The 57,671-nt window shown below is 38.5% G+C and carries 45 protein-coding genes and 1 pseudogene (2 of these 46 running past the window's edge); 22 read left to right on the forward strand and 24 right to left on the reverse strand.

Features of this window, described 5'->3' with window-relative positions; genetic code table 11:
• Nucleotides 1–623, forward strand: the 3' end of a protein-coding gene (locus PL11201_RS03925) for an AAA family ATPase (RefSeq protein ID WP_079677281.1). Its footprint begins 5,449 nt before the window's first position; 623 of the gene's 6,072 nt are visible here — the last part of the coding sequence; its start codon lies off the left edge, out of view; the stop codon is at nucleotides 621–623.
• A gap of 8 nt (nucleotides 624–631) precedes the next feature.
• The gene (locus PL11201_RS03930; RefSeq protein WP_079677282.1) at nucleotides 632–3,031 is read left to right on the forward strand and encodes a response regulator; all 2,400 of its coding nucleotides are present in this window, start codon (nucleotides 632–634) and stop codon (nucleotides 3,029–3,031) included.
• Nucleotides 3,032–3,103: 72 nt separating this feature from the next.
• Here PL11201_RS03930 and PL11201_RS03935 read toward each other — a convergent pair whose 3' ends face one another.
• Nucleotides 3,104–4,045, reverse strand: coding sequence for a metallophosphoesterase family protein (locus PL11201_RS03935; RefSeq protein WP_079677283.1), 942 nt, complete (start codon nucleotides 4,043–4,045; stop codon nucleotides 3,104–3,106).
• A 368-nt stretch (nucleotides 4,046–4,413) separates the two neighbouring features.
• Between PL11201_RS03935 and rnc the strand changes: the two genes are divergently transcribed.
• The gene (gene rnc / locus PL11201_RS03940; protein ID WP_079677284.1) at nucleotides 4,414–5,589 is read left to right on the forward strand and encodes a ribonuclease III; all 1,176 of its coding nucleotides are present in this window, start codon (nucleotides 4,414–4,416) and stop codon (nucleotides 5,587–5,589) included.
• Nucleotides 5,590–5,673: 84 nt separating this feature from the next.
• Here the strand turns inward: rnc and PL11201_RS03945 are convergent, their stop codons facing one another.
• Complete coding sequence (locus PL11201_RS03945) at nucleotides 5,674–5,859, reverse strand: hypothetical protein (protein WP_079677285.1); 186 nt, start codon at nucleotides 5,857–5,859, stop codon at nucleotides 5,674–5,676.
• A gap of 78 nt (nucleotides 5,860–5,937) precedes the next feature.
• On the opposite strand from PL11201_RS03945, the pseudogene PL11201_RS03950 reads away from it, so the two are divergent.
• A pseudogene (locus PL11201_RS03950) lies at nucleotides 5,938–6,760 on the forward strand (hypothetical protein).
• Nucleotides 6,761–7,172: 412 nt separating this feature from the next.
• Here the strand turns inward: PL11201_RS03950 and PL11201_RS03955 are convergent.
• Nucleotides 7,173–7,505: a thioredoxin family protein gene (locus PL11201_RS03955; protein WP_079677286.1), complete on the reverse strand. Its 333-nt coding sequence runs from the start codon at nucleotides 7,503–7,505 to the stop codon at nucleotides 7,173–7,175.
• Nucleotides 7,506–7,750: 245 nt separating this feature from the next.
• Between PL11201_RS03955 and topA the strand changes: the two genes are divergently transcribed.
• The gene (gene topA, locus PL11201_RS03960; protein WP_079677287.1) at nucleotides 7,751–10,441 is read left to right on the forward strand and encodes a type I DNA topoisomerase; all 2,691 of its coding nucleotides are present in this window, start codon (nucleotides 7,751–7,753) and stop codon (nucleotides 10,439–10,441) included.
• Nucleotides 10,442–10,594: 153 nt separating this feature from the next.
• On the opposite strand, the gene PL11201_RS03965 is transcribed toward topA, so the two are convergent.
• Both PL11201_RS03965 and PL11201_RS03970 read right to left on the reverse strand, forming a co-directional pair.
• Nucleotides 10,595–11,293, reverse strand: coding sequence for an OST-HTH/LOTUS domain-containing protein (locus tag PL11201_RS03965; protein WP_079677288.1), 699 nt, complete (start codon nucleotides 11,291–11,293; stop codon nucleotides 10,595–10,597).
• 109 nt (nucleotides 11,294–11,402) lie between these two features.
• Nucleotides 11,403–12,323 carry an NAD(+) kinase gene (locus tag PL11201_RS03970; RefSeq protein WP_079677289.1) on the reverse strand — a complete coding sequence of 307 codons (921 nt, stop codon included), beginning with the start codon at nucleotides 12,321–12,323 and terminating at the stop codon, nucleotides 11,403–11,405.
• A 104-nt stretch (nucleotides 12,324–12,427) separates the two neighbouring features.
• Here PL11201_RS03970 and PL11201_RS03975 point away from each other — a divergent pair, with 104 nt between their 5' ends.
• Complete coding sequence (locus PL11201_RS03975; RefSeq protein WP_079677290.1) at nucleotides 12,428–13,108, forward strand: Uma2 family endonuclease; 681 nt, start codon at nucleotides 12,428–12,430, stop codon at nucleotides 13,106–13,108.
• A 46-nt stretch (nucleotides 13,109–13,154) separates the two neighbouring features.
• Here the strand turns inward: PL11201_RS03975 and PL11201_RS03980 are convergent, their stop codons facing one another.
• The 6 genes from PL11201_RS03980 to PL11201_RS04005 form a co-directional block, all read right to left on the reverse strand.
• A complete protein-coding gene (locus tag PL11201_RS03980; RefSeq protein WP_234996602.1) occupies nucleotides 13,155–14,651 on the reverse strand; it encodes a DUF1574 family protein in 1,497 nt (498 codons plus the stop codon).
• Nucleotides 14,652–14,758: 107 nt separating this feature from the next.
• The gene (cobN, locus tag PL11201_RS03985) at nucleotides 14,759–18,583 is read right to left on the reverse strand and encodes a cobaltochelatase subunit CobN (RefSeq protein WP_079677292.1); all 3,825 of its coding nucleotides are present in this window, start codon (nucleotides 18,581–18,583) and stop codon (nucleotides 14,759–14,761) included.
• Nucleotides 18,584–18,630: 47 nt separating this feature from the next.
• Nucleotides 18,631–19,005: a cupin domain-containing protein gene (locus PL11201_RS03990; protein ID WP_079677293.1), complete on the reverse strand. Its 375-nt coding sequence runs from the start codon at nucleotides 19,003–19,005 to the stop codon at nucleotides 18,631–18,633.
• A 382-nt stretch (nucleotides 19,006–19,387) separates the two neighbouring features.
• Entirely contained in the window at nucleotides 19,388–20,863 is a 1,476-nt protein-coding gene (locus PL11201_RS03995; RefSeq protein ID WP_079677294.1) for an alpha-amylase, read from the reverse strand.
• A 336-nt stretch (nucleotides 20,864–21,199) separates the two neighbouring features.
• Complete coding sequence (gene aspS, locus PL11201_RS04000; protein WP_079677295.1) at nucleotides 21,200–22,990, reverse strand: aspartate--tRNA ligase; 1,791 nt, start codon at nucleotides 22,988–22,990, stop codon at nucleotides 21,200–21,202.
• Nucleotides 22,991–23,071: 81 nt separating this feature from the next.
• A complete protein-coding gene (locus PL11201_RS04005) occupies nucleotides 23,072–24,223 on the reverse strand; it encodes a sensor histidine kinase (RefSeq protein ID WP_079677296.1) in 1,152 nt (383 codons plus the stop codon).
• Between the two features lie 125 nt (nucleotides 24,224–24,348).
• Between PL11201_RS04005 and PL11201_RS04010 the strand changes: the two genes are divergently transcribed.
• Entirely contained in the window at nucleotides 24,349–25,068 is a 720-nt protein-coding gene (locus PL11201_RS04010) for a response regulator (protein ID WP_079677297.1), read from the forward strand.
• Between the two features lie 140 nt (nucleotides 25,069–25,208).
• Here PL11201_RS04010 and PL11201_RS04015 read toward each other — a convergent pair whose 3' ends face one another.
• On the reverse strand, nucleotides 25,209–25,580 hold the full coding sequence (locus PL11201_RS04015; protein WP_079677298.1) for an Hpt domain-containing protein: 372 nt from the start codon (nucleotides 25,578–25,580) through the stop codon (nucleotides 25,209–25,211).
• Between the two features lie 306 nt (nucleotides 25,581–25,886).
• The gene (locus PL11201_RS04020) at nucleotides 25,887–26,210 is read right to left on the reverse strand and encodes a TMEM14 family protein (protein ID WP_339394341.1); all 324 of its coding nucleotides are present in this window, start codon (nucleotides 26,208–26,210) and stop codon (nucleotides 25,887–25,889) included.
• A gap of 191 nt (nucleotides 26,211–26,401) precedes the next feature.
• Between PL11201_RS04020 and PL11201_RS04025 the strand changes: the two genes are divergently transcribed.
• The 3 genes from PL11201_RS04025 to PL11201_RS04035 all read left to right on the forward strand — a co-directional run bounded on the left by PL11201_RS04025 (nucleotide 26,402) and on the right by PL11201_RS04035 (nucleotide 28,765).
• A complete protein-coding gene (locus PL11201_RS04025) occupies nucleotides 26,402–27,721 on the forward strand; it encodes an ATP-binding protein (RefSeq protein ID WP_079677300.1) in 1,320 nt (439 codons plus the stop codon).
• Between the two features lie 83 nt (nucleotides 27,722–27,804).
• Nucleotides 27,805–28,218: a tellurite resistance TerB family protein gene (locus PL11201_RS04030; protein ID WP_026794349.1), complete on the forward strand. Its 414-nt coding sequence runs from the start codon at nucleotides 27,805–27,807 to the stop codon at nucleotides 28,216–28,218.
• Nucleotides 28,219–28,339: 121 nt separating this feature from the next.
• Nucleotides 28,340–28,765, forward strand: coding sequence for an acyl-CoA thioesterase (locus PL11201_RS04035; protein WP_339394342.1), 426 nt, complete (start codon nucleotides 28,340–28,342; stop codon nucleotides 28,763–28,765).
• A 100-nt stretch (nucleotides 28,766–28,865) separates the two neighbouring features.
• On the opposite strand, the gene PL11201_RS04040 is transcribed toward PL11201_RS04035, so the two are convergent.
• The 6 genes from PL11201_RS04040 to PL11201_RS04065 all read right to left on the reverse strand — a co-directional run bounded on the left by PL11201_RS04040 (nucleotide 28,866) and on the right by PL11201_RS04065 (nucleotide 38,109).
• Entirely contained in the window at nucleotides 28,866–29,264 is a 399-nt protein-coding gene (locus PL11201_RS04040; RefSeq protein ID WP_079677301.1) for a phage holin family protein, read from the reverse strand.
• A gap of 20 nt (nucleotides 29,265–29,284) precedes the next feature.
• Nucleotides 29,285–30,106 carry a histidine kinase gene (locus PL11201_RS04045; protein WP_079677302.1) on the reverse strand — a complete coding sequence of 274 codons (822 nt, stop codon included), beginning with the start codon at nucleotides 30,104–30,106 and terminating at the stop codon, nucleotides 29,285–29,287.
• A 154-nt stretch (nucleotides 30,107–30,260) separates the two neighbouring features.
• On the reverse strand, nucleotides 30,261–32,534 hold the full coding sequence (locus PL11201_RS04050; protein ID WP_144017660.1) for a GAF domain-containing protein: 2,274 nt from the start codon (nucleotides 32,532–32,534) through the stop codon (nucleotides 30,261–30,263).
• Between the two features lie 56 nt (nucleotides 32,535–32,590).
• Nucleotides 32,591–36,307, reverse strand: a complete 3,717-nt coding sequence (locus PL11201_RS26735) for an ATP-binding protein (RefSeq protein ID WP_079677304.1) — start codon at nucleotides 36,305–36,307, stop codon at nucleotides 32,591–32,593.
• Nucleotides 36,308–36,746: 439 nt separating this feature from the next.
• Nucleotides 36,747–37,052 (reverse strand): YkvA family protein, encoded by a 306-nt coding sequence (locus PL11201_RS04060; RefSeq protein WP_079677305.1) that lies wholly within the window; start codon nucleotides 37,050–37,052, stop codon nucleotides 36,747–36,749.
• A 139-nt stretch (nucleotides 37,053–37,191) separates the two neighbouring features.
• Nucleotides 37,192–38,109 (reverse strand): SAM hydrolase/SAM-dependent halogenase family protein, encoded by a 918-nt coding sequence (locus PL11201_RS04065; RefSeq protein WP_079677306.1) that lies wholly within the window; start codon nucleotides 38,107–38,109, stop codon nucleotides 37,192–37,194.
• Between the two features lie 30 nt (nucleotides 38,110–38,139).
• On the opposite strand from PL11201_RS04065, the gene PL11201_RS04070 reads away from it, so the two are divergent.
• Nucleotides 38,140–38,985 carry a DUF3598 family protein gene (locus PL11201_RS04070; RefSeq protein ID WP_079677307.1) on the forward strand — a complete coding sequence of 282 codons (846 nt, stop codon included), beginning with the start codon at nucleotides 38,140–38,142 and terminating at the stop codon, nucleotides 38,983–38,985.
• A gap of 83 nt (nucleotides 38,986–39,068) precedes the next feature.
• Here PL11201_RS04070 and PL11201_RS04075 read toward each other — a convergent pair whose 3' ends face one another.
• Nucleotides 39,069–40,250, reverse strand: coding sequence for an RtcB family protein (locus PL11201_RS04075; RefSeq protein ID WP_079677308.1), 1,182 nt, complete (start codon nucleotides 40,248–40,250; stop codon nucleotides 39,069–39,071).
• A gap of 261 nt (nucleotides 40,251–40,511) precedes the next feature.
• On the opposite strand from PL11201_RS04075, the gene PL11201_RS04080 reads away from it, so the two are divergent.
• A complete protein-coding gene (locus PL11201_RS04080) occupies nucleotides 40,512–41,156 on the forward strand; it encodes an N-acetyltransferase (protein ID WP_079677309.1) in 645 nt (214 codons plus the stop codon).
• Between the two features lie 73 nt (nucleotides 41,157–41,229).
• Here PL11201_RS04080 and PL11201_RS04085 read toward each other — a convergent pair whose 3' ends face one another.
• Nucleotides 41,230–42,531 (reverse strand): tetratricopeptide repeat protein, encoded by a 1,302-nt coding sequence (locus PL11201_RS04085; protein ID WP_079677310.1) that lies wholly within the window; start codon nucleotides 42,529–42,531, stop codon nucleotides 41,230–41,232.
• A 62-nt stretch (nucleotides 42,532–42,593) separates the two neighbouring features.
• Complete coding sequence (locus tag PL11201_RS04090) at nucleotides 42,594–43,028, reverse strand: hypothetical protein (protein ID WP_079677311.1); 435 nt, start codon at nucleotides 43,026–43,028, stop codon at nucleotides 42,594–42,596.
• A gap of 282 nt (nucleotides 43,029–43,310) precedes the next feature.
• Between PL11201_RS04090 and PL11201_RS26400 the strand changes: the two genes are divergently transcribed.
• A complete protein-coding gene (locus PL11201_RS26400; protein ID WP_159451510.1) occupies nucleotides 43,311–43,484 on the forward strand; it encodes a hypothetical protein in 174 nt (57 codons plus the stop codon).
• Nucleotides 43,485–43,545: 61 nt separating this feature from the next.
• Here PL11201_RS26400 and PL11201_RS04095 read toward each other — a convergent pair whose 3' ends face one another.
• Complete coding sequence (locus PL11201_RS04095) at nucleotides 43,546–45,102, reverse strand: serine/threonine-protein kinase (protein WP_079677312.1); 1,557 nt, start codon at nucleotides 45,100–45,102, stop codon at nucleotides 43,546–43,548.
• Complete coding sequence (locus PL11201_RS04100) at nucleotides 45,080–46,861, reverse strand: NB-ARC domain-containing protein (RefSeq protein ID WP_079677313.1); 1,782 nt, start codon at nucleotides 46,859–46,861, stop codon at nucleotides 45,080–45,082. Before PL11201_RS04100 ends, PL11201_RS04095 begins: the two co-directional genes overlap by 23 nt.
• Before the next feature lie 125 nt (nucleotides 46,862–46,986).
• Between PL11201_RS04100 and PL11201_RS04105 the strand changes: the two genes are divergently transcribed.
• The 9 genes from PL11201_RS04105 to PL11201_RS04145 all read left to right on the forward strand — a co-directional run.
• Entirely contained in the window at nucleotides 46,987–47,280 is a 294-nt protein-coding gene (locus PL11201_RS04105; RefSeq protein ID WP_079677314.1) for a hypothetical protein, read from the forward strand.
• A 143-nt stretch (nucleotides 47,281–47,423) separates the two neighbouring features.
• On the forward strand, nucleotides 47,424–49,202 hold the full coding sequence (locus PL11201_RS04110) for a coiled-coil domain-containing protein (protein WP_079677315.1): 1,779 nt from the start codon (nucleotides 47,424–47,426) through the stop codon (nucleotides 49,200–49,202).
• A 6-nt stretch (nucleotides 49,203–49,208) separates the two neighbouring features.
• Nucleotides 49,209–53,135 carry an FtsK/SpoIIIE domain-containing protein gene (locus tag PL11201_RS04115; RefSeq protein WP_079677316.1) on the forward strand — a complete coding sequence of 1,309 codons (3,927 nt, stop codon included), beginning with the start codon at nucleotides 49,209–49,211 and terminating at the stop codon, nucleotides 53,133–53,135.
• A gap of 42 nt (nucleotides 53,136–53,177) precedes the next feature.
• Nucleotides 53,178–53,447: a WXG100 family type VII secretion target gene (locus PL11201_RS04120; RefSeq protein WP_079677317.1), complete on the forward strand. Its 270-nt coding sequence runs from the start codon at nucleotides 53,178–53,180 to the stop codon at nucleotides 53,445–53,447.
• Nucleotides 53,448–53,487: 40 nt separating this feature from the next.
• Entirely contained in the window at nucleotides 53,488–53,775 is a 288-nt protein-coding gene (locus PL11201_RS04125; RefSeq protein WP_079677318.1) for a hypothetical protein, read from the forward strand.
• 68 nt (nucleotides 53,776–53,843) lie between these two features.
• Nucleotides 53,844–54,344 (forward strand): hypothetical protein, encoded by a 501-nt coding sequence (locus tag PL11201_RS04130; RefSeq protein ID WP_079677319.1) that lies wholly within the window; start codon nucleotides 53,844–53,846, stop codon nucleotides 54,342–54,344.
• A 108-nt stretch (nucleotides 54,345–54,452) separates the two neighbouring features.
• A complete protein-coding gene (locus PL11201_RS04135) occupies nucleotides 54,453–55,271 on the forward strand; it encodes a GIY-YIG nuclease family protein (protein WP_079677320.1) in 819 nt (272 codons plus the stop codon).
• 74 nt (nucleotides 55,272–55,345) lie between these two features.
• The gene (locus tag PL11201_RS04140; protein ID WP_079677321.1) at nucleotides 55,346–56,749 is read left to right on the forward strand and encodes an AAA family ATPase; all 1,404 of its coding nucleotides are present in this window, start codon (nucleotides 55,346–55,348) and stop codon (nucleotides 56,747–56,749) included.
• A 5-nt stretch (nucleotides 56,750–56,754) separates the two neighbouring features.
• A protein-coding gene (locus tag PL11201_RS04145) for a tetratricopeptide repeat protein (RefSeq protein ID WP_079677322.1) crosses the window boundary here: on the forward strand, nucleotides 56,755–57,671 show its 5' portion. Its footprint extends 418 nt past the window's final position; the window shows 917 of its 1,335 coding nt (coding positions 1–917); the start codon lies at nucleotides 56,755–56,757; its stop codon lies off the right edge, out of view.

A 57,671-nucleotide genomic window follows, 5' to 3' on the forward strand; every position in this document is an offset into this window, starting at 1 on the left:
AACTCCTCCAACCTTTGAATTTAGACGTTAAGGAGGCAAACAACGAGACAGAGGGCATTCAAATGTGGGAAACTTGGCAACCCGATTTGATTTTAATTGATGTACAAATTCCCAGAAAAAAGGGAGATAAAATAACGCAGACAATCCGAGAAAAAGAGCGAGAAAAAGCAGAATTAGAACCCTTTAACCCCGTTAAAATTATTGCGATTAGTGCCAGTCACTTTGATTCAGACTTCGACCAAAATCAAGCAATGGGGTACGATGATCTGATCAGTAAACCTTTTACAGAAGCAGATATTTTTGAAGCTATCTATGGGCAGATTCAGGTTGAAATGGGTTATAGTAGAGGTGACTTCCCATTAGAGGAAACCTCAAGTTCTTGGAATCCTAACCCCGAAATTTCGTCAGTGTCTATATTAACCCGTTTAGTGGCTTTGACTCCTGACTTAATTGATCGCTTAGAGCAGGCTGTGATTCGCCTCAACACTAGTTTAATCGAGTCCATTTCAAAAGAGATAAGCACCAACGATCCCGTTTTATCTGAAGCGATACAGAGGTTTGTTGATGATTTTGACCATTCCACGCTATGGGATTTAATTCAAGCAGCTAAAGCACAACAATAAATGCAACAATGAGTATTTTTAACGAGGAACAAACTGCCAATATCTTAGTAGTAGATGATACGGTCGATAATTTGCGTTTATTAGATACTTTTTTGAGTGGTTGTGGCTATAATGTTCGGCTGTCCAGGGATGGCAACTTTGCCATTCGATCTGCTTTAGAAGATCCTCCCGATCTGATTTTACTGGATATTATGATGCCTCCACCGGATGGCTATGAGATTTGTTCCCAGTTAAAAGCCCATGAACAAACCCGTAATATCCCGATTATTTTTATTAGTGCTAAAGACCAACTTTCTGATAAAGTTCAGGCTTTTTCTGTGGGAGGAAATGACTATATTACGAAACCTTTTGAATTAGAAGAAGTAGAAATACGAGTTAAAAATCAGCTAAAAATATCGAGACTGTCTCAAATTCTGAGTCAACAAAACTCCTTACTGAAGGCGGAGAATAAAATTCAAGAGCGTATCCGATCTTCCCTCAACCTAGAGGATATCTTGACAACGGCGGTGGAAGAAGTTCGCGAGTTTTTATCGGTGGATCGGGTGTTGATTTACCAGATTTTACCCAATGGAAATCGTAGCGCGATTACGGAATCAGTGGAACCGGGATGGCCGAGTATTAAAGGTCAAGTTTTTCCTGAAGAAATTTTTATAGGCGAGTTTCAATATTATGATTATCAAGAAAAATTCCTTTTAATTGAAGACATTAATCAAGTAACAATGACACCGGCTTTAGAAAATATTCTACGTCAGTTAAAAGTTCAAGCTAAACTGTTAGTTCCCATTGTCAAGGATTCAAGCCTTTGGGGATTTCTGATCGCCCATAATTGCCGAGGGCCCAGAAAATGGCTTCACTCAGAAATTGAATCAATTCGACACATTAGCATTCAGTTAGCGATCGCGGTGCAACAATCCACTCTATTTGAACAGGCTAAAGCTGAAATTATCGAGCGTAAAAAAGCAGAAGCAGCCCTAAAAAAAGCCGTGAATGCCGCCGATATTGCCAACCGAGCTAAAAGTGAATTTCTGGCAAATATGAGCCATGAATTAAGAACACCCCTGAATGCAATTTTAGGTTTTGCCCAATTAATGAATCATGATTTATCTCTCAAACCAGACTATCAACGTTATGTAGAAATTATTAACCGGGCGGGAAGTCATCTTTTAGAATTAATTAATGATATTTTAGAAATGTCTAAAATTGAAGCGGGTAGAGTCACCTTAAATAAAACCGACTTTAATCTGATTTCCTTCCTGAATAACTTACAAAATATTCTCCAAATTCAAGCCTTAAAAAAAGGATTAAACCTTGTTTTTGAAATCCCCCCTAATATTCCTCAGTTTGTCCAGACCGACGAAGGAAAACTACGTCAAGTTTTAATCAATATTTTAGGCAATGCCCTCAAATTTACTCAAATGGGTTCTGTGACCCTGCGGGCTAAATTAAAACCCGAAAATCAGGCTGATCAATCAGTAATTATTTTTGAGATAGAAGATACTGGTTTAGGGATTTCTTCAGAAGAAATTAGTCATTTATTTCAAGCTTTTGCCCAAACAGAAACCGGGCGCAAATATCATGAAGGAACCGGATTGGGTCTAGCCATTAGCCGTAAATTTATTCAATTAATGGGGGGAGATATTACGGTACAAAGTGTCGTTAATCAGGGAACAATTTTCACCTTTGAAATTTTAGTGCAACGGGTGGAATCTCCAATCCTTCATTCTTCAGTTTTTCACCCCCCTATCCTTCGTTTAGCACCCCAACAACCTAGCTGTAAAATTTTGGCTGTTGATGATGTTTTAGAAAGTCGCTTGCTCCTATCAGAAATTCTCAATGGCGTAGGTTTTCAGGTCAAGGAAGCAGAAAATGGTCTACAAGCGGTCGAACTTTTCCAGATTTGGAAACCCGATTTAATTTTTATGGATATGCGGATGCCCGTCATGAATGGATTAAAAGCCACCCAAATGATTAAAGCCGATTTACTCACTCACAAAACTCTGATTATTGCACTTACCGCTAGTGCTTTTGAAGAAGATAGGGCGATGCTTTTGGCAGCAGGCTGTGATGATTTTATTCGCAAACCGTTCCAGAGGGAAGACCTCTTAGAAAAAGTTAAGCAACATCTCCAGGTAGAATATATTTATCAAAAGGGGAAAAATAGAGAACTTGAGAACCTGGAAAAATCAGAAACTTTACCAACCGAAGATATCAAGTTACACCTAGCAAAAATGCCACCAAAATGGGTAGAACAACTCCATGAATATGCCTCTCAATGTAGTGATAATGGAATTATGGTTTTACTCCAACAAATCCCCCCTGAAAATGTAGCTTTAACCCAAGCTCTAACCTCTTTAGTTGATAACTTTCAGTTTGATAAAATTTTAGCCTTGCTGGTTATTGATAAATAGGTGATGGGTAATTACGAATTATGAATTACGAATGGGTAATAAACTGATGACTGATTATTTTTTACTATTGCTTTATAAACGAATGATTCCTTGATCAAATACTTGATCATTCGTATCAATTGCTTGAATTACCATCCGATCTGCATAAACCTCAATTGCGGTAAATCCAAGGGTTGAGGTGGCAGTTGCTGTCCACTCTGAACTTCCTACAGGACGTATACTTGCCCCTCCATTACCATTAACTAAATAAGTTGTACCATGAATAGGTTGGGTACGTTCATAATTATGTTCATGACCATTCATATAGAGTTGAACCCCATATTTTTTAAATAAAGGAGTTAAGCGATTGATCAATGCTGGGTTCACACCATATAACCCAGAAGAATACATCGGAAAGTGACTATAAACAATTTTCCAAGGAGTTTGACTCCGTTGAAGTTGGTCTTCTAACCAAGGTATTTGTTTGTCCCAATCGGCATTATCATTCGCATCTAAAACGAAAAATTGTACCGGATAATATTTAAATGTATAGTAACGACCCTGCATATTAAATAAAGGATAAGTCACCTGTCGATTACCATTTTCTGTTCTAATATCATGGTTTCCTAAACAGGCATAAAATTTAACATTTTGTTCTAGTAAAGATTGATAGGGTTTTTCAAATACATCCTTGATTTTTTCAATTTCACCATTAGTATAAATATTATCTCCGAGTAAAGTAACCACTTGAAAAGGATGATTTTGATGATAGCGAACCATTGCCTTTGCAACTTCATATTGTCCTGTTTCTCCCGTTCCCGCATCTCCAATAGTGACAAAACGAAATAGGAGTTTATCTTTCGGAATGGATGCGATAGTGTAGTCGCCACCTTGCGGCATCGCACCGTTCCCAGGAGAAATTTGTTGTTCAAGCATCTCAGGAAAGCTCAGGATTTTTCGAGTAGTTCCCAATCCGATAAAACCAGCAGCACTCAAGCTCGCTAAAAATAGAAATTGACGTCTTTTTAAGGACATAGGTAAGAGTAAATCAACTAATTATAAACATACTTTTAGTATAGAGCAATCCGCGCCGGGATGCTAATATAAAATCAGATTTAGTAATGACTTTTTTTAATAATTGGAGTTAATCGCCACCTGCTTCTGAAGTCAAATAACGTTGAATCTCCCTGGGTTGACTTTCCATTATGATCATTATAGCGATCGCTCATTCCCCATTGTATTAAATTTTGGGATAGCAAAAAAATATCAGTTTTTCAGAAATCGAATATTGTCGAGTTGTAGTTAAGGTCTAAGTTACTCAACCTATGGTATCAAGCTGTTTACCGGTATTGATAGGTGTGGCTTTTTGTTTTGAGCTATTTTAGTAAAAGGATGAACTTAAAATGCAACTCAGCAACCATGATAGAATAGGTCAATCTTTGACATTATTAAGTCAAGCATTATCTCCTTATGTCGAGCAAAAAATGAGGGAATTTGATGACAATAAATGGTTTGATAAGGAGAAAAAACGCATCTCGAATAAAAACAATTCTAATCACAGCAATGAAGAAATTATTCAAGATCTTTCCGTATTATTAAATGTTATTAATCAACGCTGGGATAAAGTTTTCAAACAATATTTATCCCCCGAAAGAGGTTTAGTGAATGAACTGATTAAAGTCCGAAACAAATGGGCACATAATAATCGCTTTTTAGCAGAAGACGCTTTTCGGGATTTAGATAGTATTCATCGGTTACTGGTGAAAATTGGTGCTGAACAGGAAAAGGTCGTTTATGATCATAAACAAATTGTTTTACAACGTGTTTTTCAAAAACAATCTAATTTTTCTCAAGCTCAAATGTCTCAAGCAGATGAGCAAATTCGAGAGCAATTGAAAGAACTTTTAGATATCATTCCGTTTCAAGATGCAAGATTATTATTACGAGCATTAACCCATCGCAGTTATATGTTTGAAAATCCAACTAAAACACAAGGAGATAACGAACAACTGGAATTTTTAGGGGATTCTGTATTACAATTTTTAGCAGGAGATTATGTCTATGAAAAATATTTTGGTGAACAGGAAGGACAATTGACCCAAAAACGAGAAAAAATTGTCAGTAATGAAGCGTTAGCAATATTAGCTCAGGATTTTAATTTAGGAAAATGGATAAAATTAGGGAGAGGAGAAGAATTAACCGGAGGTCGGACAAATCCAACTTTATTAAGTAATACCTTAGAAGCGGTCATTGGAGCTTATTATAAAGATTCTGGTATTGATGCAGTTTGGGAATGGTTAAAACCGATGTTAGAACAATTAGAAACCATCAAAATAGAGCCTAACTGTTCTCAGGTATTGAATGATGCTAAAAATACTTTTCAACATTGGGCGAAAACTAATCATCAACAAGATCCTGAATATATTGTGATTCAAGAATCTGGAAGTGATCATGATAAAGTTTTTGGTGTGGAAGTTCGAGTCAAGGGTCGTGTTTATGGCTATGGAAAAGCTACCAAGAAAAAAGAAGCAGAAAAACAAGCTGCTAACGTGGCTTTACAAAAATTAGGATTAATATAAAATGATTTGTAGGGGTGGGTTCACTCAGAGCCTTATAACTCACAATTGATGTTTCTAAACCCGCCCAGACTTTTTCAAAATCGATTATTCTGCATCTCCTTCTATTTCTGGTTCTTTTACCTGAATTGAGATTTTAAACCCTAAAATATTAAGTAATTCAACAAAAGTATAAATTGCTGTACAACCGCTTACTGTTAAGCAGTCATAAATTTTTTCTTGCTTTTTAATCAGGTCTTCGGATAAAAGATGCTGACTAGAAAAAGCTCTCATGATATCCCTCTTCTGTCACTCTCCGAGTGTTAAAATTAAAGTGTGAAAAGATAAAAACGCTACAAATGAGGCAGAGCAATGGATGTAGAGTTACAAGTTCTAAAACATTTGGCAAGAGACGCACAATCAACAACGAGAGTAATAGATGAATATTGTGCCGAGTATAAAGACTTATTCAAAGAAGTAAGAAGTTATGAATGTTTTAAATATTTACATTTAGGAATAATTGCACCAATCAAGAGGAAATCATGGAGTCTGGCTGCCTTCTAGCCAAAAGGTTAGAGCCAATAAATGGTGTCAATTTAAAAGAGTATTTAGCGACGGAAAATCAGAAAATAGATATATTAGAGAAATAATTTATGGTAAAAAAGGAGCGGTAACATATTGGGAGTTAACTACCGATCCAGAAACAATGCCGTCCAATTCTACTTCATTTGTTAAAACGAATCTCCAAGGTAAACTCAAGAAAATTGTGGGCAATCTTTATGGATTAAGAACATGGGTAGAATATGGCTTTCGGCAATGTAAACAAGAATTAGGTTGGACAGACTACCGTTTTACTAATTTTAAGGATATTGAAAAGTGGTGGTCAATTATTTTTTGTGTTTACACAATGATTAGTTTAAATTCTCCCGCTTTTTTCGGCTTGAATCAAGCTCGTCAAATTGAACCTCATGTACAAGAAAGTAATTCTGTTGATTTTTCTGAGCATCAACAATGGGATCATGAACACGGATGGAAGAATGTGCTAAATAATCTTCGCTTAATTGTCCAACCACTGTTGCTATTTTGGTTAATTTATCCCTGGCTAGATATTTTTCCCAATTCCGATTTATTGCTGGGATTCAATCGTCTCATTAGTGCCATGAATGGATTTAAACCCTTTTATTCTTCTGGATAATTTAGTTGATTTACTACTTGCTTAATTCGGAGAGTGATAGAAGAGGGATACAACCTATTTAGGATTGCTCTATGAATATTTTTACCGCTAAAATTGAAAAGATGAATTCAGAAGTCAAAGTGATGGCTTCCCAGATTTTGAAATGATAGGAGAAAAGCGATTCACTGATTAATGGTAAGCGGTAAAATAAAATAAATTGCATACTGATAATGGCGATATTCTTCATGGCGCGATCGCTCCATTCAGAATGACAGTGGCAATAATTTTTTATCAGGGCTTAGTCTACCTATTTTTGTTTTTCAACCCTAAAAATTAGATCTGGAGCCTCTACCACCCTAATAGCAGGGCTTCAGACCCAATTTAGGGGAGTGTATAGCGGTCTTGAAAGTTTCTATTTAAAAAGCAACTTTTCCTATGCAGATAAACCAGCTTCTAGCCAATCGATTAATTTAGATTTAGGAATGGCTCCTTCATGGGACTGGACAACTTCCCCGGCTTTAAATAATTTTAAAGCGGGAACTCCTTCTACTTTATAGGATTTCACGGTAATCGGATTGAGATCGATCTCCATTTTCACCACTTTTAAGCGATCGCTATAGGTTGTGGCGATCGCTTCCATAGAAGGAGACACAAGCCGACAAGGGCCACACCAACCCGCCCAAAAATAGACCAAAACCGGTGATTCTGCTTGGAGAACTTCAGAGTCAAATTCTGAATCTTCAATGACAAGAAGGTGATTACTCATAGTTATTTAGGTGATGGATTGACTAGAAATTTTTGCTATCGTTCAGATCCAGCTTCAACTGTCTTCAGTTGGGCATCTAAAATTTAATCATATCCTGAGTGTGTGGATATCCCCTCACCTAACCCTTTCAGGGTTTGTGAAAAGTTTTGTGGGTAAAGGTGGTGCTAATATTGTCAACAAAAGCAATTCCCAACGCTTTTCTTCATTCCCCAAGTCCGGTGTTTGCTGTAACCTGAGAAGGTGCTATGTCAACTTTAGTCATCGTTGAATCTCCAACCAAAGCCCGTACCATTCGCAACTTCTTACCATCGAGTTATCGGGTAGAAGCCTCAATGGGTCATGTCCGTGACCTTCCACCCTCTGCTGAGGAAATCCCCGAAGAATATAAGGGAGAAACCTGGGCTAAATTGGGGGTGAATGTGGAAGGGAACTTTGAACCCATTTACGTTATCCCCAAAGATAAGCAAAAAATTGTTAAAGAACTCAAAGCCGCCCTCAAAGAAGCGGACGAACTCGTGCTCGCTACTGACGAAGACCGCGAGGGAGAGAGTATTAGTTGGCATCTACTCCAAATTCTGAAACCGAAAGTCCCCATTAAACGGATGGTGTTTCACGAAATTACCCAAGAGGCAATTCGTGAAGCCCTAAAAAATTGTCGCACCGTTGATGAAGAACTGGTTCATGCTCAGGAAACCCGCCGCATCCTCGACCGCCTCTATGGTTATACCCTTTCCCCCCTGTTGTGGAAAAAAATTGCCAAGGGATTATCCGCCGGCCGGGTACAGTCCGTGGCCGTGCGTTTACTGGTCAGCCGAGAACGGGAGCGTCGGGCCTTCCGGTCTGGGGGATATTGGGATTTAAAAGCCCTGCTGGAACATACCCAGAGTCGATTTGATTCTAAACTGGTGAGTCTGGCCGGGGTAAAAGTCGCAACCGGGAGCGATTTCGATGAAAGTACGGGAAAAATTGCCGCTGGCCGGAAGGTCGTTTTACTAGATGAAGCCCAAGCGGACGCTTTAAAACAAAGGTTATCGGGTAAACCCTGGACGGTTGCCAACTTAGAGGAAAAGGCCGTTACTCGCAAACCCTCTCCTCCGTTTACCACCTCCACCTTGCAACAGGAATCCAACCGTAAACTCCGGTTAAGTGCCCGTCAAACCATGCAAACGGCCCAGAGTTTGTATGAGCGGGGTTATATAACTTATATGAGAACGGATTCTGTGCATTTATCAGAGCAAGCGATTACCGCCGCCCGGGAATGTGTGGAACAAAAATATGGGAAAAACTACCTCAGTCCCAAACCCCGACAATATACGACGAAATCCAAAGGAGCGCAGGAAGCCCACGAAGCCATCCGTCCGGCGGGCAGTTCTTTCCGTACTCCCCAAGAAACAGCCCTGAGTGGGGCGGAACTCAACCTCTATGATTTAATTTGGAAGCGTACCGTGGCTTCCCAGATGGCCGACTCCCGCCAAACCAATATTACCGTTGAGTTAAAGGTTGAGGATGCCGGATTCCGCAGTACCGGAAAACGGATTGATTTTCCCGGGTTCCTGCGGGCCTATGTGGAGGGTTCCGACGACCCAGAAGCGGCCTTGGAAGACCAAGAGGTATTATTACCCCCCCTGAAAGTGGGTGACCATCCCGACTGCAAAAAGTTAGATGTAGTTGGACATGAAACCCAACCCCCAGCCCGATTTACGGAAGCATCTTTAGTTAAAACCCTAGAAAGTGAAGGCATTGGTCGCCCTAGTACCTACGCCAGCGTGATTGGAACCATTATTGATCGGGGGTATGTTCAGTTAAAAAATAACGCCCTGATTCCAACTTTTACGGCCTTTGCGGTTACCAACCTCCTAGAAACATACTTCCCGGATTTGGTGGATTTGCGATTTACCGCCCGCATGGAAGACACCCTGGATGATATTGCTACCGGAGAAGCTCCTTGGCTACCCTATTTGGAAAAATTCTATTTAGGGGATGCGGGACTGGAACATCAGGTTAAGGATCAAGAAAGTAAAATTGATACCAAAGTCGCCCGAACGATTGAGTTAGAACAGTTGGGGGATGAGGATGATCCGATTCAATATCGCGTCTGTATCGGTAAGTTTGGCCCCTATATTGAGGCGGGAACGGGAGAGGAGATGATTACCGCTTCCATTCCCCAGGATTTGACTCCGGCGGATTTAACCCCGGAGGTAATTCGGGAATTGGTGGGACAAAAAACCGAAGGGCCAGAAAAATTGGGGGTTCACCCCGAAACGGGGGAAACTATCTATATCTTAATCGGCCCCTATGGCCCCTATGTGCAGTTGGGGTTAGAAGCAGAAGATAGTAAAAAACCGAAACGGGTCTCTATTCCTAAAGGTGTGGAGAAAGAGAACGTCACCCTGGACATGGCCCTGGGGTTATTGGCCTTACCCCGACTGTTGGGAACCCATCCTGAAACCGAAGCTAAGATTAAAGCCGCTGTGGGGCCGTTTGGGCCATACGTGGTTCATGACCAGGGGAAAGAGGGTAAGGATTATCGGTCGGTGAAAGCCCCGGATGATATTTTAACCATTAGTTTAGAACGGGCTTTAGAACTGTTAGCCCAACCGAAAACCAGTGGTCGAGGAGGACGGGGTAAAAAAGAAGTTCCGCCTTTACGCGAGTTAGGAACCCATCCCGCAGATGATGAACCTGTGAATGTTTATGATGGCCGTTATGGGCCCTATGTTAAACATGGGAAAATCAATGCTTCCTTACCCAAGGATGCGGCGGTAGAGGCGTTTACCTTAGCCCAAGCGTTGGAATTGTTGGCGGCAAAGGCGGATTCGGGTTCGAGTTCTAGGAGTAAGTCTAAAACGACAAAAACAGCTTCTAAAACCACAGCTAAAACCACCAAAACCACCACTAAAAAATCCTCAACTACTAGCAAAAAAACTAGCTCTTAGTTTATTGTTTAGGATTACTGGCTACCGTTGTCGGGGTGCGAGAAAATACCATAATCACGCATCCCTAACTACAACAAATCATAAAGGTTAAAGTTAAACTATTTAATTCAGGAGAAATTTATTCGTCTTGATCAGTGAATAACTTTTGTTTGACTACTTACCAAGAGTAATCCGCCAAGTATTCTGTATTTTTTCTAATTTGAGTTCTGGAATAGTTTGCAGTATATCTATCAATTTAATATCGGGAAAAATATTACACCTGACTTCTCTGAGATTCTGACCATAATTGCTGTAAAATATTGTGTTTATTTCATCAATTTTGACATAATTTTCTCGGTTATTTGATAGTAAATATTTAACTATTTCTACTAAGCAAAATTTTAAATCATCCTGAGATTGAATTTTTTTATTAGTGGGATTAAACTTTTTAGAGATTGGCTTTGAACTCTTATTTTTTGGGGAAACTTTAGCAGATTTTTTAGAATATCCTTGATTCGGCAAATCTTTGATCGTACTTTTCTCAACTTTCCAAGGACGTTTTACTGTATAAAACATGGATTGATTGCTGCTTGAAGATTGGCGATAACCAGGAACCGTTTTTCGGAGTAAAGAAATATAAAAATTTTGAGGAATTGGTGTTTCATAAATAGCAAAAATATGGCTTTTTCTCAGAAATGTTTTCAGGTCAAAATAACCATAATCTTGTAATATATTTTCTAGGGTAGATCCATATTTTTGATGAAATAACTGCTCTAAAACTGTTCGAGTTAACCAGGGATGGTCTGAACTTTCTGTTTCTCCTTCTACCAAGTCTTCTAATTCTTGGATTAGGTGTTGCAATCGGGTTTCCATTGGCTTCAATTCAACCTACATAGAAGTTTTATACCTCCATCTACAAAGGTGAGCTTGAGGATTTCGGATTCTGATCGAGTTAATCCTGTATGAGAGTCTCCTATTCACTTCAATTCCGATGATTATTAATATGTCTAATTCTTGCCCCAGCCCATTGTAATTTTTCTCGTAAGGTTTGATAAAACGAATAATTTTCCCGCAGAATAATAAATTTTGCCTCACAATTTGCCATGGAAACATCCACCCGTTGACCCGGCCAAATAGAGGTGGCTAATACCCCATCCATCCAAAGTTTGGTATCATGTTCCGTATCTGCTAACGGCCAAACACTAACAACAGAACCCGCAGGTAAAACAATCGGACGACTAGATAAACTTAAAGGGCAAATGGGAGTCACACTAATCGCTGCCATTCCTGGGTGTAAAATCGGCCCTCCGGCGGAGGTATTATAACAGGTGGAACCACTGGGAGTTCCGACAATTAAACCATCTCCTTGATATTGATCAACCACTTCTCCATCCACTTCCATCTCTAAAAATGAGGTGGGCATTCGATAGGCGGAAGCGGGTTTAATACACATTTCATTTAGGGCTAAAAAGCGATCGCTCACGGGTTCTAAATTCGTGCGATTTCCTTCATAAACCGTTGCTTGTAACATCATCCGACTTTGCACCGCATAGCGATCTTCAAATAGTCGATCAATCACTAATTCCGTATTTTCAACATCTTCAAAAGATTCAGTTAAAAATCCTAAATGTCCCCCGACATTTGCCGCTAAAATTGGAATTCCTTCGGGAGCTAAATGTCGGGCAGCGGCTAAAGCTGTGCCATCCCCACCCAAGACAATTGCTAAATCAATGGAAACATTACTAGAAGCGAGAAAAACCGGATAGGGGTTATCTTTAGCCCCACTGGGCCCCATTAAGACATGACATCCACGCTGTTCTAAATGTTTAGCATATTGTTCCGCCCAGCGTTTGCTTAACGGATCTCGGGCTTTATGGGCGATGATCACCTGTTTAATTTCCACGATACTATCCTATTATTTCTCATCGTCTTGTTATTATTATCCCTGATCTGTTACCAAAATTGGATAAATTGGTTACACTAGACTGATAGAGCTAAAATAAAGTTATGGTTCAACTACAATCTCTGCCATCTTCTGATATTATTTATCCAGAAAGTGACGGTAAACCAATGGCTGATAATACAAAACAATTCCGTTGGATTGTTATTATTAAACAGAATTTAGATCAACTTTATGCAAATGATCCGAATGTGTTTGTCGCCGGAGATTTGTTTTGGTATCCCGTGGAAGGACGCAATACAATTGTGCAAGCACCGGATGTGATGATTGCTTTGGGCAGACCTAAAGGCGATCGCCCATCCTATAAACAATGGCAAGAAGATGGAATTCCTCCCCAAGTTGTCTTTGAAATTCTTTCTCCTTGTAATTCCCAAACGGATATGGAGAAAAAACTGTTATTTTATGACCGTTATGGAGTAGAAGAATATTATATCTATGACCCGGACAGGAATCAATTGAAAGGGTGGTTTCGTCGGGAAATGGGTTTAGATGTAATTGAAGAAATTAACGGTTGGGTGAGTCCCCGTTTAGGCATTCGCTATGAGTTATCCGGGGAAGAATTAGAAATTTATCGTCCCGATGGTATCCCCTTTCTCTCCTATCAAGAAGTTAGCGAACAATTAGAACAGGAACGTCAACGGGCGGACAATGCTCAACAAAAACTAGCAGAAATGGAAACCTTATTGCAACAATACCGCGATCGCTTTGGTGATTTACCCTCTCAATAATTTTTTGGGAAAACAGGGTTTATTAATACAATAAACCCTGTTAATGTTATCTGACACGCGGCCAAGGAATTGTCGGGTTAGCCGCGATTTCTCGCGCCACTAAACTAGCTCCATAGCGGTTTAAATGGCTAGGATCAACAAAATATTGATATTGCCTTAAGGCTTTTTCTGATAAATTGATAAAAATAAAGCCATATTCCTGAGATAACTGTTTCATTTGTTGATTAAATTCGACTTCAGAAGACCATCGAACAGAATCTAAATAATCATCTGTGATCGGTAAATTGACAACAACTAATTGAATATTATTAGAACTAGCAAATGCCACAACTGAATCAAAGGCTCTGGCCTGTTCTCCTCCTAAATTAAATCCTCGATAATCGCCATCATAGGTTCCCGAAACATAGGGTTTTTGTTGATAATAAGTATTCGGGTTAAAGCGATCGGATAGGGGCAAAAAACCGTTGGCTTCAATGGAATTTAAGGAAACTAGAGTAGCAGAAAAATTAAATTCTGAAGGACGATATAATAAATTTTGATAGTTAGATGGGGCATTTTCAGAAGAATTATCAGCTAAATTATAATCATTTTTTTTAATAAAATTAGAAGTTTTAAACTGAAATTTAGAGTTATCTTTATGTTTACAAGAGTTCGGCAATTGATAACATTTGGTTTGAAAATTAGGTTCGGCTTTAGCTAATTGGGGGCGAAGGCCAGCAGCTATTTTTTGATGGGCTTGGGAAGCCATAATTGCCTCAAAGGTTCGATCAATTCGACCACTATTAAATGCCCGAACTCCATCGGCCCAAATTATTAATTTAGGCAATTGTTCTGGGGTTAAAACTTCTCTTAAAATATAATCGACAACTTGCGCCGTTGCACCATTCACCCCAAAGTTAAAAATCCTTAAATTTTGATATCCTTTTTTAGCTAAAGCTTGCTGCATTTGTGCCGGATCAACCCCTTGTAGTGCGCGAGAACTTCCCACAATTAAAATATCTGGTCTACCAACGGTACTTAAATAAGACAAATATAATTTTAATTGTTGATCTAAAGGTTCACTATCAAAACTAGGAAACTGGGAAACTGAACCCGAACGGGCGGCTTGCTGTTGAGAATAGGTTAAATTTCGCATATATTCAACTACTTTTTTCTCAGCAAAGATGCGTTTAGGGCTATTAGCAGGAACCGCTTGCATCCACGCCACCGCCTGTAACCAGAGGCGGGCGACTTCATCCCAATCGGATTGAGATTGGGCGGTTTGAGCTAAATTAGAGGCTTGTAGGGCAAATTTAACCGATTCATCAAAGGGATTTTCTTCGATACAAATTTGAGATTTAGTAGGATTTTGAGAGAGTAAATTTTCGTTTTTTCCCGATATTTTATTCTGATTCAACGGTTGAGAATTAGGGGTAATAGAAGCGGCGATCGCAGTTTGGGAAGCAACAGAAGGTTGAGAGGATTCCTTGAATGAACACCCAACCATTAATATCATCAGAGAAACTATCGCCATCACCCCACTATTTCTACGGGTTGATCTCATGAGTAAGCTTAATATGGACAATAGACTCATAGCAATTGTTAGCTGGAATTAGATAATTTCGGTTAATCGGGATTTCTCTTGTCCGATTATAAATCAAAACTATCCCGTTAAACCTTGCCTTCAATTATTCCCTCGGCTTCATGAACAATTGCCCTTAACTGTTCGATCATATTTTGACTCGCTGTTTGCCAGAATTGGCGTTGATGCGCTTCTAATAATCTTTCTGCCATATCGCGTAATGCCCAGGGATTTTTTTCTTGAATAAATTGTTGGACTTTCTGATCAAAAATATAAGCATTGGCTACCCCTTCATACATAAAATCTTCAACACAATTTGCCGTCACATCATAGGCGAATAAAAAATCGACGGTTGCTGATAGTTCAAAAGCTCCTTTATAGCCATGTCGCATAACTCCAGCTATCCATTTCGGGTTAATCACCCGGGAGCGATAGACCTTAGCAATTTCTTCTTTTAAAAGTTTAACTTTTGGGTTTTCAGGAATAGCATTATCTCCGAAATAAATCTCAGGATTTTTCCCCGTCAAAGTTCTCACCGCAACGGTCATTCCTCCTTGAAATTGATAATAGTCATCGGAATCTAATAAATCATGTTCTCGGTTATCTTGATTTTGGAGAACAATTTGCATCTTTTCTAACCGATTTTCAAAGGCTTCGGAGGCGGAAATTCCCTGTTGATAGCCAGAATTTGTACTGGTATAAGCGTAACTACTCCAGTTAATATAGGCGGTGGCTAAATCCTGATCATTTTGCCAGTTTTGGGATTCAATTAATCCTTGTAAACCCGCTCCATAGGCCCCAGGTTTAGAGCCAAAAATTCTTAACCGCGATCGCAAATTTGCCTGTTCTTTTGTTAACCCTTCTGCTATCCAAAATTGAGTTTCTTTTTGAACTTGAGCAGCTAAAGGATTTTGATCCTCAGTTTCATCTAAATTAGAAACAGCAATTACCGCTTGATCAAATAGATCAATTAAATTGGGAAACGCATCTCTAAAAAACCCTGAAATCCTTAGTGTCACATCCACCCGGGGACGACCTAAAATCGAAACAGGTAATATTTCAAAATCAACTACTCGCCGCGAAGGATAATCCCATACAGGTTTGACCCCTAATAATGCTAAGGCTTCAGCGATATCATCTCCCCCAGTTCGCATGGTGGAAGTTCCCCAAACTGATAACCCCAAAGTGCGGGGATATTCGCCATTTTCCTGAGTATAACGTTCAATTAATACGGATGCGGCTAATTCTCCCACTCTCCAGGCGGTTTCCGTGGGAATAGCCCGAATATCAACGGAATAAAAATTACGTCCGGTGGGTAAAACATTGGGTTTTCCTCTTGTTGGTGCTCCCGATGCACCACTTTTGATAAATCGACCTTCTAAACCTTTTAATAAATTAGTAATTTCTTCTGATGTTCTCAATAAATTGGGTAATAATTTATTCTGAATCCAGCTTAATTCTTTTTGGATTAATTCCATAGATTTGACCCTCTTAGTAATGGAGGGAACTGAAGGTTTTGGGTGGTTTTCTGGAATTGTTATTAAAAACTCCTGTCCCCACCCTTGACAAGGGGGGGCTAGGGGGGGTAATTCTTCAATTAAATTAATAGCATATTCTTCAATCACTGCCACCCCATCCCCAACGGTGCGACAGAATTGATTATTAATAGTTTGATTAATAATTTCCCCGTAATCTGAAGTTAAGGGATCAAATTCTAACTGCCAATCTTGGGCGATCGCCCGACTCAAACCTAATCGTTTAGTGTCAGGATGACGGGCAATGGAGATGATTAAATCCCTTAATTGTTCACCCTGGGGACATTGCCCAAAAATATGTAAACCATCCCGAATTTGGGCCTCTTTTAATTCACATAAATATCGATCTAGTTCAGTAAAAATAGAATTTTGATCCTGTAAAACTGCTTGTTTATTCAGTTTAGGTAAACCCAATTCTGCCTCTAAATTCTCCTGTTGAATTAACTGAATAATTCTTTCTGAAATCAACGATAACCGAGAAGGATCTAAACTTTGGGCTTGATAATATTCATCCATTAACCCTTCTAATTGTTGTAATGATCCATAGAGTTCTGAACGGGTTAAAGGGGGTGTTAAATGGTCTAAAATTACCGCTTGGGAACGGCGTTTGGCTTGGGTTCCTTCCCCTGGATCATTAACAATAAAGGGATAAAAATTTGGTAACGCCCCTAAAGCAATTTCAGGATAACAGTTTTCTGATAATCCTACATTTTTACCCGGCAACCATTCCAAATTTCCATGTTTTCCTAAATGAATAATAGCATCGGCTTGAAATTGCGATCGCAACCAATAATAAAACGCTAAATAATCCGGTGTGGGTTCTAAATCCGGGGCATGATAATTCAAATTTGGATCAAGATCATATCCTCTGGAGGGCTGTATTCCAATAAAAATATTCCCCCGTTGAATGCCTGAAATAGCAAAGCCTTTAGAGGTCTTTTGTTCTTCTTGAAAATGATGTTCCCATCGGTTATTAATAGCAGTTTGAATAGATAGCGGTAAGGTAGAAAAATAGTCTTGATAGTCTTTAAAAGATAAACTTTGATCCATAGATCGCAACTCCCAACCTTCCGGGTCGTTGGTAATTCCTGTTGTTAATTGATCAATTAATTCTTCTCCGGTTTCAGGCGAATTTTCCAGAAAATATCCTGCTTCTTCTAAGGCTTTTAGAACTTGAATACAACTGGCTGGCGTATCCAAACCCACCCCATTTCCTAAGCGCCCATCTCGACAGGGATAGTTCGCTAAAATAATAGCAATTCGTCGTTTTGATGCGGTTTTTTTCCCTAAATTAATCCAATTTTTTGCTAACTCAGCGACAAAATTAATCCGATTTTGTACCGCTACATATCGGACAACATTGGTTTCTAAGGTAGGATGCCAATTTTCCACCGCTTTAAAAGAAACCACTCGACTAATAATCCGTCCATCCACTTCGGGTAAGGCGACATTCATGGCAATATCCCTCGGTGAAAGTCCCATAAAATTATTCTCCCATTGTTCTAAACTTCCCCCACTTAAAATAACTTGTAAAACCGGAATATCTAAGGAAAATAATGGCGGTTGACTTTCATCTTCTGAAGTTGAAGAAATGGAAAAACTGGTGGTATTAATTAATAATTGAATACCGGAATTAAAATAGGTTAAAATTTCCGTTTGTAGATCGGGATCTCGTAAAGAAGAAACAAAAATAGGAATAGGTTTTAAGTTTAATTTAACTAATGCTTGACAGAGGGAATCTATCGGATCTAAATTGCCAGATAGGTAATGGGCGCGATAAAATACAATTCCAACAGTCGCAATATAATCATCGGATTTTACGGTTTGATTCCAGGGATAATAACCAACTTTTGGAATAGTTACTGCAGGAATAATCGGATAATTTTTATTAAAAATATGATTGCCAATTAATAGCATAGCATTGGCAAAATTATCAACTCCGGCTTCAGTTAAATAGCGCCAAACTTGATCAACAATTGATAACGATACGGTGGAATGACTGATTAAGTCAGGGTCGGGACGATCTTCCCCGGGAAGGATAATTAATTGAGTTTTGGTTTTAGCAAAAATGTCTTGTAAAACTTCCAACCCATACGACCAATAGGAACGTCCTCCTAACAGTCTTAAAATAATGACTTGAGCTTTTTCTAAAACAGTTTCTGCGTAGGTATCAATGGTTAATTGTTGTTGTAATTGCAATAAATTAGTGACTCGCAACGGGGGAAAATCCGCCGGAAGTTTAGAAACTACCGTGGCTAAGGTTTGAATATCCGTATCCGCCGCCGTTAAAAAAATAATCGGCGCCGGGGTTTGTTCAATAAAAATAACTACGTCTGTATCGGGGTTCCATCCCCCTGGTGTGGCTGCAATTCTGTGCATTTTAATTTAAAAATAGAGTCAATTGTATTCTTTGAAAATTCAATATTCTAAGACTCAATTTCCTGATCTCGATGCACAATATTTGGAGAAAAAGCCGGAAGACAAACCGCCACATATTCCGCACCTTCTTCAGTTGGCGTACTATAACGCACCCATTCCCCTTTGTGAGTAACCACCGCTTGTCCGGCTTGAACATCAATTTGACCCCCTTCATATTCGACTCGCAATAATCCCTTGAAAACCACCGTAAATTCATCAAATTCAGGTTGTTGTCCCGGTTCAAGCCAACCCCCCGGGGAACGCATATAAGCAACACTTACCGCGTCTGTTTGACTGTTAACTCGTCCAATATATTCATCAATTAATTTGGGTTTATTTCCCGCCGCCGTAATCCGACTCGGTTGTTCAATAAAATCTGGCATAGTGATTGTATGATAAAAGTTTAAGGTTTCATAATTTATGCAAATTTTAACTCATTATATCATGATTTGGGGTGACGGATTAATAAAAATTTGCCACAATCAAGACTAGAAAAACGAGTTCTTAAGTTTCGTCGTGATTTGCAGCGAATGAGAACATTATGCCAAGAGTTGAATAGATTTGTAATTAAATCCACAAGGGATGGATTATCAATGTACTTTTCTAGTGCAATTCAAGCGGTTAACTGTGCAATTTAAATTCAAGAAGATTTAGCAAATTCTTGGTGGCAAAAGCCAAAAATAGGAATAGTTGACTACCCTTTAACTTATAGTAGCCAACAGACTCCTCGACTGAAACCTAAGTCAAAATCTTAATATTTAATGGCTATTCCTGAACCCAAATCGAAACTGAACCGCCTTTACAAGAAAATTCACCCCAACCGGAATCATTAGTTTCAATGGGTTCTTTAATATTCCCCGTCAGGTCATAGAATTTAGTATTAGGTTTCCCAACTTCCATCGGTTTAATTCCCTCCGACCCATCACTTAAAATCACCGCCATTGCTTTCGGATGTTGTTCGTCTCCTAGACAAGTCCAACCAATAATATCGGGGTGATCAAAATAGTCATATTGAAGGCCGTAAAGGAAATTTTTGCGCGCATAAAGACATTGATCAATAAACTGTTTATGGGAGGGTAAAAAAACTTTATGGGTATTACCATCCCGTCCTTTATCTTCATATTCTGCGCCGTAATAATCACCATAAAAAATACAAGGATAACCCTGTTGACGTAATAAAATAATTGCATAAGCTAAGGGTTTAAACCATGGTTCTACCACGGATTCTAGGGCTTGTAATGGTTGGGAATCGTGATTTTCCACAAAAGTAACGGCATTCATGGCACGGTCTTTGACTAATGTTCCATCCAGAATCGTCCTCATATCATGATATCCTCCGGCTTTACTGGCGTAGTGAAAATTGTAATGTAAGCTAACATCAAATACCGACATTCTGTCACCTACGGTGTCTAAATACCAATTCAATATGCTAGTATCAGGCGACCAATATTCCCCCACAGTAAATAGTTGCCGACCTGAATATTTTTCTATTTCATCTAACCAATCAGGAAAAAACCAAGCCGAAATATGTTTAATCGCATCTAAGCGAAATCCATCGACACCCGTAGTATCAAGATACCATTTTGTCCAGTTGCTAATTTCTTTTCTGACTTCCTCGCTTTGAAAGTCTAAATCTGCCCCCATTAAATAGGCAAAATTGCCATTTTCTAGGGCAACATAATCATCAAAAGTCTTACCTTCAAATAAATAAACTGTTCCCGATTCTTTGGTGAATTCATCATAATCAACGGCATCAAAATGCCACCAATGCCACTCAAATGTAGAATATTTTCCTTTCCGACCCGGAAAGTTAAAAATTGTGTAAGCCTTAATATCTCGTAAATCTCCTTTAGGGGTTTTACGATTATTATTAGGGAAGGGAGTTGCTTTGGCAATTTCGGTTCCATCCGCCCCAATTCTATGATTTAATACCGTATCTGCATAGACTTCAATTTCTGATTTATGCAGGCTATTAATGGCATCTAAATATTGTTGACGAGTGCCATATTTAGTTCTAATTGAGCCTTTTTGATCAAATTCTCCCAAGTCATAAATATCATAAACCCCATATCCCACATCCATCCCGCCCCCAGTTCCTTTATAAGCCGGAGGCAACCATAAAGCCGTAATTCCTGCATCAGCTAATTCCTGGGCGTTGTTTTTGACTTGATTCCACAGGCTTCCATCGGCCGGAAGATACCAGTGGAAACATTGCATCATCACACCATTGATTTTAACCATGCTACCCCTTATTTTTAGATGTTGTTAAACAGAATTTAGTGAGTTTGTACTTAGGCTATCCTTACACACCCTACGGGATTTTAGTGTTGATAATCAAGGTTAACTTGCTTGAATCATTCCGTCAATATCTCTACCTATAAATTTAATCTTATCTAATCAGGAGTTTTCCCGCCCCAAACTTTAACCGCAACGATTATATTTACTGATTTAAAAAACTTTAGCACCATTACTTAATGAATTGGTTAAATCAATCATGTTAATGGGGGAAGCGTTATAGGTTCGGAACTTACGCACCCAACCCCCATAGTTTTTTTCACAACTGAATGTGGAATGGGTTTATTTGTCGGTTTTGGGTTTGTAAGTGGAAGTAACCTGGAGTTCCTTTAACTGTTTTTGATCAACACTTGAAGGGGCATTAGTTAATAAACAACCCGCTTGTTGGGTCTTAGGAAATGCAATCACATCTCGAATAGATTCCTCTCCCGATAATAACATAACCAATCGATCCAAACCGTAGGCAATACCGCCATGGGGAGGGGTTCCATATTCAAAAGCTTCCAATAAAAAGCCAAATTTGCTGTAGGCTTCCTCCAGGGTTAATCCAATAGTTGAAAATACCTGTTCTTGAATTTCCCGTTTATAAATCCGTAGACTACCACCGCCGATTTCATAGCCATTTAAGACTAAATCGTAGGCCTGCGCCCGGGCTTGGGATAAATCATGAATATCCTCGGGATAGGGAGCAGTAAAGGGGTGATGTAGGGCTTCTAAACGTTTTTCTTCGTCATTCCATTCAAACATCGGAAACTCAACAATCCACAATAAATTAATTTTACTCGGATCAATCAGTTCTAATTCTTTCCCAATAAATAGACGCAAACGGTCTAAGGTTTTATTTACCGTAGCAATATCCCCCGCCCCAAATAACAGTAAATCCCCGGCTTTAGCATTGGTTCGGGTTAATATTTCCTGTTTTTGTTCGGCGGTTAAATTATCTTTGATCGCACCAATGGTATCAATGCCATCTTCCCGTACCCGAATAAATGCTAACCCTTTAGCCCCTGCTTCACAGGCTTCTTTAAACAGATCGCCACCGGGTTTAATTCGCATATTAGAAATCGCTTCATTTCCCCCCGGAATCGGTAAAATTTTTACCGTTCCCCCGGAAGTAACGGCCCCTGAAAATACTTTAAAACCACAATTTTTAACAATATCGGAAACATCCACTAACTCCAAACCAAAGCGGGTATCGGGTTTATCACTCCCATAACGATCTAGGGCTTCTTTATAGGTTAAACGGGGGAAAGGAAGGGGAATTTCAATGCCTTTAACGGTTTTAAAAATATGAGCAACTAAGGCTTCATTTAACGCCAGAATTCCTTCCTGGGTCATAAAGCTCATTTCCATATCTAATTGAGTGAATTCCGGTTGGCGATCAGCGCGTAAATCTTCATCTCGGAAACAGCGAGCAATTTGATAATACCGATCAAATCCTGATACCATTAATAATTGTTTGAACAGTTGGGGCGATTGGGGTAAAGCAAACCACTCTCCAGGATTAACTCGACTCGGAACTAAATAATCCCGCGCTCCTTCAGGAGTTGAACGGGTCAAAATGGGGGTTTCAACTTCGATAAAATGCTCTTGATCTTCTAAAAACCGCCGCATGGCTTTGACCACTTCATGACGCAATTGTAAGTTGCGAGTCATGCGTTCTCGACGTAAATCTAAATAGCGATATTTGAGGCGTAAATCTTCCCGAACTGTTTCGGTTTCTGAGGCGGAAATTTGAAAGGGTAATTGTTTTCCCAGTCCATTCAGCAGTTCAATGCGTTCGGCGTAAATTTCAATTTCTCCGGTGGCTAATTTGGGGTTGAGGGACTCGGGGGGACGTTGGGAGACTCGCCCGGTGATTTTAACTACATATTCATTTCGCAGACCTTCGGCGGCCTTGTAGGAGTCAGGGGTTCGTTCTGGGTCGCTGACAATTTGAACAATACCCGTGCGATCGCGTAAATCTAAAAATATTACACCCCCATGATCGCGACGCCTATCAACCCATCCGCAGAGGGTGAGAGTTTCGCCAAGATGGGTGGATCGGAGATTGCCGCAGTAGTGGGTTCGCATGACTCTTAATGAAAGTTAAACTAAGGTTTAAATTAGGGCAACTTATCAGTATAAGTCAAACAGACATCACTCGTCCTGTTCTTAACCGCCGAATTGGGGGTTAACGGGTAAACAAATTTTAAATAGACTTCCCTGACCGATTTGGGATTTTACTTGAATCATGCCTTTGTGGGCTTCTACAATTAGTGAAATCAGGTGTAATCCTAACCCACTACCCGAACGTTTATTATCGCCTTGACGGAATCGTTCAAAGATGAGAACTTGATCTTCGGGAGCTATACCAATTCCGCTATCTTCAACTTCCAAAATCATGACTTTTTGAGGCTGATTGCTAATATTGAGTTGCATTTCTGTTGAATACAGACGAATTTTGACACTCCCCCGATCGGTGAATTTAATCGCATTTCCCACTAAATTGGTAACAACCCGCCGAATTTCTAAGGGGTCGCCAATAATAACCGGGGCATGGGTTAGACAATCCTGGGAAGGGGTAAATTGCAGGGATAATTCTTTATTTTGAATCAGGGGGCTGAGTTCTGCTATTACTTCTTGGACTAATTGACCTAAATCGAAATAGGAGAAAGTTAAGGTTTTTCTACCCGCTTCATACCGATAAACCTCTAGTAAGGTATTAACCATTTGCAGAAGGTTTTGGTTACTTTTAATCATGGATGCGATCGCTTCTGCCATTGGAGAAGAAATTTCCCCCAAGGCACCTTGTTGGAATAAATGTAACATTCGATCGGCTGCTACCAAAGGCGTCCGCAGATCATGGGTCAGGCGGGAAACAAAGTCTTCCCGTTGTCGAGACATCGCTTTCTGTTGATCAATGCTATGTTTAAGTCTTAGGAGCGATCGCACCCTGGCTAAAAGTTCATCAACTTCAACGGGTTTGCGAATGAAGTCATCCGCCCCGGCATCTAATCCCTCAACCACGCTAGAATGATCGTGGGCAGTAATTAATAAAATGGGGATAAAGGGAAGATCGGGATTTTTGCGAATCCGTCGAGTGACTTCATAGCCATCAATCCCTGGCATCATTACATCTAATAATACTAAATCAGGAGGATGGGTTTTAATCAAGGCTAAGGCAGAAATGCCATCAGGTTTACAGACAACTTCATATCCTTCTTCGGCTAAAATAGCTTCTACTAAAAATAGGTTATCTGGGGAGTCGTCAACGGCTAAAATTCGATCGCTGGATTTTGGAGGTGGGGTAATAGAACGGGGCATAATTTGGGAAATTTTTTTCAAAGATACAGTGTGATGAGGTTAATATTCGCCCTGAATTTGTGATTAATTTTAACAACAAATTGGCAAATAATACAGACTTTTACAACAATTAGGAAAATTCCGTTATGACTAAAATCAATATTGTTCTGGTAGAGGATCATGATTTAACCCGGGTGGGTTTGAGAACGGCATTACAACAGGACAGTAATATTAAGATTGTTGGGGAGGCGGCTAATGGAAAAACGGGTTTGGAAATTCTCAAACAAACCCAGCCTGATATTGCCATTATTGATATCGGTTTACCGGATATGGATGGCATTGAATTAACCCAAAAGTTTAAGCAACATATTGCCAGTAGTGGGGCGCGGGAAACCAAGGTTCTGATTCTGACCATGCACGATAATGAGGATGCGGTCATGGGAGCTTTTGCGGCGGGTGCAGATTCCTATAGTGTTAAGGATGTGAGTATTGATAAACTCAAGGATGCGATTTATACAACCTATGAAGGCAATGCTTGGATTGATCCCGTGATTGCCCGCACAGTTCTCAAACAAGCGAAGAAAAAACAACCGGATATTCCGGCTGCGGGTGATCAGAAAACCGTGATGATTAATGCGGTAGAAGCTGAGTATCAAGAATTTTTAAAATCTTGTCCTTTAACGGACAGGGAATTGGAGGTTTTAGAATTAATTGTGGCTGGACGGAGTAATGCTGAAATTGCTGAAAAACTCTATATTACTGTGGGAACGGTTAAGACCCATGTTCGCAGTATTCTGAATAAGCTCTGTGCTGATGATCGTACTCAAGCTGCGGTTCGGGCTTTACGTTCCGGTTGGATTGAGTAAGGTTTTTTGAGTTGATTGGAGTTAATATTATCTCCCTGAATATTAGTGCGAGCGTCCCCGCTCGCTAGGAAGATTTTAGGTACGAGTGCTGCTTAATTAATATGAAATCTAATTATAAGAGCAATTCTATTAATTAGATATTAAAAATTTGATTGAGATAAAGTTTCTTCTTGGACAAAAACTCGAACCCGAATTAAACACTCTTGTAGTTTTTCAACTAACTCCATTGCTCCTTCTAAATTTTCTGCTTCGGCGAGATTTTCGAGTTGTTCCGCAATTTCTGGGATTTGTAATATGGCTGCGGTTGCACTTGATCCTCTTAAAGCATGAGCTTGTTGTTTAATACTGATAAAATCCCGATTGATAATCCCTTGGCGCAAGCTCTGAGTTCGGATTTCAGCTTGTTTCAGGAACAGGTATAGCAATTTTTGTTGCAGGTGACAATTTCCCCTGAGTAAACGATTCAGACGTTCTAAGTTTACAGGAAGAACTGGAACGGTTAAGATATTCATAGTTCATCTTTCAAACTCCGCAATAAGTAATATCCCAGTGCTTATAGGTTAACCGTCGTACGACATTTTGTCTATCATGTAGCAATTTTTAAATATATTGTAATATTTTTTGATTTGTAATATTTTATTGTAGGGGTTGGAATATCCAACCCAGGTGCAAAGAGGGTTTGGAGACCAAACCCCTACGGGATTTTTTCCACAAATCCTACACGGATAGCTATATAGCAATCTCTACCGGACTTTTAATGATTTAAAATGTTGGTAAAATGGCTAAAAGCCCATTGAATATTGCCTTATAAAATTTGATTATAAAACCATTTGTAGTTGATACCCCATCATCGTAACTGCTATAAATCCGGCAATAATCATTAATCCAGAGGGCATAAATTTACGGGTTTTGAGTAAACGAGAAATAAAGGTAATCATCAGAAAAACCGAAAGCACAATGGAGAATATTAATCCCCAGCTTACTCCTTGGATTTGGATAATACCACCCAAAATCAGTAAAATTCCTGTGGAACAACCCGCAAATAGAGAAATCTTACTTTTGGCTTTAGTATAACCCACAATACCACCGATAAATGCTAATAAACCGTAGGCGATCGCCGCAATTACCCCAAAATCCATCATAACCCATGCCCAAAAAACAACTACAAAGTTTCTTTATACAACTTCTAGGAATCTATGGATTAACAATTCTTCTAAATTGTATCAAAAATTAAAATTTAACGTTATAAAAGTTTATGGTATTATCGACTCATTTTTTGCTATAATGCGAAGTTAATCATTAATTCCTATTTGTTACTTTTTAATCCTATTTTATGTCTTCTCTGAATAGCCCCATTATTTCACAGGTTAGGTTCCTACAGCGTCAGGTTGCCACCCTACTACTGTATCAAGATATTTTTGATCATGAAATCGGGCAAGCATTTTTATATCTTTTAGAAACATTTCATCATAGTGAATCGAGTATTTTAAATTGTTTAAAAGCTTATGGTAGTTGGTTTCAAGTCCAAGCCAAATATCAACAAAGTTGGCAAGAACATCTAATTACTCAAATTTTAAGGGCGGATAATCCCTTTACCCAACAAGCCCAACAAACCTCTCTTGAGCAATTGCCTCCGGTTTTAATTGAAGCGGCAAAACAAGATTTAAAAATCCTCCAAAGTCTCTATCAATATAACGGGGAAAAAATCAGCCATTGGTTAAGAACCGTCGCCCAATTATCGGAAAACCCCATAATTTGGCAACCGCAACCGGAACCGTTAGAAAAAATCCAAGAATTACCCTTACGAAATAAATTTAAAACCTTAGAAAATTGGTCAGAAGCCTTAGAAAGTTTAGCGAATCATTATCATAAATTTGGAACGGGTTTATTTGCCCAAGCCGATGCGTTTCGTTGGCAAAATGGCAAGTTATTAACTATTAATCACCCTGATCCAGTGCATTTGAGCCAGTTAATTGGATATGAAAATCAACGGGATCTTTTATTAAAAAATACAGAAATATTATTGGCTGGATATCCAGCTTTAAATGTTTTATTATATGGCAGTCGTGGGTCGGGTAAATCCTCCTTAATTAAATCGTTATTACATGAATATAGCGATCGCGGTTTACGTTTAATTGAAGTGGCAAAATCTGATTTAAAAGACTTACCGTTAGTGGTAGAACAATTACGAGGAGTACCGCAGAAATTTATTATTTTTGTGGATGATTTATCCTTTGAAGAAGATGATGATGCTTTTAAAGCCTTAAAAGTGGTATTAGAAGGAAACCTCACCGCCCGTCCGCAAAATGTGATTGTTTATGCGACTTCTAACCGTCGCCATTTAATTCGAGAATATTTTGAAGATCGACCTTCCCCGAAAGATCAAGATGAAGTTCATGTTTGGGATACGGTACAGGAAAAATTATCCTTTAGCGATCGCTTTGGTTTAACCTTAACCTTTCCACCTGCTGACCAGAATACCTATTTGAATATGGTAAGACATTTAGCCAGTCAAGGGGGAATTAAAATCAGTCCTGAAGATTTACAGTTTCGCGCCCTACAATGGGCGACTCGTCATAATGGACGTTCGGGACGAACCGCGCGGCAATTTATTGACTTTTTGACGGCGGAATTGGCAGTTTTTGGAAAATAAATTGGAAAAAAACCGCAGATAGTGTAATCATAGGCGTGGGAAAAATCTACGATAACGCGAAATCACCTCAGGAGGTTTTCACAATGTCAAGCGCCATTCAATTTAATTCTGCGGAAGCGTTTGCGGCGATCGCATTAATTGCGGTAGCGGCTGATGGTTATATTACTGGAAGTGAATCCCAAGCTATTACCACAACCTTCTCTCGAATGCAGCTTTTTAGTGATTATTCCGGGGAAAAAATGCGAGGAATGATTGATCAACTCCTAAATCAATTACAAGCACAAGGAGCGGATATATTATTAAAAGAGGCGGTGAAAAAATTGCCCCATGAACTCAGAGAAACTGCCTTTGCTGTGGTTACTGATATTACTTTAGCCGATGGAGTCATTACCGAAGAAGAAGAAGCCTTATTGGATAAACTGTTTAATGTTTTAGAGATTTCCGAACCGATGGCTAATAACATTATTGATGTGATGTTGATCAAAAATAAAGGATAATAGAAGCGGATCACGGATTTAAAAGGATTACGCAGATTAACACAGATTAAATCCGTGAAATCCGTGAAATCCTCTTAAATCCGTGATAGGTAATGGGTAATAGACTAATAACTAATAACTGATGACTGATTTGCGATATATCTATAAGCGAACGATTCGTTTTCAAGATACGGATGCTGCGGGGGTGGTTTATTTTGCTAATATTTTAGCAATGGGTCATGAAGCCTATGAAGCCTCTCTAAATCAGGCAGAAATTAATCTTAAAAGTTTTTTTGTTAATCCTGATTTTGCCATGCCAATTGTTCATGCGAGTGTGGATTTTCGGTTTCCTTTATTCTGTGGAGATCAAATTTTAATTAGATTAAATCCTGAAATTATTAATGAAAATTCTTTCAAAATTCAATATGAAATCAGATTGGATAACTCTGATCAATTAATTGCTGAAGCGATAACAAAACATATTTGTATTGCTCCTAAAACTCGTCAACGCCAACCTTTACCTCCCGAAATTATTAACTGGTTAGAAAAAGCATCACAGGATATATAGCAATCCGCGACGCGCGAGACGGAGGTTGCTATATTTTAGGGTAGGGGTTGGGTCTCTCAACCCAGGCATAAAGAGGGTTGGGAGACCCAACCCCTACGGTTTAATCAGTAGTTTTTGATTGGTTTAAGGACTCTTGAGAATTAAAGAATTGGGGATATTTTTCTACAAAATAGCCATTGAGAAAAGCATTCACGGCGGATAAAATCACGGGGCTCAAAATAAAAGCTAATAAACCCTGTACTTGAAATCCAGGAATGAAAACCGAAGCTAACCAGAAACAAAAACCATTCACAATGAATGAAAAACCACCTAAACTTAAAATGTTTAGGGGAATGGATAATGTTGATAAAATCGGTTTAATAAAAGCATTGACTCCCCCAATAGCCGCCGCCGCAATTAAAGCTACTAAAAAGGTGGATAAATTTACCCCAGGTACAACTAAATCAACCACTAATAAACTTAGGGCTGTTGCTACCAACGTTAATAATGATGCGATCATAAATTTTGCCTCAGATTATTTTAAAGGGTATTTTTGTTGATATCAGATGAATCCTCTTTTTTTTCATCAGGTTGGGACTGATTATTAGTAAAGGTTTCAGAAATCGATTTCCATAGATCGTTTAAACGCTGTTTAATTTCTTTTTCTTTTTGAGCGATCGCCGTTCCTGCTTCTCCTAATTTTACTTCAAAATCTTTGCGTTTCTCATCAATTTTCTCGGTATAAATTTCCGGTTCGTCTTTGGCTTTTTCATACCAAGATTGTGCTTCTTCTAAATAATCCTTAACCTCCTCATAACGTTGTCCATAACGTCCAACTAAGTTAGCATTCACGATAGCCAATTGAGCTTTGAGTTGGGCGTAACGTTTCTGCATTAGAGTAGATTCTTCACTGTTTTTAATGGTTGTAATCGCGGATTCAATCGCCGTTTTAACCTGATCTGACTTATTGGTTCCAACTTCTTGAATATCGCTCAAAGCTAAATTAATATTATTTTGTAACTCCTGTTCATGTTGATCAATGCGAGCTTGTAGTTGTTTTACTTCCGCTTGAGTTTTAGCAATCGACTCCTGTTTCGCTTGACTAATACCATCAATTACTCCTTCAATAGAAGCAGTCACATTTTCTTGAACTTCCTCGCCTTTTCCTTTGACAGTTTCTAAAACTGTTCCTACAACCTGTTTAACTAAATCTCGAATTTCTTGAGAACCGCCTTTAAATTCCGAACCGACTTCTGAGATGGAAGATTTAACAATTTCCCGAATTCGTTCAGCGCGTAATTTACCTTCAGATTGAGCTTTTTCTAAATCCGAGGCGAGTTTGTTTTGAGTGGGTTCTGACATGGCTATATCCTCAATAATAGGCTTAAGTTCCTCTCTATGATAAACAAATTTTTCCAATTGTGTGAGTAAAGTTTTCTACACTCTGGATATGGGAATATCCGTATTTTAGGGAATGGGGAATAGTAATTTGTAATTTGTAATTCGTAATTTGTAATTACCCATTACCTATAACAGCAACACGGGCATAATTTAACCCACTGACCCCTGGAAGTGGATCAACCACTCCAAATTCGATTTTATCCGTTACCCAACCTTCCCGATGCAAATAGCGTAAATACTGTTCATATTCTTCTCGTTCTTCTTCGGTTGAATAAACAATGGTTATCATTCCTGATTGAGTAATGCGGGTTTTCGTTTCTTTATCAATCCCTTTATCAATGCGTTTTTTAACAATTTCATAACGGATATCACGGGTTCCCCTAACTGAAAAAATGCCTTCGGTATTTTCATCATGAAAAATATCAATGGGTGTATGCTGGACTAAAACTAGGTGGACTAAATCCAGGGTAATTTTATGTTCTGATTTTAATTTAAACAGGGATCGGGCGCAATCACACATTGCCCGCAGTTGTTCATATCGGAGACTGCGAATATGGAAGGAAGTAAACCGAGAATCAATGGATTTTCCCGCATAGATAATATGATCCATTCCATCGCTAATTTCCATATCATAATAGTGGGGGATAATCGTCTGCATCTGCTTTTGCCAATTTGTCCAAGTTTGTTGTAAATTGTCAGTAATTTGATGTAACATTTCATCGTATTTAGATCGGGCTTTATAAATACATCCATGTTCATTATCACAGGCTTGTTCATATTGTTTTAATGCCTTTTGTACCTGGGTATTACATTGAGAAAAATAATCAAAATAAATTTCTAAATGTTTTTCCAAATAATCTGTTGCACTCATTTCTATCTCAACATTAATCTCAGCGTGCAGTTGAGTTAAATAATTTTGTAAATCCTGTTTGAGTTGTTCTCCCAAGGCTGAATCTTGGGTTTCACATAAAACTTCGACAATATTAATTGCCAGTTGAAATTGTTCTAATAAGTCTTCTTTAATGGCGCAATTACGTTGTTCAGACGAACTCCGAATATCTGAAATTCCATAGAGGGGATAAACGGTTTCAAAGACAATAGTTTCTGGTTTAAATCCCCAACTGCGACGTTCAGCTTCTTGTAAAAATCGCCATTCCACCGAAGGATGAATATTGCGTAATTTGGTGAATTGTTGTTGTAAAGAATGACAGAAAGCGGTGATAAAAGCCGGGATTAATTCCTGGGCATTTTTAACATCATTTAGGGTAAAATGATTCGGGCGATCGCTGGTTAACCCCACCACCCCTAAAATTTGTTGACTGCCTTTTAAATTAACTGATTGAATGACTAAGGGAATTAATAATAAGGAACGGACATGGAGTTTGCGTAAATGGCGTTCAAAATCCGTAGGACATTGTTGGCGAAGGTCAGGAATATTCAGCACCTGATTCTGTTGAACCGCTTGAATAATCGGGGAGTCATTCAGCGTATCCAAGGAATAAATAATAGGTGCAGTAGTGCAATTATTCAAACTCAAAGATAGTTTTGCTTCTTGACCTTGAATGCGTAATAATAAACAGTTATTGACGCTAAATAAAGAATTTAATTGCCGTTCTATTTGTTCCCAATAGTCAGATTGAGTAGTTAAATCTCGACTAATTAATTGATAGGTGATGCGACGCATTTTTTCGGGTCGAGTAATTTCCAACCCTTCTAATAACAATACTCCTTCTATTTGATAGTGATCTAAAGTTAACTGTTGGGCGAGTTGATTAAAATTTTCTGGGTGTGAAAACCAAGCCTCTCGCTCAGAAACGGGGATTAATTTGAGTTTAAAGTGGGCAAATTCATCCTGTTTAGGATCTCGCCGTTTGATTTGCAGTAAATCTGAATTTAACCAAATTCTAATAAATTTTTGTTTTAAGGTTTCCGGGCAATTCAAAATTGCGATCACGGACTGATCTAATAGTTGTAAAGATTGCAGATCAATACCATAATCCTGCTTTAAAATTTTATGCAACAGATGATAACGATAGAGTTTTTCTAAGGTTAAATGATCCCAGTGTGGGAATAGGTCTTGAATTTTCAGGTTTAATCCGTTTAAGGGTCGATCTGCAACTTCAATATTTTTATAACTTCTCTGTGGATTTACGGATAACCCCGTTTCCGCCCCTAATAAGGCTGGATTCAGTTGACAAACATGACAAAAGGATTGATTCGCGTAATGCACCGTTAAGGTTTGAGGATCAATAATTGCCATCAACAGATGACTGCTGTGTTGTAAATAAAATAACTGCTCAACAGTCTGTTTCCAATCCTCCGGCGTTTCGAGTTTCTGACAGGAAGTGAATTGCTCTGTAGACTCAGGGGGGACAGTATTTTTAGACACTTTGCTGTTGGGGAAAAGGGGCTGATAAATAGTCATTTGATTCTAACAGATCTTGATCAAATCGCGGAGTTCCGAAGGCGATGGGTTAAAGTGGCAACACAAGCGACTAATTCATTAGCCACAATGGGTTTAGCCAAGTGGATTTGAAATCTGGTGTCCCTAGTGAGGGAGCCTTTAGTTTCTTCTGGATTTGCTGTTAATCCGATGACGGGAATTGATGATCTGTTTCTGACCTCATCCCCAAATATATAGGCCTCCATGTCCGGCATTCCCATATCTGAAACTAAGACATCGGGGGAAAACTCCTGAATCATCAAGAGTGCTTCCTGAGCGGAGCCTGCCATTTTTACTTGGGCCCCAGCTTGGGTTAGAATCGACTCGACTAGAGCCCGGGTCTCAGCTTGATCATCAATGGCTAAAACTCGCAAGCCGGTTAAATTAATGGAGTTGATCACCGGATTTTGAGCCGGGGGCGGTTTTAGAGACGTGCCAATATTCGGCATGGCTTCGCCCGGGCAGGTCTCTACAGATTTCATTAAGGGTAACTGCACCGAAAACGTCGCCCCTAAATTTTCGCCTAAACTGTTCGCGCTGACTGTTCCCCCATGCAATTCCGTTAGGTGTCGGACAATGGCGAGTCCCAGTCCCAAACCCCCAAATTTGCGGGTGTTTGTCCCATCCTGTTGACGAAAATAGTCAAATACATAGGGTAAAAACTGAGGATTAATACCAATTCCGGTGTCTTTGACCTGAATTTGGACTTGATCTTCCCCAGATTTTAAGTAAATCTCAACAATACCCCCGGGGGGAGTAAATTTAATGGCATTAGATAATAGATTCCAGATAATCTGTTGCAGTCGGGTTTCATCCCCCAAAACATAGATTAAAAGGGATGAGAAACCAGAATTTTGAGCAATTTCAAATCTGACTTGAATTTCTTTGGCTTCGGCGGCTAATTTAAAAGTTTCTATCGCCGAGGTGATGATTGTAATTAAATTAACGGGTTGTTTATGTAAGACCATATTTCCCCGCAACATTCGAGAAATATCTAATAAATCCTCAATCAGTTGGGTTTGGAGTTTCGCATTGCGTTCGATGGTTTCTAAAGCCCGGGCTGTGCCTTGGGAATCGAATTTACGAGTTTGTAGGAGTTTTGTCCAACCCAAGATCGGATTTAAGGGCGATCGCAATTCATGGGATAAAACCGTGAGAAACTCATCCTTAATCCGGTTGGTCATTTCGGCTTGCTCCCGGGCGGCCTGTTCCCTGATTAGCAGTTGTTCCCGTTCCTGTTCGACTCGTTTACGATCGCTCACATCCAAAAACGCCCCAATCACCCCCCGAATCTCCCCCACTTCATCTCGTAAAGGAACCGCCCGACCATAAATAAAACGAACTTCCCCATTTTCAAAAACAAACTCAAATTCCGACTCGATATTTTCTCCCGTCCGTCCCGCCTGCTGCATGGGCAAATCTTCTGGGGGAATATCTTGGCCCCGGCGTTGAATCTTGAATTCAAAGGGATAGGAGCCATCCTCGGGAGTCGCCGTCACCACCGAACCCGAGGGCAACTGCACCAATTCATGGGCAGCCCGGTTCGCCGTCATCTGGTGGCACTGGGGGTCATGGGCAATCCAGACCGCCGCCGGAACGGTTTCCATAAAGGTTTTTAACTCCTCGGCCCTAGCTGTTGCCTGGGTTTCACTTTGGCGCAGGGCTAACTCTATTCGTTTGTAGTCCGAAATATCAACGGCTGCACAAGTGATCCCGATAATTTCATGGTTAGGGTTGTAGAGGGGTTCAATGGTTAAATCAAAATAGTATTGCTGTCCCTGGCTGAAAATCGGGACTTCCTCTCGCGTCCCGATCCCGGTTTCCAAAACCCGGCGTTTAAGTTGAGTCAGTCGAGCGGCTCCCTCCTGGGGTAACAACTCAAAATCAGTGTTACCGATAATCTCCTGATCGGATTGGTGGAGGGTGGGATTATGAACCCAGGTATAGCGGAGGGTTTGATCCTGATTAAATAAGGTAATTGGCGCACTTTTGAGGGCGACCCGTAATCGTTCTTCGCTTTTAAGTAAGGTCAATTCTGCCTGTTTGCGCTTGGTAATATCTCGCCAATAAATCGCTAAACCCTGTTCGTAGGGGTAGACATGAACTTCATACCAGAGGTTGTCTTCAACCAAACAGGTTTCAAAATGGTCAGCCACCTGAGTTTGGATTACCTGACGTAGTTTTTCCTTGCACTTAAAGCCCAATAAGTGAGAATAAATATCCCAAAAATTACGCCCTAATAATTCCTCTCGGGTTTTACCAGAGAGCCGTTCTGACGCTCCGTTCACATAGGTTAATTGCCACTGATGATCTAAGGACAAAAAGCCATCGGTAATACTTTCGAGAATATCAATCACCCGGGCTTTAGTATTAATTAATTCTTGCTCTCGAATTGTGGCTTCTTGGCGGAGTCGGGTCATTTCCAAAATCGACCGGACACGGGCCAGGAGTTCCCGGGCAGAAAAGGGTTTAATTAGATAGTCGTCGGCTTTGGCTTCTAGGCCTTCAATCAGGGCATTTTCCCCCGCCCGGGCGGAAAGCAGAATAATTGGAATCCGTTGAGTGTCCGGATCATGGCGCAGAATTTGTAGCAATTCAAAGCCGTTCAATTCGGGCATGATCACATCGGTAATCACTAAATCGGGTTTTTCTTCCCGAATGCTCTCTAATGCGGCTAACCCACTATTTACCGCTTTTATCTGATATTTCTTGCTCAGTAAACGCTGAACATAGTTGCACAGATCCGGGCTATCATCCACTAATAAGATTTGGGGAAGGGGTAATTGGGGGGGGGGCATCTGTTGAACTTCAACCACAACATCGGTTTCCGCAGACCAACTCTTGACTTCATCTAAATAGGTCGTCATCGTGTTGGAGGGGGTCAGATGGGTGACACCAGGGGAATTGGGCGGACGGAGATTAACTTGCTCCGCCGGGAGATGACTATAGCCGGAGGGAATTGAGACTTTGAAACAACTGCCCTGTCCTGGGACACTGGTGACATTAATCGTGCCACCCTGTAATTGGATTAATTCCTTGACCAAGGATAAACCCATGCCCGATCCTTGATAGTTTCTCCCTTGTACAGACGTGCCATGGCAGGTCTCTACCGGGGCGCGGTAGAACTGTTCAAACAGACGGGGGATTTCTTTGGCTCGAATCCCAATTCCGGTGTCCTGTACTTCTAATTCAACGCCATGGGAGACCCAGCGCAGAGAAAGAATAATTTGACCTTTAAATGTAAATTTAAAAGCATTAGATAGAAGATTTATTACTATTTTTTCCCACATTTCCCTGTCAATATAAACGGGTTCGGGTAGGGGGGGACAGTCTATAATGAACTGTATTCCCACCCGTTCGATGCCTGAACGAAACATACTCGCCAGTTCGATTGTTAAAGTGGCTAAATCCGTAGGTTCATAGACTGCTTGAATTCGTTCGGCTTCAATACTGGAAAAATCAAGGAGAGTATTAACCAATTTGAGTAATCGTAAACTATTACGTTTGGCGACTGTTAACTGTTCCCGTTGAGAGAAGTTAAGACAGTCTTGACTCTGGAGAATTTCTTCAACCGAACCCAGAATTAAGGTCAATGGAGTCCGAAATTCATGACTAATACTGCTTAAAAACGCCATTTTTGCTGGGTTGAGTTCCCCTAGGAATTCAGCCCTTTGCCTTTCGGCTTCGTAGGTTTGAGCATTCGAGAGGTTAGTGTTCACAGGTTCAGCCCCATTTTGCTCGGTGATTCAGAAAAATATTGGATCGGAAGATCTTGAATAATTTGATGTCATCATTGCCTAATCTAATTTTATCCTAATGGAAAAGGTTCGGTTTGGCTATTTTACCCTCAATTAACACTGTATAAATGCACACCTAATTTTAAAGCCAGTTGGACTGGGAATAAATTCAAGCAATAGGGAGTTTAATCCGTTAATTGTGCTACCGCTTGTTGATCTTTAACATTGATAAAATAATGTAAAAATCATGAATCATTAGATGCAATTTACCAGATATTGTGTTAACCCTAGCATCTACCTAAAGATAGACTTATTTTTTAAATCCAAAATTTATCAGTATCAAAAACTCATAAAAAATGCAGTAGAGATCAATAATTATCTATCTCTACTGCATTTTAGATTGATATTATAAATATTCTCTCTAGCTAACGGAAACATCCACAACGGTTTGATCATGACCCATTGAATCAACTGGATTAACCTCTGTTGCTTTCTGGGTTTGTTTGCGACGGTTTAACCCTTCAATCAATAATTGAGATACTTCGGTCACTAAAATTGTAGCAATAATCCCATCATCTAACCATCCAACAATGGGCAGAAAGTCGGGAGAAATATCTAGGGGACTCACCAAGTAAATTAAACTTCCTAAAATTACAACCCAACGATATTTCGTATTCCGTAGCGTCACACGATACCAATTATAAAAAGATTGAATCAGATTTTTCATTTTACAGTTCCAATATTGCCTACCTGTATCTAAGATGACAAATCCTATGGGGATTGAGAAGTGTAGAAAACCCTGTAGGGTGGTAGGGATGTTCCACCCCTGTTATTTCCGTAATCCTTGGGTGTTCAGATGTTCTATCCTAGGTAAACAAGGCTTGTACCTTTGTGGCCCAATCAACCTTTAATTTTCGTTGAGCATTTCCCCCATTCAATGCAATTTCTACCCAACCATGGGAACCCACTAAGGCGACAAAGTGACCCAAGGGGACATCGCCATAGGTTTGACCCGTACCAATCAGGTAGGACGAACCGGAAAGAATTTGCTGTTGGGAATTGAGGTTTTTTTTGAATTTCTTTTGCTTTTTTTTATTCAATTTTTTACTTTTCTTATTTTTGGCTTTACTAATCGCCACATACCAATTTTTATCAGCTACTAATTCCCTGGGAATATTGGTGACTAAATTTCCAAATCCATCAATATATTGAATACATCCCTGTATTTTTAAATCATGGACTTGACAAGGCGGTAAAGATAACCTGACTAAAGTTTTGGGATCAATTATGGTTCCCAGTTGTTCCAGGGGAACACCGGATGCTAAATGAGCGCCAACCGAAGCAAAAATATCTCGACCTTGAAAGGTTGTACTCGGTTTAGCAGTACGCCAATATTCGGGATGATTTAATTCAACCGCAATTAAGTTGTTGCGATTTATCTCCTCCATTTCACAAGTTAAAAAAGGTTCTAAAATTCCCGTCAATAATCCATTATCCGGCCCCACCAAATAATTGTTATTAAATTGAATTGCGATCGCCCTTCTTTGGGTTCCCACCCCAGGATCAACAACAGCAACATGAACTGTTCCTTCCGAAAAATAGGAATAAGCATTCATTAAACAAAATCGACCATTGGCAATATTTTGAGGTGGGATTTCATGGGTTAAGTCAATGATATTAATTCGAGGATTAATTTGACTAATCACCCCTTTCATTACCGCGACATAAACATCTTTTAAACCAAAATCTGTTAAAAGTGTTATAATTTTATTATCCTGATTCATTATCAATGTTATTAATTAATTGAATTAAAAATGAACAGTCAATGGCAAAATTTTCTAAAAAATATCGGAGAATGGCAAGGGTCTTTCGCTCAATTATCACCCCAAGGAGAATTGATCACTGATATTCCCAGTCATCTCACCCTAGAAAGTTTCAATGACAATCAAACGGCACGACTGACCCTAAAACGATTTTATCCTAATTCTGATCCCACTGCTCCACCGGAAGTTAAAGAATTAGTCCGAGAATATCAATCTCTGGGACGAGATCTTTTATTTTTTGAGAATGGTGCCTTTTCTCAAGGAACAATTCAACTGTCTCCCGTTTCACAATCTGGTGCAGAATTTGGATTTATTTATGAAAATCAACGGTTACGTTTAGTAGAACTATTCAACACCGATGGTCAGTTAGAAAGTTTAACATTAATTCGAGAAAAACGTCGGGGAACTGATATCGTTAAATATCCTCCCTTTACCATTGAGGCGTTATTAGGAGAATGGCGAGGAGAAGCAATGACCATTTATCCTGATTTACGTTCTCCTGAATCTTATTCAACTCGAATGCAGTTACAATTAGATAATGATCATCAACTTCAGCAAAATCTAACTTTTGGAGTTCAGGAAACTAAAATATCCTCAAAAGCAAGAATTGATGGGTCTATTCTTTATTTTGATCAAGGAAAAAACCCCGTTAAAGTAATATTATTACCCGATGGGGCTTCCGCGACAATTCCTGAGAAAGTAGAGTTAGGGAAACCCTGCTTTTTTGAGGCGGGTTGGTTAATTAGACCGAATCTTAGACAGCGCTTAATTCGTCAATATAATGGCAAAGGAGAATGGGTGAGTTTAACCTTAGTTACTGAACAAAAACAATCCTAGGAGTGAGTTTTTCCCACCCTAAACCCGATTAAATTATCGGGTTTAAAGTTAGAGGGCGAGAAGACCTCGCCCCTACGGAATTTTTAGCCTTTGACACAGAGAATTTGTTTCAAAGTTGCCACAACTTCAACTAAATCTGATTGTTGTTTCATGACTTCATCAATGGATTTATAAGCACCCGGAATTTCATCAATAATTCCTGTATCTTTCCGACATTCAACTCCTTTAGTTTGTTGAACTAAATCATCTAAAGTAAAGGTTTTTTTGGCTTTAGTTCGAGACATTAAGCGCCCCGCTCCATGGGAACAGCTACAGTAACTATCATGATTTCCCTTGCCTTTCACAATAAAGGATTTTGCCCCCATTGAACCAGGAATAATCCCATAATCCTGTTCTGCTGCGCGGACAGCACCTTTACGAGTTACATAAACTTCCTCGCCAAAATGCAGTTCTTTTTCAGAATAATTATGATGACAATTAACTTCTAATAAGGCTTGAGTTGGTTTACCACCCGCCACGGCTGTTTCCACAATTCGTTTAAACCGTGCCATCATAATATCTCGGTTAAATCGAGCGTAATGTTGCGCCCATTGTAAATCATTCCAATAGGCTGCAAATTCAGAAGTTCCTGATACAAAATAAGCTAAATCTGGATCGGGAAGTTTAAGTTCTGCTAATTTTGCTAGGTTTTTTGCGGTGTCAATATGATTCTGGGCTAACATATTTCCAATATGTCGAGAACCGGAATGTAACATTAACCAAACGTTGTTTTCTTCATCTAAACACAGTTCAATAAAATGATTACCACCTCCTAAAGATCCCATTTGTTTAATCGCTTTTGATTCTAAGTTTTGAACTTTAGAATGCAGGTCTTTAAATTCTCGCCATCCTTGCCAATTGGTGACAGCTTTTTCAATATGTTTATTTTGATCAAACCCCACCGGAATTGTTGCTTCAATTTCCTGGCGAATTTTTTTGAGTTTCCCCTCCACTTGTTCAGCAATAAAAGGTAATTTGATCGCACACATTCCGCAACCAATATCGACCCCCACAGCCGCCGGAATAATGGCTTCTTTTGTGGCAATTACAGAACCGACTAATGCCCCTTTTCCTAAGTGAACATCGGGCATTAAAGCAACGTGCTTGAAGACAAAGGGCAAAGAAGCGACGTTTTTCGCCATTTGGGTTTCTGCTGAACCTAAATCGTGATTCGCCCAAGATAGGACGGGTTTAGGGGTAGAAAGATTTAACGTTTCGTAAGGCATAAGAATTTTATGGGGTATCTAAATATCAATCTATGTCAAGCATATTACATTTATACTACACTGTCAAGAGGAGTGCGGATTTATACTAGGGTTAAGCTGGGTGAACTAGAAACGAGGTTTCTAGTTTGACTTACAAGATGAATCAGATTGTAGGGGCGGGTTCTGTAATAATTTTTGTTTCCCACTAATAACTTTTATAAACCCGCCCCCTAGGAGTCATAATATATTTAATCCCAAAATTAAGTTAAACTAAAATCTCCTATGTATTCAACTAACCCTGAAATTGAATTTAAGCAGATTCAGAATATTGATCATCCTGATTTTGAGACTGCGATCGCACTTTATGAAGAAACATTTCTATCTCCAGAACGAATTCCAACGCCTTGGATACGGGAAGCAATTTTAACTCAAAAAACTCAACTCTGGTTGGGTTATTTTCAACAAGAATTTGCCTTGATATCAATTTTATATCCCCTGCCTGGTTCTAACTTTATCTTATTAGCTTATTTAGCAACAATCCCCCATTTAAGAAATATTAAAATCGGTTCTCAATTTTTGAATTATCTGATAGATTTAGTTAAAAAAGAGTCGAAAACCTTAGTCTTAGAAGTTGAACATCCTGATTTTGGAGATCATCGAGAATTAAAGCAGCGTAGAATTGCCTTTTATAAACGGTTGGGTGCAAAAGAATTACAAGATATTATTTATATTTTACCTGCTTTAGATGGAACTCAAACTACAGAAATGATCTTGATGATTATTGATGATAATAATTCGGAAAAGATCCAAAAAACTGTTGTTCAACAGTTAGTTAGAGAGTTATATATAGAAATATATCATCTTGATTCTGATGAACCTATTTTTAACTGGATTGAGGATATTCAGGACGATATTGCTTTGATTTGAAGCAACCACAAAGATACGAATAAAGCCGGAGTCAGGGGATTTGGGTATACCTGATGCCAAATTCTACTAAAATTTAACGATTCATTTGACGAGTAGCAAGATCAATTTTTTTAACAAAATAATCCTCTCGATATTTTAACTGTTGTGCTAATCCTAATCCTTGTTGGAAGGCGGCGATCGCAGATTGATAGGCTTTTTGTGATAAATAAATATCTCCTATTTGATCATAAGCATTCATCATTCCATAATAATTATAAGCCTGTTGATTGACTAAAACTTGGGCTTGGTAAATGTCTAAAGCGGTTTTAATTTGATTTTGAGACCGATAGAGTTTACCCAGTCTCCCTAATGCTTCACTAGCATTATCAAACTGTTGAATTGAAGTAGCAATACTGTAGGCCTCTTGATAAGTTAATCCCGCTTGTTCAAATTGTTCTAATTTTTCATAATTCCAACCAATACCTAACTTAATTTCTGGAATTGGCAATAAATTTTGCTGATTTGCATAATATCCAGCCAGTCTTTCTTTAACAGAAATAGCCTTTAAATATTCTCCTGTTTGTTCATAAATAAAAGCCAACTGTTGTAGCGATCGCACTTCACTGGGTGGGGGTGTGGGGTTGGGATTTTCCGGTGTAGCTGGTTGGGTTGGCGGCGGTAGTACATCCCCTTTAATGGCGCGGATTTCCTGTTGTAATTCTAGCAATTTTTCATAGGTTTGGGCGGCGTTGGGATAGTCTAACCACATCATATAAATTTGAGCAATTTCATTAAAATATTGTTCTTGGGCTAAACTATCTTGACTTTGATTTGCCGTTTCTAATAATTGTTGATATAGGCTTAAAGCTGAATTTTTAGCCCTAATATTCTTAAATGCTAATCCCAAGGATTCCCATAATTGAAGATCATTAATCTTTTCCTTGTTAAGTTTTTGTGAAATTTGATCAAGACGTTCTGTGATAAATTTTATATATAATCTTTGACTATTATTCCAAGCAATTAACCCGACTCGATTTAAAGCTGCAATTTCTTGAGACAATCCAAAATAACGACGAATTCTCAACTCTCGGTTCCATAATTCAAACGCACCTGGAATATTTCCCGCCACTAATAATCCTGTAGCTTCCGCATTGAGTTTAACTAATTCAGGTTCTAATATTTGCTGTTGACTTTGACCTAAAACTTGACCGTCAGGGGGAGGAGAAGGGAGTAAAGGATCGGATTCTTTACTGAATAATGGGTTAGGAGAAAAATCATCTAATAAAGGTTTTTCTGGTTCGGGTTGTTTTGGCTTTTGGGCGATCGCAACTCTAGTATTTCCTAAACTAGACAAGATTACAATAACAGCTATTAAAATAATATTTACTGTCTGCATAGTCAGTTTTTTTAGGTTGATCATAAAATTAATAGCGCAGAATTTAAAATAGAATCTATTTATTATTCTATAACTATTTTCAACTGTTTGTAAACAGTCCAATCAGTTATTTTAGGATTTCGTCCTACAAATTGACCATAAGTTCTTTCTTTTTGCCAAGTTTCTTCCCGATAATTTAAGGGAGGAGAATCAGGAGGATTTGGCTTTTGATAATTTTTCCATTTACGCTCAATAGCGGCTTTAAAATCGTCTTTTTTTACTTTTTCTCCAAGGGCTTCTGAAAGTTTTTGCCAAAATTTATTACCAGCATCTCCACGAAAATAGTCTAAGGAGTAGCCTGAATCATTAGCTATTTGTTGATAAGTTTTATCCTGCCAAGAACCACGAAAAATGATCGTTTCTACATCACTCACATAACGCTGAAATTTATCATAAAAACTTTTATTTGCGACTTCTAAAGCTTCATCTTCACTTAAGTTACTGAATTGAGATTCCATAAGATTAAACACTCCTACCTGACTTAACCTGACTTGACCTGACTTCTCATTATATCAGATGTTCAAAGCCCTGACTTGAACCGTATCGACTGTTTTAACAAGCTAAGAGAGCATAGGGTTATTGGTTTATGGGTTCAGTTTTAGTTCACTTTGTTGCACGAACAGGATTGATCTCAAACTGAGTAATTTAACCCTAATAAATCAAGCATTCTGGAAATATACGAGTAAGCACAGTTGGCCGACGAGCTTCTCATCCCACTTAAGATTGAGAGGTAATCTGTGATGAAACGTCTTTCTTTGACTAAAATCTTACTCCTTGTGAGTTTAATGCTTCATGGTGTTAACTTAATCGGTAAAATTTTGCCTTATAATCAACCTGCTTTTGCTTCTCCAGATCCTTTTGAAGTTAAGGTTAATCATAATTGTCCAGATGGTAATACAGGAGGAACAAAGTAGTTTGTAATTCTAACTAGATTTGCCTAGATTATAGGCAATCTAGCTTAGTTTTATAAAATCATTATTGTTTAACTTTCTGCTTTGCTAATTCTTGCCATTCTTTGATTTCTGGCTGATCATCTGGAGCAGAATAAGTTAAACATTTTTGCCATTTTTCCTGTGCTGATTCTTGTTCAGCTTCTAATACTTGTGCCATTAAACAGTAAGGTGGTGCTAGATTTAAGTTTAAGTTAATTGCCTGTTTTAGAGATTGTTTCGCAGCCGATAATTGTCCTGATTTTAATTGTGACCAGCCTAAATTTTTGTAGAGATTATGTTTGGTTTTAATCTCAGAATTAGGATTAATTTTTAAACTGGTCTCAATTAAAGTAATAGCTTGATTGTAATTACCTGTTAAAATTTCTAAACGAGCTAAATTATTGTAAGATTTGTCTAAATTCCCTATATCAATAGCTTTTTTATATTCATTTTTGGCTGAACCTAATTGTTCTTGATTGTCATAAATTAATCCTAAGTTATGATGAGCCGAAACAGATTTATTATTGAAAAATAAGGCTAAACGATATTGCCATAAAGCACTATTATAATTGGATTGGTTAAATGCTTGTAAACCACTCTCATTAAGTTGTCTAGAAATTTGAGGTGATAATAAAGATAAAATTAGAGAGGTTACAACTAAAAAGGTAGCTATAGGAATTGTATTTAATAAAAATTTTTGTTTTTGAATTAAAAAGAAATAATGCCAATAATTTTGGTGTTTTATTAGCTCTAAAATTTGATTAATATTTTCGTTTTTTTCTTGTTCTATCGCGTCTAAGTATTGTAAAATAATTGATGTATTCTGAGGACGTTTACCCGGATATTCTTCGATCATATAGTTAATTAATTTTGCTAAAGATTGAAATTCATCTTTAAGTGTGTTTTTGGCAAAATCTTCAGGATTATTTCCTGTTAATAAACTCACAAAAGTGCGCCCTAATGCAAAAAAATCTGATTGAGGAAAACATAAACCTGTAAATTCTTGTTCTGGTGGTGTATATAGGGGAGATACAATTTTTGTACCAGATTCATTTTTACCCATCTTAATTAAATAAGTTGTTGTCATTTGTCTAACAGCACCAAAGTCAATTAAAACTAAAGTTCCATCAGACTTTAAGATAATATTTTCTGGTTTAATATCTCGGTGTATCAGTTTCTCTTGATGAATTATAGCAATAGTTTTTGTTAATTGCTTTAACCAATTTAGAGCTATTATTATATTAGGGATTTTTTGATTTTTTTCTAACCACTGTTGTAAATTTTCTCCAGTAACTTTTTCCATTACTAAACAATGTAATGGTGTTAAATAACCTTCTGGGGTAATGGTAAAGTAATCATAACCTTTAGGGATACCAGGATGAGCTAATTTTTGTAATACTTTTGCTTCTTGTTTAAACAGAGAAATGATTTTATTTTGATCTTTTTCTGGATAATATTGAAATTTATGCTGCTGGAGTATTTTTAATACTTTATGTTCTTGATCTTGGAGATCATAGACTTCCCACACTTCTCCAAATCCTCCTGTTCCTAAAAGACAGATCACTTGATATCTATGATTAATTATTTGTCCTATTTCCATGATTAATCACACCTGATAAATAACTAATATTGATTTGGAAATATCCTAAACCAGAACTTGAATCCAGTTTGAATAATAAATCTTGTAATTGAGTATATAAATCTTCAGAACAGTTTAAATTAATAAGTTTGTCTATAATTTTGTTCGATAGTTTAGGATTAATTAAGTTGTTATTAGGATTAGGATAAACTAAAGGATGAGTCCTCAATAATCCTATATTTTGCCAATTTTTGGTTTTGATCACTGCTATAATATTAGCGCAAAACTTTTCTACAAATAAATTACTAACATATTTCTTAATAAATGGAGGTAGGCTATAAGTTATTTCTGTATTATTAGCATCTTGAATTAAGAGCGATCGCCGTTTGAGTGATTTCATCGTATCAAGAATATCTGTCCCTGATAAATAGTGATCAAAAACTTGTTTTAACTGTTCTTGGGACAAATTTTCAGTAACAATAGCCAGGAAATAAATAATATCTATTTCCTGTGATGATAGTTTGGTAAATGCCTGGATAATATAGTTACTAATAACATCACTTACTAGGAGTGAACTTTGTTTAAAATATTGTAAAATATTCCCATTAAATTCTTGTTTAATATCCTGTGCTACTAGGTTAAGAACTCCAGGGTGATAACTATAACGTCTGATTAAATTAGTTAAAACTTGAGTATCTTTACCCAATCCTTGATGTTCAAAAATCTGGAGAGCAGAGGCTGGATCTAATCCCTTTAAATCCCACAAATAAACTGGGATTTGTTGAGATAATAACATTTCAAATTGTATCGGTTTTTCTTGACTTATAAATAACCCACAACTTTGATGAGATGTTTTAGCTATTTGGCTTAATAACTCTCCATACTCTTGATATTCCTGGCGGTAATAACCTGCTAAATTTTCTGATTTTAAAAGTTCTTCCCAATTATCTAATATAAGTAAACAACGATGGTTACGAAAATAATCAATAATTGGTTTTATATCTTCAGTAAAATTTGTAGATTGTTCGGTTAAATCATGCCAAAATAAAGAAAAAGGCTTAGGATTAGATAAAGTTTTATAAATAATACACTCAAACTGATCTGTGATTTGCTCTAAAAGATTTACGATGAAAGTTGTTTTACCAATTCCAGCCATTCCCGATAGTAGAATAACTTTTGTTTGTTTATTACTCAGCCATTCCAATAACTGATTTAACTCAGTTTTTCGCCCATAGAATATAGACTGATGGGGAAGTTCATCTAAATTAGATTTTAAGGAAAAATTATCAGATTGTGGAGGTAGCTGCTCAGTCATTTCTTGAATTTCTTGCCAATCCAAATCCAGAATAGCACAATAAATTTTGAATGCAGTCTCATTCACAGGTTTTCTTATAGATTTTGAAGCAAATCTATTCCAAGTTCCCCAAGAAATATTCTTTACAAAAAGTTCACCAGATTCAATAAAATTTTTAATATTATCCAGTAAAGTATATTTTGATGATTTAATTATTTCTCTCTTAATTTCTGCTATTTTTGCTATTTTTTGTGCTTCGGTTTGATTTTTAGCACCTTCACAATAAAAAATCTGTTCAAAATCTTTTAACCACTCACGAGCATTGTTACCCAAATTATGGGCTGCTTGATATTGTTGAATGTACTTAAAACAAGCTGCTACTAAAGGTCTAGTATCCTTCTGACTAACATTCCATTTTTTAGTTTCAATAGCCTCTCTGATTTTTTTCTGTCCTTCTTCAGATGCCATCAAGGTTTGACCTGTCATGGTTAGTTTAGGTTAATTGTCAAGATCAGTTGAGATCAGTAATTAATTGATCTTAGCAGATCGTGACATCCAAAGTAGCTTTTGAGATGATGGCAGTGTAGTTAAGCCAAACGAGGAACTGAGTTATGGCAGCCTGGTCAAGAGCGATATACCATCGTCAAAACGGAAGATATTACAAATACAAAGAATCTGGCTCGAATAAAGGCATTTTGGATGCTGATTCGGCGGACGCACTTGAAAAAGGAAATCCCAAATACCATGATCACTTTTTTAAAAGAAGTGGTACTTGGTATGTGCAAACGAAAGTAGAGAATCGGCATCTTTTTGAAGAAATTAGTCCCAATATTAGCGGAGTTGAGCAAGTATCATCGGGTGAATATTTAGACTATTTATTTGATGAAATAAAAAGACTTGATTAGTTCATAATATCTTGTCATTAGGCAAGAAGAAGCCTGGCTCCAAATTTGTCAAAATATGGGGAATTTTAAGAGATATATGATCTATCAAATTCCTGATTATTAATGAACAAAAATTATCACCTGACATAGTGAGAGGAAGAATCATGGTTGACCAGATCACAAGCAATGAATCTCTGTATGTAGTTCGTGATCTTATTGCCCCCATTGCCAATATCAATTTTTTTATCAAGCTGGGTGATTCGGGCGTGAACTACAGCGACGAAGAATTGGCTGGTATTATTAAGGCAGACAATTATGCTAAAACCAAACAAAAAATTCAGGAATTTGCAGTCCGATGTGAAGAACGTTTAGAAAGTTTCAAGCAGCGTCTCCGAGAAACAGAAGCTGAACTTGAAGCAGCACAACATCGTGCAGATGCTAACCGCCCTGGTTCTCCACCAGGTGAAATGTTTTTGGATCGCACTGACCATAATGCTGTTGCTCGTCACAACGCCAAAGTAAATGAGTATAACAATAAAGTCGATTTGCATCGGCGTTTAGTCGATCAAATGATGCGATCAAAAGAACGGTATGAAGATGCACTAGAGCGCTTTAAAGAGAAGAAAGCCGAAGTTGAAGAACAAGTGCGCGAAAAGACGGAGGAACTTAAACCGGCTCTTGACAGTGATATGGCTGCTTTTTTGGGCAAGCTTCAGCAGTTGGTGTTTGATTGTTTTCATAATAAGGCATTGATCTTCGAACCCTTTGTTTTGTTGTTTATGGCGAAGAAAGCCTATGTGTTTTTGTACGATCGCATTGAAAACAATAGCGATCGCAATACAGCAAGCAATACATTCCGTCAGTTGAATGGTGAACTTGAAACATTAGTTGAAAAGTATTCCGACGAGCTTAAGCAAGCCTTTACTGAAATTGTGAAGTATCTGTATGAATGTTTTTGCGAGAATGAAGCAATTTTTGACTCCATGCAAAAGCAACTTGAGCAGTTGCCTTATGATATATGCAATTCCAATGATGATTCTGCCCATTCACTGACATCACTTGTAGTTGATACAAACTTCCAATACAAAGACATTATCGATCCTAATGAATTAGCGCGTGTAGAAGCCCGTATCCGAGATCGTCAACAGCAGTTTAAAAATAATATTACTGAGATCGATACATTCACTAATCAGATGACCGAAACCTTCGATACGATTGCTGAAGTGCTTGCCGATAGCAAAACTAAACTTCAACTAATCCGTCAAAACAAAGAAACTCGTATGGGCGAAGCATTTGACTATTCGCGCTTTGTATTAGGTGTGTTTTATGAAGAAGTACAAGATGAATACCTTAAACAACAAAAAACTTTACTAGAAGCGATGCAATTGGAAATTGAAACCGCCTTGGGAATAAACCTCACAAAGTTAATCAAAACCATTTTAGACACAGAATTACTTTCTGTTTCAGCAGCACAAGCCATTGATAGCAATACCAGCTTTGCCTTTTTGGAATATCGCCAAAAGCTCCAGAAAAAGCGACAAGAGTTTACGGGTGGGATCAGGACACTCGATGACCAGTTGCAAGAAATTTCAAAGTTGCCACAGGAAAAATCAGAAGATTTTGCTAAACAAATGTCAAATTTGTTGGTTATTTCTGTGTTTCCACTAGCAAATTTAGGGACTTTATTTCCTGTGTATCAAGCCCTGACAAAATTTACACCGGCTTTGGGAAGTGGTCATCCAGTTTATGAAGAATTGCGAGAAAAAACGAAGAGCAAACTGCAAGGTTTTGCGATTGCTCATGCTCTCATTGCTATTCTAATTGGTAGCGTGGCTTTTGCTGTTAAAAATGACCAAAAGCCTTTTATTTTAGGAGGTGCAGCAGTCTATACTGTATCTGGCGGTGTCCTCTTTCTACAAAAGAAACAACTGACTAACCTCTAAAAAATTATGTTACATTACCAACAACTCAAGCAGTATTACATTGCTCTGGCTTTAGTGGATCGAAGATACCGAGAGTTGCAAAACTCTCGGTTAGAAGCCTCATGGTATGAAAATCAATTGGCATTAGCATTAGAATTAGCATTAAAACATGGACTCAGTAGACCTGCTTATAGCCAACCTGCTATCTCTTTTATACCACTGAATAGACAAGAATTACTGGATGTCTTTCAAAATTTGCAGGATGGACTCAAGGCTTTGCAAACTTTTCAAGGAAACCTTCAGCGTCAACTTAGTGATATTCAACAGAGGAACGATGCTGATTTACAATCATTAAAAAAAGAGATGAACGGATTAGAGGAAAGCTTTAAAGAAAGCTTAATTCAATTCGATTCTGCCAAACATAAGGTATTTATTATCTTATTAATTATTTTTTTAACTATTGTTGTTATGATCATAGTAAAGACTACTTATCTTAACAATCAACTGAAAAATTTTGACATATTACCGATTGCAATCCTGGTCAGTTTAATGGCAATCTTGGCATTAACAATAGCCAGAATAGCAATGGCTGATGTTAAGAAAAAGTTTAAAATCTATCGGGAGATCGATAAAAAGTTGAAAAACTTCCATCGCTATTTTACCGAAGATGAAGAACGATTACAGAGGCTGAAGTATGATCAAGAAAAACAACTGCGTGATCAGTTAGAAAATCTGCGTCAAGAAGCACGCGATCGCATAGAAATCATCCGAGCATTTATGCTTTCTGCACGCTATGATGCAACTGAAGTTAAGCCCCAAAATTTGCGAGATGAATGGCATAAACAACAGCACGTAATTACTGAAATAGTTAACAAATTACATACCCCCTTATGGCCTTGGCAAGATCAACGCTGGGAGACCAATTATCATTCTCCCGATCAGAATAGTCCATGTAGTCTTTTTCGGTTCGGCGACTTATTTATTGAACGGGAACAGGGAGAAGTCACAGTACCAGCTATTCTGACCTTGCGTGCCCATGAGCAAACTGCTAAACGGCACTCATCAGGTCATATTGCCATATTTAGTAATGACGGAGATTCTCGTCAGGCCGCATTACAAGCGATGGAATCACTGGCAGTACGCACACTTGCCTCAATGCCTGCTTGTACGTGCAAAGCTATTTTTATTGACCCTGTTAATGCCGGAAATACATTTCCATTTCGGAACTTTCCTGATCATATTGTAGGCAAACAAACTTATACTCGCAGTGAAGATATTCGGGAACAATTACGTACTCTAGCCCAGCACGTTGAACAGGTAATTCAAAATTACCTCAGTCGCAACTACGAAATGATCGAAGATTATAATGCTGATGGTACAGCAATTCCAGAAGCATATCGCTATGTATTTGTTGGCGACTTTCCATCTAGTTTTGATCGTTCAGCGATCGAGGATTTAAAAAGCTTAATCCTTAACGGAGCAAGAGCAGGCGTATATTTACTCTTGCACATCGACGACACCCTGGAAAAACCACGGGACTTCCGCTATGAAATATTTGATGATTGGTGTACTGTTTTGCGTCCTGCTTATGGGTTGACTACAGGCGGTAGCTTCCGACGACCAGGCAGTTTTAAAGTGGGTTACGTTTACTTAGGAAGAATAACGCGAATTCTTCACTCAGGAGCATTTGTAGAATTCTTGCCTGGTAGAGAAGGTATGTTACCCACTGCTCAGATGACCGAACGGCGCATTCGTTACCCTGAAGAAGCAGTAAAATTAGGTCAAATATTAGCAGTTAAAGTGAATAGTATTGACTCTCAAGATCGGGCAAGTCTAACCTGTTTAGGTATTCAAAGTAATGAAGCACTATCAGCAGAATGTTTAGCACTACAAACTGAGGATTTTCAGCATGAGGGTATACCACTTTTTACCTTACAACTTCCTGACGGTGAAGCATTTCGTATCCGTTTGGACACAGCACCCAATAGTGATGATTTCAATCGAATTGCTGCTAGGGTCAGCGAAGCAGTTAAAAATGTACCTACTGATTTTGTGCCATTCGATCTCCTTTATCCAGAGCATCTTTGGACAAGTAACAGCAGTAATAACCTGCAAGTACCAATAGGTATGGCAGGCGCACGAGACAAATTGGAATTTTTGCTGGGAATGTACGATGATGGTTCCTATGAACCAGCCCATGCACTTTTAGCTGGAACTACAGGAGCGGGAAAAAGCTTTACTATTCATGCCATTATTTTTAGTTTGGCATTGCATTATTCACCTGATGAATTAGAGCTTTATTTGCTTGATTATAAACAAGGCGTAGAATTTCAAGTTTATGTTACGCCCGATCAACTTGATAATCCTAATGCCCTTAACGATCCAGACCCCACACGAATACTTCCCCAGGCGCAAGTAATTTCTATTGAAAGCGATGTAGAATTTGGACTAAGTGTTTTGAATCGAGCAGTTTCGGAAATTGAAACTAGAGCTAAAGCATTCAAATCCGTCGGTGCAGCAGGATTAAATTCCTATCGAAAAGCTACAGGTAAAGTCTTGCCTCGGATTTTGATTGTAATAGATGAATATCAACAGATGTATTTACAAGCAGATAGTCGTTTGTGCGATCGCCTCAATGATACTCTGGAGACAATTATCAAACAGGGACGTTCTTTTGGCATTCATTTATTACTGAGTTCTCAGTCGCCGCGTGTGACAAACTTTCGCGAGCGGATCTACGAACAAATAGCAGTGCGAATGGCTATGCAGATGAGCCGATCCACCGCATCAATGGTAATGGCAGAAGGGAATGTTGATGTGGTAGAACTTTTAGACCGGGCGGGTAAACTTGCTTATAACGATCGCCTCGGCGAAAAAAATTGTAACCGCATCGGACAAGTCGCTTTTATTAATTCCAACGCTCGCCTTGCCGCAATGGAAGCTATTTTAAAAACAAGTCAGGAGCGGAATTTTCAACGTTCTATTCCTACTGTTGTATTCAACGGGATTCAACCTGCCCAACTCAAACATAATATTGAACTCCAAGCACTAATCCAGTGCGATCAATGGCTATCTTCTCAAGAGTTAAATCAACAGTATTTACAAGAAAAAGATTGGATAACGATTGAAAGTCCTTGTATGACCTGGCTTGGTGAATCAATGAGAATCGGCAGACAAATTAGAGCTATTTTCCGTCGTCGCCCTCGCAACAACTTGCTCCTAATTGGCAACGCTGAGAGTGAAATATTTGGTATATTAGGAGCAATGCTTGTTAGTTTGACTCACACTTGTTCGCCCAAACTTATTACTTTTCAAATCATCGATCTTTCCCTATCCGATGGAGATGTCGCTGAATTGATGCCTAGCTTCCGCAATTGCTTTGGTACACAATTTGATATATCATTAGGTAAGCGTTTTGCTGATCCAGATCGGCAAATTGTCCGGGCTGAAGCAATTTGGCAACAAGTGGTAGAAGATTTTGATCGTCGCCAAGCTATTCGTCAAGCTAATGCCGATGCAATTGATTTTGGTAAGTCTCTTTTCTTTATCTTTGCGGTGGGTAGTCTCAGCCAAATGGATCGCTTTCGCCCTGTTACAGGACGTATAGGTGAAGAGATGTCAACCGATGCCAAAAAACTTTTAGAAGTTGCCAGTAAAGGTTCGGAATTAGGCATTTATATAGTATTATGGCTCACCGATTTTAAGGTCGTTCAGCAATTGTTTGGCGGTAGTCGGGCTGCATTGACTCACTTTGATTTGCGGGTGGCGCTTAAAATGAGCGATCGCGATTCCCAAGACTTTCTCGGTGAGAACGTTGCTAAAAACTTACGTGATTCCCAAGCCTATTTTACCGACGCATCTACTCCCGATTCCCCGGAAAAGTTTCGTCCCTATGCTTTGCTATCTGCATCGATGATTGATACTTATGCTCAAGTATTAAAGCAGCGTCAATGAGTTTGTTTACTCTTTCTATTTCACCAATTTTGGAGGTTGATTATGTCCGTAGATATTCATGTCGATCCTGAAGTTTTAGCGGAATTTGCTCGCGCCCTTGCCAATTTTCAAGATACTCTTGAACAAGAATTGCAATCTCTTAATAGCGAGTGGTCACGCTGTAGCGAAACTTTTATTGGTAGACAAAGAGACGAATTTGCCCAAAATTTCGACTCAACTCGCCAATCGATCGCTCAAGCTGTCGAGGTAGGAAGAAATGCCGCCGAGCAGTTGAATCGCTATCAGGAAGCAGTGCGTCAAGCATTGGGTTAAGGCTTTTTCACTTTTTGAACAATTTCTTGGAGGAATACTTATGAGTAGTAGTGGAATTACTGGTATTAGTGTTGAAGATACTCAAGCACTGCTTCAACAATTACAACGCTTTCAAGAAACGATTGGAGGCGACTGGAGAAGTGTGATAAGTCAATGGCAGAATTTACAAAACTGCTGGCAAGATCGTCAATATGATCGATTTCAACCATTCTTTGAGGAACTTTGCCGCACCTACGCCCAATGCGAGCAACAATGCGAAGAATATACCCAGTTTTTAGAGGAACGCATTCGTGCTGCTGAAGATGCTGCGGCAACACTCAATATGTAAAAAATGGTGCTGTACTTTTTTAGTTTTAATGTTTGAGAAAATTCAATCCAAAATTGTTTGTAGAAATTATGGAATCATCAATAGACAAAAAAATTAATCAAAATAAGGAGCAGCAGTATGTAGAGGGAGCAGGTGAAAAGCGAAAACCAAATCAATCTAACGCTGGTTCTGGAAGTAGCAGTCAACTTGATCGTATAAATGCTGCACTCAATAGACCAGGTATTCCTGAATCAGCCAAAGTTCATTTACGGCAAGAGAAACATCGGCTGACTAATGAAATGGCTGGTACAGGTGGAATGGCTGGTATCAGTATTGAAGATACTCAAGCACTGCTTCAACAATTACAACGCTTTCAGGAAACGATTGGAGGCGACTGGACAAGTGTGATGAGTCAATGGCAAAATTTACAAAACTGCTGGCAAGATCGTCAATACGATCAATTTGAGCCATTCTTTGAGCAACTTTGCCGCACCTACGAACAATGCGAACAGCAATGCGAAGAATATATCCAGTTTTTAGAGGAACGCATTCGGGGTTCTGAAGATGCTGCGGCAACACTTAATATGTAAAAACTTGGCTCTTGCACTAATCACATTTAGCTTTGTTTTGGAGTGAAATGTATACCCACTGTATACATAATTTGGGTATGGTTATCATAAAAAAAGTGATATTTTCAGATGAAATTCAACTCGTTATGGTCTAATCCCTTTCAATTTACACCTCATCATGATGACTGGTCAATTCTGGATCAATTAGGTGGTAAATATCACGGTGGTGTCTATTTAATTCGTGATAGTCAAGATCGGAAAAATTTATATGTTGGCAAAGCAGAAAACACCTCTAAAGACATTCGCGATCGTTTAAACGCTCATCTGTCTCGCAAGGGTAATAAGAATATTGCTAAACGAGTCATAAACCAGGAAACATTCACAATCAGGTGGATTGATTCTCAGAATCCGGCATTAACAGAGTCTACCCTACTGATTGCACTGAATACACTAGATGAACTAAGCACAGCAGATAATAAGCGCATTGAATGGCAAGACAAATACTCCAGCGATCAAATATGTGATGAAGCAACGCGACTAGGAATTTATTCTGAAGAAGCTTTCGTTACTAATTTCCTTAGTTGGCTTTCTAACTCCCTCAAAAAAATAGAGAATCAGCAGAGCAATAAACAACCTAGACAAATGCTATCTGTTAATAGCCATAGAAATAGTAGAATAGCTGGTATCAGTATTGAAGACACTGAAGCACTACTCCGACAATTACAACGCTTTCAGGAAATGATCGGATGTGATTGGAGAAGTGTGATCAGTCAATGGCAGAATCTACAAAACTGCTGGCAAGATCGTCAATACGATCGGTTTGAACCATTCTTTGAGGAACTTTGCCGCACCTACGAGCAATGCGAACAACAATGCGAAGAATATACCCAGTTTTTAGAGGAACGCATTCGGGGTTCTGAAGATGCTGCGACAACACTCAATATGTAAAAAAGGGCAATGTTTACAGCCGATTTACCTACCACAAATAAAGCTATAATACTTCATGTATTTGTGGAGATAAAATGGCAGTTACACTCAAACTCTCACAATCAGGCAAAAAAATCATTGAACAGGCTCGAAAAAAGAAAGGCTTTGACGCAGATTCTACGAGTTGGTGTCAGGAATCTTACACTAGGCCTGCAACTTTAAAGCGTTTCCGAGCAGGAATAGCAATCAGCCAAGATGTTTTCATTAAACTCTGTGAAGCCGTTGGTGTAAATTGGGAAGATGTTGTAGATCATTCTAGTCCGACATCTTCTCAACCTGAACAACTTCCAGAATTTTCTCAATATGATCAATCTTGGGTTGGTCGAGAACAACTCCTCACCGAATTAAAACATAAAATAGAAGGTTCTTGTCGAGTTTTAATTATCACAGGAATTACAGGAATTGGCAAAACCGCCCTAGCTGAAAAATTAGTCTTTGATTTACGGGAAGATTGGTTAAAAGATAACTGGACAAAATTTCATTCAGAGAATTTTGATAATCAAAACCAAGCATCAGATTTTGCTAGTGTTGCGGTTCATTGGTTAGAAAAATGGGGACAGATTGTTACCTTAGAAGACCGTAAAAATCCAGAACAACTCCTTCATCGTTTAGTCAATTTTTTGAGCAATCATCGTTATCTGATTGTGATGGATTCCCTAGAATTGATTATGAAGGGAAATGAAGACGAGGGTTGGAGTGATTTTGAAGATGAAGGGTGGGTTAAATTCTTTCACGCCTTATTAGCGAGTTCTATTTGTCAAAGTCGTTTGATTCTCACAACTCAAGAATTACCCGGACAAATGCCTTCTCGCTATAAAAATTTCTGGGATTCTAAACGTTTAAGTGGACTAGAACCACCGGAACAATTAGCATTATTTGAAAAGACGGGATTAGAGATTGATTTATCTTCCGATTATTCTCCCTATTTAGAACGGATTGGTCAGGCTTATGAAGGTCATCCTTTAGCCTTACGAGTGATTTCTGGTGAAATTGGTGACAAACCCTTTTTTGGTAATGTGGTTGCTTACTGGAATACATACGGAAAGGAAATTGAAGAAGTAGAAAAAGCGATCGCCGAAGCTAAAGAACAAGGTATAATTCAAGGTGCGAATGACCAATGGAAATTAGATCGATATACTGGGAATCTCAGAAAAAGAGTCCGTTCTCGACTAGAAATCACCTTTAGTCGTTTAGAAAAAGATGCGTTTAATGCTTATCTTTTACTCTGTTCTGCATCCATCTATCGCTGTGCTGTTACTCCTGATTATTGGTTAAGTTTATTAGAAGATGACTGTGGAGAAGAAGAACAGGAAATTGCTTTAGAAACATTGCGCGATCGCTTTCTTTTTGAAGATAGTTTAGAAAATCAGCAATATGTAATTAGACAGCATAATTTAATCCGCAGTATCGCCCTAGAATATCTGAAAAACATGGATTAACCCTGATGATTCAACTCCCCAATCAAGCTCTATATCAAAACTCTATTGATTTGATTTTAGCACAATTAAATCTTGATTCTGCCTTTTTTAAGACCCTACCCCGTTTTCAACAGATGAATTATAAAGCTACGGTTAAGTTTTTGATGGGCTATAAAACTCATTCAGATGAACAATCTTCACAAAAAGTCAAAAATAGCTTAGAAGCCTTATACCACCTGTGTACAATTCCCGAATGGGTACTAACCGATTCTACTATAATCACTATTTTTGAACTTCCTATTGCTATTAATCCTTCTACGACTAATCTATTACTCCCTTTATCTGAATATCTATTTTTCAAAGGTTCTTATCAAAATTTACTGGGGGTCACTCAAGAGATTATAGATTCATTAAAAACCAGTAGCAAAATTTTGAATGATATTTTACTTTTAAAAGCTATAACGTTAAGTAGTTTAAATCAAAATCCGACACAGGTTTTTCAAATTCTTCAAGAAATTTCTGCTACATCCCATCCTCAATCCTTACAACATATAAAAGCAAATTGTCATTTAGCAATGTATCAAGTTTCCTTGGGAAATTATCAAGATGGAATCAGGAACTTGAAAAAATGGTTAGTGATTGTTGATGAAAATTTGAAGCATCAAAATCTAGCTCAATCAGATTTTCAGCTTGATGATATTAAAACGGGAATGCTTGAGATTTTGGCTCATTATGAAATGAATGCGAGTCATTTTGATCAAGCTTTAGAAATTTATGATCAAGTTATTAACTTAAGGAAAAAACTGGGATTAATTCATCGAATAATTACTCCACAAGTGCATCAAGGCATTATTTTACGGAGAAAAAGACAGTATGACCAAGGGATTAAAGTTTTGCAAAATGCTCAAGAAAAAGCCAAACAAATTAATTATATTCAAGCCGA

Origin of the sequence: Planktothrix sp. PCC 11201, assembly GCF_900009135.1 — a bacterium.
Taxonomy (GTDB): domain Bacteria; phylum Cyanobacteriota; class Cyanobacteriia; order Cyanobacteriales; family Microcoleaceae; genus Planktothrix.

Coding starts and splice junctions, on each gene's coding strand:
- PL11201_RS04085 (WP_079677310.1), bottom strand. CDS start 42,531: ATGCAGACAGTAAATATTATTTTAATAGCTGTTATTGTAATCTTGTCT.
- PL11201_RS04025 (WP_079677300.1), top strand. CDS start 26,402: ATGTCTTCTCTGAATAGCCCCATTATTTCACAGGTTAGGTTCCTACAG.
- PL11201_RS04040 (WP_079677301.1), bottom strand. CDS start 29,264: ATGATCGCATCATTATTAACGTTGGTAGCAACAGCCCTAAGTTTATTA.
- PL11201_RS04110 (WP_079677315.1), top strand. CDS start 47,424: ATGGTTGACCAGATCACAAGCAATGAATCTCTGTATGTAGTTCGTGAT.
- PL11201_RS04135 (WP_079677320.1), top strand. CDS start 54,453: ATGAAATTCAACTCGTTATGGTCTAATCCCTTTCAATTTACACCTCAT.
- PL11201_RS04030 (WP_026794349.1), top strand. CDS start 27,805: ATGTCAAGCGCCATTCAATTTAATTCTGCGGAAGCGTTTGCGGCGATC.
- PL11201_RS03990 (WP_079677293.1), bottom strand. CDS start 19,005: ATGCCAGATTTTATTGAACAACCGAGTCGGATTACGGCGGCGGGAAAT.
- PL11201_RS04005 (WP_079677296.1), bottom strand. CDS start 24,223: ATGCCCCGTTCTATTACCCCACCTCCAAAATCCAGCGATCGAATTTTA.
- PL11201_RS04035 (WP_339394342.1), top strand. CDS start 28,340: ATGACTGATTTGCGATATATCTATAAGCGAACGATTCGTTTTCAAGAT.
- topA (WP_079677287.1), top strand. CDS start 7,751: ATGTCAACTTTAGTCATCGTTGAATCTCCAACCAAAGCCCGTACCATT.
- PL11201_RS04065 (WP_079677306.1), bottom strand. CDS start 38,109: ATGAATCAGGATAATAAAATTATAACACTTTTAACAGATTTTGGTTTA.
- PL11201_RS04105 (WP_079677314.1), top strand. CDS start 46,987: ATGGCAGCCTGGTCAAGAGCGATATACCATCGTCAAAACGGAAGATAT.
- PL11201_RS04070 (WP_079677307.1), top strand. CDS start 38,140: ATGAACAGTCAATGGCAAAATTTTCTAAAAAATATCGGAGAATGGCAA.
- PL11201_RS04115 (WP_079677316.1), top strand. CDS start 49,209: ATGTTACATTACCAACAACTCAAGCAGTATTACATTGCTCTGGCTTTA.
- PL11201_RS04010 (WP_079677297.1), top strand. CDS start 24,349: ATGACTAAAATCAATATTGTTCTGGTAGAGGATCATGATTTAACCCGG.
- PL11201_RS03965 (WP_079677288.1), bottom strand. CDS start 11,293: ATGGAAACCCGATTGCAACACCTAATCCAAGAATTAGAAGACTTGGTA.
- PL11201_RS03995 (WP_079677294.1), bottom strand. CDS start 20,863: ATGGTTAAAATCAATGGTGTGATGATGCAATGTTTCCACTGGTATCTT.
- PL11201_RS04125 (WP_079677318.1), top strand. CDS start 53,488: ATGAGTAGTAGTGGAATTACTGGTATTAGTGTTGAAGATACTCAAGCA.
- PL11201_RS04095 (WP_079677312.1), bottom strand. CDS start 45,102: ATGGAAATAGGACAAATAATTAATCATAGATATCAAGTGATCTGTCTT.
- PL11201_RS03955 (WP_079677286.1), bottom strand. CDS start 7,505: ATGAGTAATCACCTTCTTGTCATTGAAGATTCAGAATTTGACTCTGAA.
- aspS (WP_079677295.1), bottom strand. CDS start 22,990: ATGCGAACCCACTACTGCGGCAATCTCCGATCCACCCATCTTGGCGAA.
- PL11201_RS04080 (WP_079677309.1), top strand. CDS start 40,512: ATGTATTCAACTAACCCTGAAATTGAATTTAAGCAGATTCAGAATATT.
- PL11201_RS04045 (WP_079677302.1), bottom strand. CDS start 30,106: ATGTCAGAACCCACTCAAAACAAACTCGCCTCGGATTTAGAAAAAGCT.
- PL11201_RS04075 (WP_079677308.1), bottom strand. CDS start 40,250: ATGCCTTACGAAACGTTAAATCTTTCTACCCCTAAACCCGTCCTATCT.
- PL11201_RS04130 (WP_079677319.1), top strand. CDS start 53,844: ATGGAATCATCAATAGACAAAAAAATTAATCAAAATAAGGAGCAGCAG.
- PL11201_RS04015 (WP_079677298.1), bottom strand. CDS start 25,580: ATGAATATCTTAACCGTTCCAGTTCTTCCTGTAAACTTAGAACGTCTG.
- PL11201_RS04020 (WP_339394341.1), bottom strand. CDS start 26,210: ATGATGGATTTTGGGGTAATTGCGGCGATCGCCTACGGTTTATTAGCA.
- PL11201_RS04090 (WP_079677311.1), bottom strand. CDS start 43,028: ATGGAATCTCAATTCAGTAACTTAAGTGAAGATGAAGCTTTAGAAGTC.
- PL11201_RS03935 (WP_079677283.1), bottom strand. CDS start 4,045: ATGTCCTTAAAAAGACGTCAATTTCTATTTTTAGCGAGCTTGAGTGCT.
- PL11201_RS04140 (WP_079677321.1), top strand. CDS start 55,346: ATGGCAGTTACACTCAAACTCTCACAATCAGGCAAAAAAATCATTGAA.
- PL11201_RS04060 (WP_079677305.1), bottom strand. CDS start 37,052: ATGAAAAATCTGATTCAATCTTTTTATAATTGGTATCGTGTGACGCTA.
- PL11201_RS03980 (WP_234996602.1), bottom strand. CDS start 14,651: ATGAGATCAACCCGTAGAAATAGTGGGGTGATGGCGATAGTTTCTCTG.
- PL11201_RS03975 (WP_079677290.1), top strand. CDS start 12,428: ATGGTTCAACTACAATCTCTGCCATCTTCTGATATTATTTATCCAGAA.
- PL11201_RS03945 (WP_079677285.1), bottom strand. CDS start 5,859: ATGAGAGCTTTTTCTAGTCAGCATCTTTTATCCGAAGACCTGATTAAA.
- PL11201_RS04120 (WP_079677317.1), top strand. CDS start 53,178: ATGTCCGTAGATATTCATGTCGATCCTGAAGTTTTAGCGGAATTTGCT.
- PL11201_RS04100 (WP_079677313.1), bottom strand. CDS start 46,861: ATGACAGGTCAAACCTTGATGGCATCTGAAGAAGGACAGAAAAAAATC.
- PL11201_RS03930 (WP_079677282.1), top strand. CDS start 632: ATGAGTATTTTTAACGAGGAACAAACTGCCAATATCTTAGTAGTAGAT.
- rnc (WP_079677284.1), top strand. CDS start 4,414: ATGCAACTCAGCAACCATGATAGAATAGGTCAATCTTTGACATTATTA.
- PL11201_RS26400 (WP_159451510.1), top strand. CDS start 43,311: ATGAAACGTCTTTCTTTGACTAAAATCTTACTCCTTGTGAGTTTAATG.
- cobN (WP_079677292.1), bottom strand. CDS start 18,583: ATGCACAGAATTGCAGCCACACCAGGGGGATGGAACCCCGATACAGAC.